The 47,448-nt window shown below is 72.9% G+C and carries 50 protein-coding genes and 1 tRNA gene (1 of these 51 cut by a window edge); 27 read left to right on the top strand and 24 right to left on the bottom strand.

Features of this window, described 5'->3' with window-relative positions; genetic code table 11:
- The first annotated feature begins 7 nt into the window (after positions 1–7).
- From ABTY59_RS26770 to ABTY59_RS26760, 3 genes are all read left to right on the top strand, one after another.
- Entirely contained in the window at positions 8–1,324 is a 1,317-nt protein-coding gene (locus tag ABTY59_RS26770) for a tachylectin-related carbohydrate-binding protein (protein WP_352021664.1), read from the top strand.
- Positions 1,325–1,459: 135 nt separating this feature from the next.
- On the top strand, positions 1,460–2,101 hold the full coding sequence (locus ABTY59_RS26765) for a hypothetical protein (protein ID WP_352021589.1): 642 nt from the start codon (positions 1,460–1,462) through the stop codon (positions 2,099–2,101).
- 176 nt (positions 2,102–2,277) lie between these two features.
- The gene (locus tag ABTY59_RS26760; protein WP_352021588.1) at positions 2,278–2,631 is read left to right on the top strand and encodes a hypothetical protein; all 354 of its coding nucleotides are present in this window, start codon (positions 2,278–2,280) and stop codon (positions 2,629–2,631) included.
- Positions 2,632–2,643: 12 nt separating this feature from the next.
- On the opposite strand, the gene ABTY59_RS26755 is transcribed toward ABTY59_RS26760, so the two are convergent.
- Positions 2,644–3,180 (bottom strand): hypothetical protein, encoded by a 537-nt coding sequence (locus tag ABTY59_RS26755; RefSeq protein ID WP_352021587.1) that lies wholly within the window; start codon positions 3,178–3,180, stop codon positions 2,644–2,646.
- A gap of 67 nt (positions 3,181–3,247) precedes the next feature.
- On the opposite strand from ABTY59_RS26755, the gene ABTY59_RS26750 reads away from it, so the two are divergent.
- The gene (locus tag ABTY59_RS26750) at positions 3,248–3,715 is read left to right on the top strand and encodes a GNAT family N-acetyltransferase (protein ID WP_352021586.1); all 468 of its coding nucleotides are present in this window, start codon (positions 3,248–3,250) and stop codon (positions 3,713–3,715) included.
- A gap of 131 nt (positions 3,716–3,846) precedes the next feature.
- Here ABTY59_RS26750 and ABTY59_RS26745 read toward each other — a convergent pair whose 3' ends face one another.
- Positions 3,847–3,999 (bottom strand): hypothetical protein, encoded by a 153-nt coding sequence (locus ABTY59_RS26745; protein ID WP_352021585.1) that lies wholly within the window; start codon positions 3,997–3,999, stop codon positions 3,847–3,849.
- Positions 4,000–4,115: 116 nt separating this feature from the next.
- Positions 4,116–4,796 (bottom strand): phosphate signaling complex protein PhoU, encoded by a 681-nt coding sequence (phoU, locus tag ABTY59_RS26740; protein WP_041130440.1) that lies wholly within the window; start codon positions 4,794–4,796, stop codon positions 4,116–4,118.
- A gap of 264 nt (positions 4,797–5,060) precedes the next feature.
- On the opposite strand from phoU, the gene phoR reads away from it, so the two are divergent.
- Both phoR and phoP read left to right on the top strand, forming a co-directional pair.
- Positions 5,061–6,290 (top strand): two-component system sensor histidine kinase PhoR, encoded by a 1,230-nt coding sequence (gene phoR, locus ABTY59_RS26735; protein ID WP_352021584.1) that lies wholly within the window; start codon positions 5,061–5,063, stop codon positions 6,288–6,290.
- A gap of 5 nt (positions 6,291–6,295) precedes the next feature.
- Entirely contained in the window at positions 6,296–6,967 is a 672-nt protein-coding gene (gene phoP, locus ABTY59_RS26730) for a two-component system response regulator PhoP (protein WP_465270246.1), read from the top strand.
- Between the two features lie 291 nt (positions 6,968–7,258).
- On the opposite strand, the gene ABTY59_RS26720 is transcribed toward phoP, so the two are convergent.
- Positions 7,259–7,879, bottom strand: a complete 621-nt coding sequence (locus ABTY59_RS26720) for a DUF461 domain-containing protein (protein WP_352021583.1) — start codon at positions 7,877–7,879, stop codon at positions 7,259–7,261.
- A gap of 653 nt (positions 7,880–8,532) precedes the next feature.
- Here ABTY59_RS26720 and ABTY59_RS26715 point away from each other — a divergent pair.
- The 5 genes from ABTY59_RS26715 (at position 8,533) to rlmB (ending at position 13,070) form a co-directional block, all read left to right on the top strand.
- Positions 8,533–9,015, top strand: coding sequence for a CarD family transcriptional regulator (locus ABTY59_RS26715; protein WP_003953493.1), 483 nt, complete (start codon positions 8,533–8,535; stop codon positions 9,013–9,015).
- 311 nt (positions 9,016–9,326) lie between these two features.
- A complete protein-coding gene (ispD, locus tag ABTY59_RS26710) occupies positions 9,327–10,076 on the top strand; it encodes a 2-C-methyl-D-erythritol 4-phosphate cytidylyltransferase (RefSeq protein WP_352021582.1) in 750 nt (249 codons plus the stop codon).
- Positions 10,066–10,572 carry a 2-C-methyl-D-erythritol 2,4-cyclodiphosphate synthase gene (ispF, locus tag ABTY59_RS26705; protein WP_352021581.1) on the top strand — a complete coding sequence of 169 codons (507 nt, stop codon included), beginning with the start codon at positions 10,066–10,068 and terminating at the stop codon, positions 10,570–10,572. Before ispD ends, ispF begins: the two co-directional genes overlap by 11 nt.
- A 64-nt stretch (positions 10,573–10,636) precedes the next feature.
- Positions 10,637–12,034, top strand: coding sequence for a cysteine--tRNA ligase (gene cysS / locus ABTY59_RS26700; protein WP_352021580.1), 1,398 nt, complete (start codon positions 10,637–10,639; stop codon positions 12,032–12,034).
- Between the two features lie 76 nt (positions 12,035–12,110).
- A complete protein-coding gene (gene rlmB / locus ABTY59_RS26695) occupies positions 12,111–13,070 on the top strand; it encodes a 23S rRNA (guanosine(2251)-2'-O)-methyltransferase RlmB (RefSeq protein WP_352021579.1) in 960 nt (319 codons plus the stop codon).
- 91 nt (positions 13,071–13,161) lie between these two features.
- Here the strand turns inward: rlmB and ABTY59_RS26690 are convergent, their stop codons facing one another.
- On the bottom strand, positions 13,162–13,794 hold the full coding sequence (locus tag ABTY59_RS26690) for an NUDIX hydrolase (protein WP_352021578.1): 633 nt from the start codon (positions 13,792–13,794) through the stop codon (positions 13,162–13,164).
- Positions 13,795–13,807: 13 nt separating this feature from the next.
- Positions 13,808–15,376, bottom strand: a complete 1,569-nt coding sequence (locus ABTY59_RS26685) for a hypothetical protein (protein ID WP_352021577.1) — start codon at positions 15,374–15,376, stop codon at positions 13,808–13,810.
- Positions 15,377–15,554: 178 nt separating this feature from the next.
- On the opposite strand from ABTY59_RS26685, the gene ABTY59_RS26680 reads away from it, so the two are divergent.
- Complete coding sequence (locus tag ABTY59_RS26680) at positions 15,555–17,105, top strand: DoxX family membrane protein (RefSeq protein WP_352021576.1); 1,551 nt, start codon at positions 15,555–15,557, stop codon at positions 17,103–17,105.
- 66 nt (positions 17,106–17,171) lie between these two features.
- Here the strand turns inward: ABTY59_RS26680 and ABTY59_RS26675 are convergent, their stop codons facing one another.
- The 3 genes from ABTY59_RS26675 to ABTY59_RS26665 form a co-directional block, all read right to left on the bottom strand.
- On the bottom strand, positions 17,172–17,888 hold the full coding sequence (locus tag ABTY59_RS26675; protein ID WP_352021575.1) for a nucleotidyltransferase family protein: 717 nt from the start codon (positions 17,886–17,888) through the stop codon (positions 17,172–17,174).
- Between the two features lie 67 nt (positions 17,889–17,955).
- The gene (locus ABTY59_RS26670) at positions 17,956–18,366 is read right to left on the bottom strand and encodes a hypothetical protein (RefSeq protein WP_352021574.1); all 411 of its coding nucleotides are present in this window, start codon (positions 18,364–18,366) and stop codon (positions 17,956–17,958) included.
- A 207-nt stretch (positions 18,367–18,573) separates the two neighbouring features.
- Positions 18,574–19,671: an ABC transporter ATP-binding protein gene (locus ABTY59_RS26665; RefSeq protein WP_352021573.1), complete on the bottom strand. Its 1,098-nt coding sequence runs from the start codon at positions 19,669–19,671 to the stop codon at positions 18,574–18,576.
- 182 nt (positions 19,672–19,853) lie between these two features.
- Here ABTY59_RS26665 and ABTY59_RS26660 point away from each other — a divergent pair.
- Positions 19,854–19,927: transfer RNA gene (locus tag ABTY59_RS26660), tRNA-Thr, on the top strand.
- 80 nt (positions 19,928–20,007) lie between these two features.
- Positions 20,008–22,107, top strand: a complete 2,100-nt coding sequence (locus ABTY59_RS26655) for a restriction endonuclease (RefSeq protein ID WP_352021572.1) — start codon at positions 20,008–20,010, stop codon at positions 22,105–22,107.
- A gap of 60 nt (positions 22,108–22,167) precedes the next feature.
- Here ABTY59_RS26655 and ABTY59_RS26650 read toward each other — a convergent pair whose 3' ends face one another.
- Positions 22,168–23,556, bottom strand: coding sequence for an NAD(P)/FAD-dependent oxidoreductase (locus ABTY59_RS26650; protein ID WP_352021571.1), 1,389 nt, complete (start codon positions 23,554–23,556; stop codon positions 22,168–22,170).
- A gap of 125 nt (positions 23,557–23,681) precedes the next feature.
- Here ABTY59_RS26650 and ABTY59_RS26645 point away from each other — a divergent pair, with 125 nt between their 5' ends.
- Genes ABTY59_RS26645 through ABTY59_RS26635 form a run of 3 tightly spaced genes read left to right on the top strand, consistent with a single transcriptional unit; the run spans position 23,682 to position 25,407 of the window.
- Positions 23,682–24,563: an aminoglycoside phosphotransferase family protein gene (locus ABTY59_RS26645; RefSeq protein ID WP_352021570.1), complete on the top strand. Its 882-nt coding sequence runs from the start codon at positions 23,682–23,684 to the stop codon at positions 24,561–24,563.
- Positions 24,564–24,582: 19 nt separating this feature from the next.
- Positions 24,583–25,062, top strand: coding sequence for a GNAT family N-acetyltransferase (locus ABTY59_RS26640; RefSeq protein WP_352021569.1), 480 nt, complete (start codon positions 24,583–24,585; stop codon positions 25,060–25,062).
- 9 nt (positions 25,063–25,071) lie between these two features.
- A complete protein-coding gene (locus ABTY59_RS26635; protein ID WP_352021568.1) occupies positions 25,072–25,407 on the top strand; it encodes a hypothetical protein in 336 nt (111 codons plus the stop codon).
- Positions 25,408–25,527: 120 nt separating this feature from the next.
- Here the strand turns inward: ABTY59_RS26635 and ABTY59_RS26630 are convergent, their stop codons facing one another.
- On the bottom strand, positions 25,528–26,532 hold the full coding sequence (locus ABTY59_RS26630) for a zinc-binding dehydrogenase (RefSeq protein WP_352021567.1): 1,005 nt from the start codon (positions 26,530–26,532) through the stop codon (positions 25,528–25,530).
- A gap of 63 nt (positions 26,533–26,595) precedes the next feature.
- Positions 26,596–27,783, bottom strand: coding sequence for an FAD-dependent oxidoreductase (locus tag ABTY59_RS26625; protein WP_352021566.1), 1,188 nt, complete (start codon positions 27,781–27,783; stop codon positions 26,596–26,598).
- Between the two features lie 99 nt (positions 27,784–27,882).
- On the opposite strand from ABTY59_RS26625, the gene ABTY59_RS26620 reads away from it, so the two are divergent.
- Positions 27,883–28,554 carry a pentapeptide repeat-containing protein gene (locus tag ABTY59_RS26620; RefSeq protein WP_352021565.1) on the top strand — a complete coding sequence of 224 codons (672 nt, stop codon included), beginning with the start codon at positions 27,883–27,885 and terminating at the stop codon, positions 28,552–28,554.
- Between the two features lie 48 nt (positions 28,555–28,602).
- Here ABTY59_RS26620 and ABTY59_RS26615 read toward each other — a convergent pair whose 3' ends face one another.
- From ABTY59_RS26615 to ABTY59_RS26600, 4 genes are all read right to left on the bottom strand, one after another.
- On the bottom strand, positions 28,603–29,103 hold the full coding sequence (locus tag ABTY59_RS26615; protein ID WP_352021564.1) for a hypothetical protein: 501 nt from the start codon (positions 29,101–29,103) through the stop codon (positions 28,603–28,605).
- Positions 29,104–29,330: 227 nt separating this feature from the next.
- Positions 29,331–30,536 (bottom strand): FAD-dependent monooxygenase, encoded by a 1,206-nt coding sequence (locus tag ABTY59_RS26610; RefSeq protein ID WP_352021563.1) that lies wholly within the window; start codon positions 30,534–30,536, stop codon positions 29,331–29,333.
- A 118-nt stretch (positions 30,537–30,654) separates the two neighbouring features.
- Positions 30,655–31,275 (bottom strand): response regulator, encoded by a 621-nt coding sequence (locus tag ABTY59_RS26605; protein WP_015035223.1) that lies wholly within the window; start codon positions 31,273–31,275, stop codon positions 30,655–30,657.
- Entirely contained in the window at positions 31,275–32,390 is a 1,116-nt protein-coding gene (locus ABTY59_RS26600; RefSeq protein ID WP_403543080.1) for a sensor histidine kinase, read from the bottom strand. The genes ABTY59_RS26605 and ABTY59_RS26600 overlap by 1 nt, the downstream gene beginning before the upstream one ends.
- A 276-nt stretch (positions 32,391–32,666) precedes the next feature.
- On the opposite strand from ABTY59_RS26600, the gene ABTY59_RS26595 reads away from it, so the two are divergent.
- A complete protein-coding gene (locus ABTY59_RS26595; protein WP_352021561.1) occupies positions 32,667–33,203 on the top strand; it encodes a GlcG/HbpS family heme-binding protein in 537 nt (178 codons plus the stop codon).
- Between the two features lie 94 nt (positions 33,204–33,297).
- Positions 33,298–34,701 (top strand): M1 family metallopeptidase, encoded by a 1,404-nt coding sequence (locus tag ABTY59_RS26590; RefSeq protein ID WP_352021560.1) that lies wholly within the window; start codon positions 33,298–33,300, stop codon positions 34,699–34,701.
- On the opposite strand, the gene ABTY59_RS26585 is transcribed toward ABTY59_RS26590, so the two are convergent.
- Positions 34,698–35,228, bottom strand: coding sequence for a GNAT family N-acetyltransferase (locus tag ABTY59_RS26585; RefSeq protein WP_352021559.1), 531 nt, complete (start codon positions 35,226–35,228; stop codon positions 34,698–34,700). The genes ABTY59_RS26590 and ABTY59_RS26585 overlap by 4 nt on opposite strands.
- A gap of 56 nt (positions 35,229–35,284) precedes the next feature.
- On the bottom strand, positions 35,285–35,860 hold the full coding sequence (locus ABTY59_RS26580) for a TerD family protein (RefSeq protein ID WP_073911578.1): 576 nt from the start codon (positions 35,858–35,860) through the stop codon (positions 35,285–35,287).
- A 119-nt stretch (positions 35,861–35,979) separates the two neighbouring features.
- On the opposite strand from ABTY59_RS26580, the gene arfB reads away from it, so the two are divergent.
- Positions 35,980–36,417 (top strand): alternative ribosome rescue aminoacyl-tRNA hydrolase ArfB, encoded by a 438-nt coding sequence (arfB, locus tag ABTY59_RS26575; RefSeq protein WP_352021558.1) that lies wholly within the window; start codon positions 35,980–35,982, stop codon positions 36,415–36,417.
- Between the two features lie 32 nt (positions 36,418–36,449).
- Here the strand turns inward: arfB and ABTY59_RS26570 are convergent, their stop codons facing one another.
- Complete coding sequence (locus ABTY59_RS26570) at positions 36,450–36,860, bottom strand: RidA family protein (RefSeq protein WP_352021557.1); 411 nt, start codon at positions 36,858–36,860, stop codon at positions 36,450–36,452.
- Positions 36,861–36,900: 40 nt separating this feature from the next.
- A complete protein-coding gene (locus tag ABTY59_RS26565; protein ID WP_352021556.1) occupies positions 36,901–37,464 on the bottom strand; it encodes a flavin reductase family protein in 564 nt (187 codons plus the stop codon).
- 262 nt (positions 37,465–37,726) lie between these two features.
- Here ABTY59_RS26565 and cdgB point away from each other — a divergent pair, with 262 nt between their 5' ends.
- Both cdgB and ABTY59_RS26555 read left to right on the top strand, forming a co-directional pair.
- The gene (gene cdgB, locus ABTY59_RS26560; protein WP_352021555.1) at positions 37,727–39,466 is read left to right on the top strand and encodes a diguanylate cyclase CdgB; all 1,740 of its coding nucleotides are present in this window, start codon (positions 37,727–37,729) and stop codon (positions 39,464–39,466) included.
- A gap of 73 nt (positions 39,467–39,539) precedes the next feature.
- Positions 39,540–40,505 carry a CBM35 domain-containing protein gene (locus tag ABTY59_RS26555; protein WP_352021554.1) on the top strand — a complete coding sequence of 322 codons (966 nt, stop codon included), beginning with the start codon at positions 39,540–39,542 and terminating at the stop codon, positions 40,503–40,505.
- A gap of 20 nt (positions 40,506–40,525) precedes the next feature.
- Here the strand turns inward: ABTY59_RS26555 and ABTY59_RS26550 are convergent, their stop codons facing one another.
- The 3 genes from ABTY59_RS26550 to ABTY59_RS26540 form a co-directional block, all read right to left on the bottom strand.
- The gene (locus ABTY59_RS26550; RefSeq protein WP_352021553.1) at positions 40,526–41,452 is read right to left on the bottom strand and encodes a 1-phosphofructokinase family hexose kinase; all 927 of its coding nucleotides are present in this window, start codon (positions 41,450–41,452) and stop codon (positions 40,526–40,528) included.
- Between the two features lie 127 nt (positions 41,453–41,579).
- Complete coding sequence (gene nagA, locus ABTY59_RS26545) at positions 41,580–42,725, bottom strand: N-acetylglucosamine-6-phosphate deacetylase (RefSeq protein ID WP_352021552.1); 1,146 nt, start codon at positions 42,723–42,725, stop codon at positions 41,580–41,582.
- Complete coding sequence (locus tag ABTY59_RS26540) at positions 42,725–43,663, bottom strand: ROK family protein (RefSeq protein WP_352021551.1); 939 nt, start codon at positions 43,661–43,663, stop codon at positions 42,725–42,727. Before ABTY59_RS26540 ends, nagA begins: the two co-directional genes overlap by 1 nt.
- 230 nt (positions 43,664–43,893) lie before the next feature.
- Here ABTY59_RS26540 and ABTY59_RS26535 point away from each other — a divergent pair, with 230 nt between their 5' ends.
- From ABTY59_RS26535 to otsB, 3 genes are read left to right on the top strand one after another with little or no spacing between them, the layout of a single operon-like run.
- Complete coding sequence (locus tag ABTY59_RS26535; RefSeq protein WP_352021550.1) at positions 43,894–45,177, top strand: extracellular solute-binding protein; 1,284 nt, start codon at positions 43,894–43,896, stop codon at positions 45,175–45,177.
- A gap of 12 nt (positions 45,178–45,189) precedes the next feature.
- Positions 45,190–45,444 carry a DUF3263 domain-containing protein gene (locus tag ABTY59_RS26530; RefSeq protein WP_352021549.1) on the top strand — a complete coding sequence of 85 codons (255 nt, stop codon included), beginning with the start codon at positions 45,190–45,192 and terminating at the stop codon, positions 45,442–45,444.
- Between the two features lie 60 nt (positions 45,445–45,504).
- Positions 45,505–46,347 carry a trehalose-phosphatase gene (otsB, locus tag ABTY59_RS26525; RefSeq protein ID WP_352021548.1) on the top strand — a complete coding sequence of 281 codons (843 nt, stop codon included), beginning with the start codon at positions 45,505–45,507 and terminating at the stop codon, positions 46,345–46,347.
- Positions 46,348–46,363: 16 nt separating this feature from the next.
- Here the strand turns inward: otsB and ABTY59_RS26520 are convergent, their stop codons facing one another.
- Entirely contained in the window at positions 46,364–47,236 is an 873-nt protein-coding gene (locus ABTY59_RS26520) for an NAD(P)-dependent oxidoreductase (protein ID WP_352021547.1), read from the bottom strand.
- 99 nt (positions 47,237–47,335) lie between these two features.
- Here ABTY59_RS26520 and ABTY59_RS26515 point away from each other — a divergent pair, with 99 nt between their 5' ends.
- Positions 47,336–47,448: the start of a winged helix-turn-helix transcriptional regulator gene (locus ABTY59_RS26515; protein ID WP_352021546.1), read on the top strand. The gene runs 229 nt beyond the window's last position; 113 of the gene's 342 nt are visible here — the first part of the coding sequence; the start codon lies at positions 47,336–47,338; its stop codon lies off the right edge, out of view.

Genomic DNA, 47,448 nt, shown 5'->3' with positions numbered 1-47,448 from the left:
GGGTGGGGTGATTTATGGGATCACGCCTGCCGGGGATTTGCAGTGGTATCGGCATGACGGGTGGACTGACGGGACGAATCGTTGGACTGCCGGTGCGGGTGGCAACAACGTCAGTGGCGGTTGGGGTATTTACAGCACGGTGTTCAGTGGTGGGGGTGGGGTGATCTACGGGATCACGCCCGCCGGGGATTTGCAGTGGTATCGGCATGACGGGTGGACCGACGGGACGAATCGTTGGACCGCCGGTGCCGGTGGCAACAACATCGGTGGCGGGTGGAACATGTACGGCACCGTGTTCGGCGACACCGCGGAGTCCGACGGCGGGCTCGTCGGCTCCCTGCCTCCGCCGCCGGGGATCCCCGTCGACGCCTCCCAGCCCGCCCCGCCGCAGGACCAGGGCGGCAGCGCGATCGTCGGGGCGTCGTCGACGCTCGATCCGCAGAAGCCGCTCACCCCCCTACGCCTGCCGAGGAAGCCGGGCGGAGTGATCTCCTACCGGCGCGTCGTCTGCGACGCCACCGGAGCCCTGCGGGCCTACGAAGGGCAGGTGCCGGTCGCGACCGACAAGCCGATTCCCGTCGGGCCGCTGGACTTCATCGGCGAGAGCTTCTCCTACAAGTACAGCTTCGTCGACGAGACCGGGGCGCTGAGGGTCAGCACGGGCGAGGTGACGGCCACGGCCCAAGGGCGCGTCCAGGTGGGGACCGTGAAGCTCGGAGGCTCCGTCGAAGGGAAGAAGCTCAGGGCCCAGGGTTCCGCCGAGTTCGTCACGGCCGGCATCGAAGGGTCAGGTTCGGGCGAGGCCCACGGCGCCTCGGGGAGCGCCGACGGACACGTCACCGGGCCCGCCGCCCGTGGCCTCGTCGGAATCGGCCTGGACGGCGGAGGCGCCCAAGTCGGCGTGTCGGCGGGCGAGATCGGCGGGCGCGTCGGCGTCACGATCGGAGGCAGGTCCTCTGGAGTCGGCGGAGGGATAGCGCTCAAGGCCGAGCCGGGTCTGCGGTGGGGGACCGCCGGCACCATCAAGCTCCCCCTCCTCACCATCAGCGGCCCCAACCCCTTGGCCGGGGTGACGTCGTTCGCCGCGACCGCCGTCACCGACCTCGTACGGGACCCGCTCAGGACCGCGGAGAAGGCGATGAGCGACATCCTCGGTGTCGGCCGGGACGCGGTCGAGGCAGCAGGCCAAGTCGTCGAGAGCATCACCGACGCGGTCGACGGCTGGTTCGGCGACGACGAAGAGGACAGGAACGTCGTGACCACCGACCGGACACGGGGCCCGAGCCCTCGGTTCCTGCCCCCGGGCGCGGTGATCATCGACTGACACCACCGGCCTGTCCTGGGGGCGTCGCAGGTGTGTGACAGGGCAGGGCGGGCGCTGTCCCCCGCGAGGGGGCGTTGCTACGTTCCCGGGCAGGGCGCGGCCGGGGTGGCCGCCCGTGAAGAGGGGGACTTCCCGATGAACGCCGACCGTCTCAGACCCGCCGTCCTCGTGCTCGCCGCCCTCGCGCTCTCCGCCGTGCTGACCGGGTGCCAGGACGGCGACGCCGCCGGTGCCGCGCCGAGTACGCCCGCCGCTCCCACCGAGGCTCCGGCGGGCACCCCGTCCGCCGTGACCCCCACGGCCGCTCCCGCCGTGAAGGAGCCCGCCGTGAAGAAGCCGGCGCCGCCGGCGGGCACGACCTCCGTGCCCGTGACCCCCGCGCCGAAGCCCAAGCCCAAGCCCGCGGACTGTGTCAGCTCGCCACCGAGCCCCGACGACGTCGACCCCGACGAGTTCGCCCTCTACCGGATCGAGGAACTCGACGGCAGCACCGGCAAGGTGAACCTCGTCGTCCAGCACGGCGCCTGGGGATGCGCGAGCGCGGACTCCGACGGTGCTCCGTTCGTCGGGACCGGGGAGGAGAGCCGCTGGGCCCTCGACCAGGCCGCGTACGTCACCGCCACCAACCCGATCGTCAGCAGCTCCGCCAACCAGCGGATCGGGGTCCAGGAGCTGATCGACTGGGTGCACGCCCACCCGGACGCGGGACTCGTGTTCCGGTACGAGACCGGGGGCGACGGGGCGATCCACCGCCTTGAGCAGGTCTTCGCGCCGTAGCGCCGTAGAGGAGGACCGGGCGGGTGACGCGGGCGCCCCTGCGTCCGCCGGACGGGTGAGGGCGAAACCTTCCGGCTGCGCCGGGACGCTTGAGGGGCGGGCGCCGTGGTGAGGGGTGGGGTGACCTTGATCGTCCTGGCTCCTCCCCGCAGTCCCTCACCGAAACGAGAACCCTCGTGCGTCTCCGCCGTTCCCTCGCCGCCGTCTGCGGCGCCCTCGCCCTCACCGCCGCCCTGGCCTCCCCCGCCTCCGCCGCCACCGGCGACTTCAGCTACCGGTTCATCGGGATCGGCGGCGACCCGCAGAGCGTCACGCTGCACGACCCGGTGAGCGGCGAGTGCGTCACGATTCCCGAGGCCGCCGACCCGGGTGCCTCCGAGCCCGCGTTCGCGCCGCACAACGACACGGACGAGTTCGCGATGGTCTTCACCGAGCCCGACTGTTCCGGCGACTCGTGGACCCTTCGTCCCCACGGCCGCCCGGCCGGCGACCGGTTGAAGCTGCGGTCGGTGGTGTTCCTGAGGCCGTAGCGGACCACGGCCTCAGGACTCCTCGCACGCGTGCGCGCGGAAGTCCGCCACCGTCGTCGTCCGGACCTCGTCGCCGTCCGAGTACGCGACCTGGTCCGGCCGCAGCTTCCGCAGGTCCGCGAGGGTGAAGGAGTGGCTCCCCGTCGACCAGGAGCTGTCGTGGGTCGTGCCGTACAGCGTGTAGAGCCGCTGCCCCTCCTTCAGGGCCTGCGGGGGCGCGTCCGGGGTCCAGCCGCCGCCGCCGGCCGGGGCGGTGAGGGGCCAAGTCGTGTAGCCGGTGACCGGTTCCGCCGAGGTCCACGCGTCCGTGTGAGCCGGTTCCTTCGCGTCCGCCGCCACCTCGGCGTCCGGGCCGGTCACCGGCTCGTCCGGGGAGAGCCGGGCCTCGTCGATCCGGTCGTGGCAGACCAGGATCACCCCCAGCGGCTCTCCCTCCGCCGTCACCGTGACGCCCGTGAAGCCCGCGACCGGGACCGTGCAGCCGGTGAGCGGGGCGAGGGAGGAGAGGACGAGGACGGTCAGGAGGGCGCGGCGGGGCCAGGTCGTCATGGGCCTCATCGTGGCCCGGCCCGATAATCCGCCGCGTACATCCCGGTGAATCGTTACCGTCCTGTCCATGAGCACGTCACTCCGCCTGGAGCAGGTCACCCCCGCCACCATCGACGCCGCCCTCGCGCTGCGCGTCCATCCGCATCAGGAGCGCAACGTCGCGCCCGTCGTGCGCTCCCTCGCCGAGGCGTACGCCTTCGGGGAGAAGGCCTGGCCGCGGCTGATCTTCGACGGCGACGAGCTCGTCGGCTTCCTGATGGCCTTCCTCGACATCCCGTGGAACGAGGAGAAGGATCCCGCCGACCGCCGCAGCGGCCTCTGGCGGCTCAACATCTCCGCCGACGCCCAGAGCAAGGGGTACGGGCGCTTCGCCGTCGAGGCCGTGCGCGAGGAACTGCGCCGGCGCGGTGAGCGGCGGTTCCACGTGACCTGGGAGCCCGGCGAGGACGGGCCGGGCGCCTTCTACGACAAGCTCGGCTTCCGCGCGACCGGTGAACGCAGCGGCGACCAGATCGTCGGCGTGCTCGACGTCTAGCCGCGGGCCGCACGGCACAGGCCCCGGCCCCGGGGCCGGGGCCTGTGCCGGGGCCGCCCGGGGCGGCAGGGAGTGGGCGGCAGGGGGTGGGGGCGCGAGAACCGCGCCCCCACCCCCTCTCGCCGATCGGGTCAGCCCGAGCAGCCCCCGCACTGGCACGGGGCGCCCGACTGGCAGCCGCAGCCGCAGCCCGAGCCGCAGCCGCACGCGCCGAGCACGGGCAGGAACACCGCCTCGCGCGGCGCCTCCGCGCCGGATTCCGTCGTCATGGGGGATTCGGCCATGGGGGTCCCTCCCTTTCGAGGCGCGCTTCGCCTCCCCCCATTGCATGCCCACTCGGACCGGCGCATCAACGGCGCATCGGCGCCCGCAGGGCCGTACCGGACCCGCCCTACGGGCGCTACGCGCCCTCGACCGGCGCGTCCGCCGCCTGCAGCTCGTCCGCGTGCTCACCCGTCACCAGGTACACGACGCGCTTCGCCACGGACACCGCGTGGTCCGCGAACCGCTCGTAGTACCGGCCGAGCAGCGTCACGTCCACGGCCGTCTCGATGCCGTGCTTCCAGCGGTCGTCCATCAGGTGCTGGAAGAGCGTCCGGTGCAGCAGGTCCATCTCGTCGTCGTCCTGCTCCAGCTGGAGCGCCAGGTCGACGTCCTTCGTGATGATGACCTCCGCCGCCTTCGCCATCAGGCGCTGCGCCAGCTGGCCCATCTCCAGGATGGTCGCGTGCAGGTCCCGCGGCACCGCCGTGTCCGGGAACCGCAGCCGCGCCAGCTTCGCGACGTGCTGCGCCAGGTCGCCGGAGCGCTCCAAGTCGGCGCTCATCCGCAGCGAGGTCACCACGATCCGCAGGTCCGTCGCCACGGGCTGCTGCCGGGCGAGCAGCGCTATCGCCCGCGCCTCCAGGTCGTGCTGGAGGTCGTCGACCTTCTGGTCCGCCGCGATCACGCTCTCCGCGAGCTTGAGATCCGCGTCGAGCATCGCCGTGGTGGCGCGCCCGATCGCCGATCCGACGAGCCGGGCCATCTCGACCAGGCCCTCGCCGATCGAATCGAGTTCCTCGTGGTACGCGTCCCGCATGGTGTCCCTCTCTACGCAAAACTCCGGGGTCCGGGTGGGGCTTCGGACCCCCACGCTCCCACGTTCGGTCCCCTGTGCGTCCGGTTCCACCCCCTGATGTGAACCGGCACTTTCCCCCAGGTGAACTCTGGGCGACACGCGCCACCTCGGCCGCCGGGGCAAGTGAACCGGCCACATCTCCACGGTGAACTCTGAGCGACGAGTGTTCGAGCAGCCACTCGGACGGCTGGGAGAGTGTCCGTGACCCCGCATAACCTTGGAGCCATGGACGTGAACGCGGCGGTCGCCGCATTGGCAGCGATCGCCGGCGTGTGCACCGGCGTGATCGCCATGCTGGCGTTCCGCTGGAGCGAACGCGACCAGGCGCGACCCACCCGTACCTCGCTGCACACCGACGCCGTGCTCCCGCCCGGCGTCGACACCGTGCTGTCCGTGCTGCGCTCCTCCGCGGTGGTCCTCGACGAGAGCGACTCCGTGGTGAAGGCCAGCTCGGCGGCGTACGCGCTCGGCCTGGTCCGCGGCGGCAAGCTGGCCGTCGATCCCATGCTGAACATGGCCCGCGACACCCGTCGCGACGGGGAGATACGACAGGTCGAGCTGGACCTGGCGCGGCGCGGCTCCGGACGCGGCGAGGCCCTCGCCGTCTCCGCCCGGGTCGCCCCGCTGGGCTCGCGGCTCGTGCTGCTCCTGGTCGAGGACCTCACCGAGGCCCGCCGCATCGAGGCGGTGCGGCGCGACTTCGTCGCCAACGTGAGCCATGAGCTCAAGACTCCCGTAGGCGCGCTCTCCCTGCTCTCCGAGGCGGTCATGGACGCCTCGGACGACCCCGAGGCGGTCACCCGCTTCGCCGGCCGGATGCAGATCGAGGCGACCCGCCTCACCAACCTCGTACAGGAGCTCATCGACCTCTCCCGCGTGCAGAACGACGACCCGCTGGAGGACTCCGAGCCGGTGTCGGTGGACGAGCTCGTCGCCGAGGCGATCGACCGTTCCCGGCAGCCCGCCTCCACCAAGCAGATCACGATGGTCTCCGGCGGCGCCGCCGACCTCTACGTGTGGGGCAGCCGGGGCCAGCTGGCCGCGGCCCTCGGCAACCTCGTGGAGAACGCCGTCAACTACTCACCGGCCCGTACGCGGGTGGGCATCGCCGCCCGTCGTGTCGCCGCGCCCGCCGGCGACGTGATCGAGATAGCCGTGACCGACCAGGGCATCGGCATCCCCGACAAGGACAAGGAGCGCGTCTTCGAGCGCTTCTACCGGGTCGACCCGGCCCGCTCCCGTGCCACCGGCGGTACGGGTCTCGGCCTGGCCATCGTCAAGCACGTGGCCGCCTCGCACGGTGGCGAGGTCACCGTCTGGAGCACCGAGGGTCAGGGCTCCACCTTCACCCTGCGGCTGCCCGAGGCGGGCGCCGTACGGGACCGCCGGCCCGCTTCTTCCCCCACCCCAGATCTCATGACCGAACCGCTTCCCGCCCCGGAGGTCCTTCCGTGACCCGAGTGCTCGTCGTCGAGGATGAGGAATCCTTCAGCGACGCCCTGTCGTACATGCTCCGCAAGGAGGGCTTCGAGGTCGCCGTCGCGGCGACCGGGCCCGACGGCCTCGACGAGTTCGAGCGCAACGGAGCCGACCTCGTCCTCCTCGACCTGATGCTTCCGGGTCTGCCCGGTACCGAGGTGTGCCGCCAGCTCCGCGGCCGCTCGAACGTCCCGGTGATCATGGTGACCGCCAAGGACAGCGAGATCGACAAGGTCGTCGGCCTGGAGATAGGAGCCGACGACTACGTGACCAAGCCCTTCTCCTCGCGGGAGCTGGTCGCCCGCATCCGCGCGGTCCTGCGCCGCCGCGGTGAGCCGGAGGAGGTCACCCCGGCGGCCCTGGAGGCCGGCCCGGTCCGCATGGACGTCGACCGCCACGTGGTGACGGTCTCGGGCGGCAAGGTCGACCTGCCGTTGAAGGAGTTCGACCTCCTGGAGATGCTGCTGCGCAACGCGGGCCGCGTGCTGACCCGTATGCAGCTCATCGACCGGGTCTGGGGCGCGGACTACGTCGGCGACACCAAGACCCTCGACGTCCACGTCAAGCGCCTCCGCGCCAAGATCGAACCGGACCCGGGCGCTCCGCGCTACCTGGTGACGGTGCGCGGCCTGGGCTACAAGTTCGAGCCGTAGACCGGCCGGGCCGGGAACGCCGGGCGGAGTCCGGCGCGGCGTGCCGAAGCCCGCGGGGCCCCTGGGCCCCGCGGTGCAAGGGGCGCGTCCCGGGTGGGGCTCGAACCGGACCCGGGCGCTCCGCGCTACCTGGTGACGGTGCGCGGCCTGGGCTACAGGTTCGAGCCGTAGAAGCGCTGCGCGTACGGAGCCGAGGCGTCGGCTGCGCGTTCGAGCCGTAGAGGCGCTGCGCCTACGCGGAAGGGGCGCCCCCCGCCGGGGGGCGCCCCTTCGTGCGTGTCTTGCCGGCCGTCAGTGGCCCGCGGTCGTCGGCTCGCCCGAGGCCGGGGCCTCCGCGCCGTGCTCCGCCTCGCCCGAGGGGGACGCGGTGGCGCTCGGCGTGGTCTCCGGGGCGGCCGGGACGATGCTCGGGCCGAAGTCCTTGAAGTAGCTCTTCGACGGGACGACGAAGGCGCTCAGGCCGACGTCGCCGGTCTTGCTCAGCTTGAAGACGACCTGCTGCGCGTCGCCGTCGCGGAACGCGGCGCCGTCCTCGATCACGGCGGAGGCGTTGCCCTCGCCGCCGATCACGACGGAGCCGAGGGCCGGGATGGTGATCGGGCCGGTGCCCTCGGCGGCCGTCAGCTTCACGACGGCGGCCGAGCCGGGCAGGCGGATCGCGTCGAGGGTCTGCGGCGCCTGGCCGTTGTTGAAGACGGTGGCCGAAACGGCCGCCGGGCCCTTGGTGCCGGGCAGCGGCTGCGTGATGACCAGCGCGTTCTGGATCTTGACGTCGTCGACCGTGACGGCGGCGTTGTCCGGCCGCACTTCCAGCGTCTGTGCGTTGTTGCCCGCACCACAGGCGGACAGCGCGGCGACGGAGAACACGAGGGCGGTGGCGGCGAGGGCGCCGCGTCGAAGGCTGCGGCTCACGGCGGCGGCATCTCCTAGGACGTACGGACGGGCGTGGGAACCAAGGGACAGCTAAAGGTGTGTCAGCGCGCTTAGGTTACCGAGCCTCACTCCGCGTCCCGCACCCGACCCGCCCCTAACCGGTCACAGCCGTCCCGGTGAGGGGCTCCGTGGTGTCCTGGTGGCCCCCTCCGGCAGGCCCTCGGCGCGCCGGTCCCGCGTGACGGGTTGTGGCCGGATCACGACCCATTGACCTGGTGTTCACATAACCGCCTTGATCAATTCGGGGGAGTCCCCGCATTACGCGGAGCCGCTCCCGCGGAAAATCCCGCACCGGCGTCGGTTGATGTCCACTGATCAATTCCGGGAATCACCCCGGCATGCATCCGTACGGGTGGCCGATCCTCGAACGGAGTAGGTGAAGAAGGCCACTCCGAACGCGACAAACCGGGACATCGGGCCTCCCTCGGGGGCCTCCGGGTAGGTGTAACGTGCGCGTTTCTCTCCGTCCACGCAGCCGCTCCGACCTGCGAATACCGCCTTCCGGAAGCCCTCCGCAGCACGTCCGTGTCACCGTTGTCAAGCCCCGAGATATGCCCTGACCTGCGAAAACGCCATTCAGAAGAAGCCGAATCCGTGTTACCCTGGATAGCCACGGAAGGGGTACCTGTCACATGACGTTCAAGGTTGGCGACACCGTGGTCTATCCCCATCACGGGGCCGCGCTGATCGAGGCCATCGAAACTCGCCAGATCAAAGGCGTGGACAAGACCTACTTGGTGCTCAAGGTCGCGCAGGGCGACCTGACGGTTCGTGTGCCGGCGGACAATGCGGAGTTCGTCGGTGTTCGCGACGTGGTCGGTCAGGACGGGCTGGACCGGGTCTTCGAGGTGCTGCGCGCGCCGTACGCCGAAGAGCCGACGAACTGGTCCCGTCGCTACAAGGCAAATCTCGAGAAGCTCGCCTCCGGCGATGTCATCAAGGTCGCCGAAGTGGTGCGCGACCTGTGGCGTCGTGAGCGCGAGCGCGGACTTTCCGCAGGTGAGAAGCGCATGCTCGCCAAGGCTCGCCAGATCCTGGTGAGCGAGCTGGCGCTCGCGGAGAACACGAACGAGGACAAGGCCGAGGCTCTCCTCGACGAGGTCCTCGCGTCCTGAGCCGCGTTTCCAAGTGAAGCGCTTCCAAGTGAAGCAGTGAAGCAATGCCGTGGTGCCCGCCGGCGTGCTGTGATCCACACAGCGCTGTCGCCGGGCGCCGCGGCATGTTCGCGTACGTTTGCGGAGCCGTACGCGTGACCGCAGCGCTGAAGTAACCCGCACCCCCTGAACTTCTCTCCACCCGAACCCCTGTGCCCACGCGGCCACGCCTCGACCGTCGTCACGGAAAGGGCCCGGTCAAGGCGGTGCGTCCGGCACGGTGAGGCCATACCCATGTCGGCCGCGGAAACAAACCTGCCGGAGTGCAACCGATGTCAGACGAAGAGCGTCCCAGTCGTACCGCCGTGGTGATCCCGGCCGCCGGACGGGGCGTGCGCCTCGGTCCGGGCGCCCCCAAGGCGCTTCGCGCGCTGAACGGCACCCCGATGCTGATCCACGCCGTCCGCGCGATGGCCGCCTCGCGCGCGGTCTCGCTCGTGGTGGTCGTCGCACCTTCCGACGGCGCCGCCGAGGTCAAGAACCTCCTCGACGCCCACGCCCTGCCCGAGCGGACCGACTACCTCGTCGTCCCCGGCGGCGACACCCGCCAGGAGTCCGTCCACCTCGGCCTCAAGGCGCTCCCCGAGGGCATCACCACCGTCCTGGTCCACGACGCGGCCCGCCCTCTGGTGCCCGTCGACGTCGTGGACGCCGTCATCGAGGCCGTACGGGACGGGGCCGTCGCCGTCGTCCCCGCGCTGCCCGTCGCCGACACCGTCAAGGAGGTCGAGCCGGCCGAGCGGCCCGGCGACCCCGAGCAGGTCGTCGCCACCCCGGTCCGCGCCCGCCTCCGCGCCGTCCAGACCCCCCAGGGCTTCGACCGCGACACCCTGGTCAACGCCCACGCGACCATCGCCCTCACGGGTGAGGGCGTCACCGACGACGCCGGCATGGTCGAGCGGCTCGGCGCGCCCGTCGTCGTCGTGCCCGGCCACGAAGAGGCCTTCAAGGTGACCCGCCCCCTCGACCTCGTCCTCGCCGAGGCCGTACTCGCCCGCAGGAGGGCCAACGATGGCTTCTGATCTCCCCCTCGTCCCCCGTACCGGCATCGGCACGGACGTCCACGCCTTCGAGAGGGGCCGCGAGCTGTGGTGCGCGGGCCTGCTCTGGGAGGGCGAGGAGTTCGGCCTCGCCGGGCACTCCGACGGTGACGTCGCCGCCCACGCCGCCTGCGACGCGCTCTTCTCCGCCGCCGGAGTGGGCGACCTCGGCGCCCACTTCGGCACCTCGCGCCCCGAGTGGTCCGGCGCCTCCGGCGTCACCCTGCTGGCCGAGGCCGCCCGGATCGTCCGCGCCGAGGGGTACGAGATCGGCAACATCGCCGTGCAGGTCGTCGGCGTCCGCCCCAAGATCGGCAAGCGGCGCGAGGAGGCGCAGAAGGCGCTCGGCGAGGCGGCGGGCGCGCCCGTCTCCGTCTCCGGCACCACCACGGACGGGCTCGGCCTCACCGGCCGCGCCGAGGGCCTCGCCGCCCTCGCGACCGCGCTCGTGTACCGCGTATCGCCTCAGGAGCGGTGAAAAACGTCATCGGTGACCCCGATCGGGTATCGGGGCACTACCACACGCCCACTACCCTGGAGTGGTGACTATTCGCCTGTACGACACCAGCGCCCGGCAGATCCGTGACTTCAACCCGCTCGTGCCGGGCTGCGTCTCGATCTACCTCTGTGGTGCCACCGTGCAGGCGGCCCCGCACATCGGCCACATCAGGTCGGGGCTGAACTTCGACATCATGCGGCGCTGGTTCGCGTACCGCGGTTACGACGTCACGTTCATCCGCAACGTCACCGACATCGACGACAAGATCATCAGGAAGGGCGCCGAGCAGGGCCGCCCCTGGTGGTCCATCGGCTACGAGAACGAGCGCGCGTTCAACGCCGGTTACGAGGCCCTCGGGTGCCTCCCGCCGACGTACGAGCCCCGCGCCACCGGTCACGTCCCCGAGATGATCGAGATGATGCGGGGTCTGATCGAGCGCGGCCACGCGTACGAGGCGGACGGCAGCGTCTACTTCGACGTGCGCTCCTTCCCGGGGTACCTGGAGCTGTCCAACCAGGACATCGACGACCTCCGTCAGCCCGACGAGGGCGTCTCCGGCAAGCGCGACCCGCGGGACTTCGCCATGTGGAAGGCGACCAAGCCGGGCGAGCCCGACTGGGAGACCCCGTGGGGCCGCGGCCGTCCCGGCTGGCACCTGGAGTGCTCGGCGATGGCCCACAAGTACCTGGGCTCCGCCTTCGACATCCACGGCGGCGGTCTCGACCTGATCTTCCCGCACCACGAGAACGAGATCGCCCAGGCCAAGGCCTTCGGCGACGAGTTCGCCCGGTACTGGGTGCACAACGCCTGGGTCACCATGAGCGGCGAGAAGATGTCGAAGTCGCTCGGCAACAGCGTGCTGGTGTCCGAGATGGTGAAGAACTGGCGCCCCATCGTCCTCCGCTACTACCTGGGCACCCCGCACTACCGCTCGATGATCGAGTACAGCGAGGAGTCCCTGCGCGAGGCCGAGTCGGCGTTCGCCCGCATCGAGGGCTTCGTCCAGCGCGCCACCGAGAAGGCCGGGACGACCGTCGCCCCCGCCGCCGAGGTGCCGCCGGCCTTCGCCGAGGCCATGGACGACGACCTGGGCGTGCCGCACGCGCTGGCGATCATCCACACCACCGTCCGCCAGGGCAACAGCGCCCTCGCCGCGGACGACAAGGACGAGGCCATCGCCCGCCTCGCCGAGGTCCGCGCCATGCTCGGCGTCCTCGGCCTCGACCCGCTCGACCCGCACTGGGCCGAGGAGACCGGTGGCGGCGAGGAGCTCCACGGCGTCGTCGACACCCTCGTACGTCTCGTGCTCCAGCAGCGCGAATCGGCGCGCGAGCGCAAGGACTGGGCCACCGCGGACGCGATCCGCGACCAGCTGGGCCAGTCCGGCCTCGCCATCGAGGACAGCCCCGACGGCCCCCGCTGGACGCTGGGCAACCGTTAGAAGACGTGCCGCTCGGGACACCGGGCGGCACACTTCAGTTACAGACTTTGTACGTCAGCAGAGGAAACAGGTAGTCATGGCCGGGAACAGCCAGCGCAGGAACCGTCGCACGTCCAACAAGAAGGGTGCGACGGTCGGCAGCGGTGGCCAGCGGCGCAAGGGCCTCGAAGGCAAGGGCCCGACGCCCAAGGCCGAGGACCGCAAGGGCCACAAGGCGTACCGCGTCTCCAACGCGATGGCCCGGCAGGCGGCCAAGCGCCGCCCCGCGCCCCGCCGCGGTGGCCCCAAGGGCGCCAGCGAGATGGTCGTCGGCCGCAACCCGGTCTTCGAGGCGCTGCGCGACGGCGTGCCCGCCACCACGCTGTACGTGCAGCAGTTCATCGACAATGACGAGCGCGTGCGCGAGGCCCTCCAGCTCGCCGGCGCGCGCGGCAACATCAACCTGATGGAAGCCCCGCGCCCCGAGCTCGACCGCATGACCAACGGGCTGAACCACCAGGGTCTGGTCCTCGTGGTCCCGCCGTACGAGTACGCGCACCCCGAGGACCTCACCGCCGCGGCCTACGACGACGGCGAGGAGCCGCTGATCGTCGCCCTCGACGGCGTCACCGACCCGCGCAACCTCGGTGCGATCGTCCGCTCCGTCTCCGCCTTCGCGGGCCACGGCGTGGTCATCCCCGAGCGCCGGGCCGCCGGCATGACCGCCGGTGCCTGGAAGACCTCCGCCGGCACCGCCGCGCGCACGCCGGTCGCCCGTGTCACCAACCTGACCCGCGCCCTGCAGGAGTACAAGAAGGCCGGCATCGCCGTCGTCGGCCTCGCGGCCGAGGGCACGCACGAGGTGCAGGACCTGGAGGCGCTCGGCGGCCCGGTCGTCATCGTCGTCGGCTCCGAGGGCAAGGGCCTGTCCCGCCTCGTCGGCGAGACCTGCGACTTCCTGGTCCGCATCCCGATGCCGGGCGGCGCCGAGTCGCTCAACGCCGGCGTCGCCGCCGGCGTCGTCCTCTACGAGGCGGCCCGCCGCCGCATGGGCTGAGCCGGTACGGCACGGGGCTGAGCCCGACCCGGCACGGGGCTGAGCCCGACCCGGCAAGGGCCGAGCCCGTACCGTCGTCCCCGTGCCCGCCTCAGGCCGTCAGGCCGGCCAGGCGGGCGCGGGTCAGCACGGCGATGGTGAAGCCGTCCGTGATCCGCCCGTCGGCGATCATGGCCTCGGCCTCCGCGAACGGCACCGTCAGCGAGCCGCGGATGCCCTCGCCGGCCTCCAGGCGCCCCACCGCGTCGATCCGTGCGGCGAACAGCAGCACTCGGTCGCCGGTCACGCCCGAGTCGGGGTGCAGGGCGCCGAGCGGGACGAGCTCCCGCACCGGCGCCCCGATCTCCTCCCGGAGCTCCTTCGCCGCGTTCGCCGCGTCGGAGAGACCCGCCGTGCCGAAACCGCGGGGCACCTCCCAGTGCCAGGACCGGGTGGCGTGCCGGAAGTGCTCGACCAGCACGATCCGGTCGCCCAGGAGCGGCAGGACGACACACCCCTGCTCGGCGGTGGCGCTCACCGAGCGGATGTAGACACCGGGGCGGCCGTCGGGGAAGCGCACCGCGTCCCGGACGAGCAGCACGTACGGGTCCTGGTACACCACCCCGCCGGCGACCGCGACGGCCTCCGGGTCCGTCAGGATCTCGATCCCTCCCGGCTCGTTGCGGAACAGCTCGGGCCGCTCGGCGCGCAGCCGTTCGTACCGCAGGACCGGTTCGCCGCTCATGGGTGCTTCTCCTCTAGTCGTGCCGTGCCTGCTGGTCGGCCTGGGGACCCCCGGTCGTCCCCCCGCGCTCGACGAACTCGACGCCGGACACGGCCTGGATGGTCTCCCAGTCCTTCCTCAGGTTGCCCAGCCGCAGCGACGGCAATGTCAGCGAGTGCCCGAGACCGGCGCGGCGGGTCCGGGCGGCCTTGTCCCAGAACTCCAGGCGCACGCTCAGCACGCCGCCCACCGCCCCCAGCATCCCGAGCGCGCCCTGGAGCACGGTCACCGGTTCGCCGCTCGCGATCTGGACGGCGACACCGCCCGACTCCAGCACGAGGACCGTGGAGATCTCCCGGGTGAGGCCCTTGTCCGAGCGGCCGGCCCGGCGGGCGGTCCGCAGCATCCGGGCGTGGTCCCGGGCGATCGTGGCCGTCCGGTCGGTGAACTCGTCCCCGTCCGGGATGCGTCCGCCCCGGAAGCTGTCGTGCAGGAACGTGTCCAGGGACGCGATGTACGTCTGCCACTCGCCGGTCTCCCGCAGGGCGACGATGTCGGAGAGCGAGAGCCCGGCGTACGAGTTGGGGCCGTCGACCGCGCGGTGCAGCGAGTCGGCGACGAGGTTCCGGATCAGCAGGCCCACGGCCTCCGGGTCCTGCGCCCGCGCCTGCGGCGAGATGTCCTCCTGGAGCGCGCGGCGCGGCGGGGAGCCGGGCGGCGTCAGGGCGACGAGCCCGCTCGCGTCGGGCACGCCGAGGTTGTACATGAGGTCGATCAGCTGCTTCGTCGGCAGGATCTCGGCGCCCTCCCGCAGCAGGTGCTGGTACGGGTCGGTGCCCGGGCGCGTCAGGAACTCCTGGTAGATCGCGTTCCTGGTGATGTTGGCGGTGCGGTCCTGCGTCGCCGACCAGAGGAGGATGTCCGTCAGGATGCCCTCGCCCATCGACCGGGCCAGTTCCGGCGCGATCCCGAGGTCCACGGCGAGCTGGTCGTCCCGCAGGTTCCTCAGCTTGGCCAGCTGCCCGGTGAAGCGCTGGCCGACCCGGTCCGCCGCGGCCCGGTTCGCCTCGTCGTCCCAGTCGAGGCGCACGAACGCGGGGTCGGACTCCTCCTGGATGAGCCGCCGCCAGGCGCGTCCGGTGCGCTGGTCGTACCCGAAGGAGAACTCCTCCGTGCCGTCCCGCTCCAGGAACAGGTACGGGACGATCGCCCGGTCGTCGAAGAGCCGGGTGAACGCGGTCCGGTCGGCGGGGTCGGCCTGCGGCACGAAGTTCCCGTACAGGGCCTCGTTGTTGAGGAAGAACGCCCGGTTGACCACCAGGGTCCCGCTGTTGACGAGGGCGCGGCGCAGTTCGGCCGCGGTGGCGGCGACGGCGCCGGGCGTCCGTCGTGGGGCGTCGGCTGCCTGGCGGCCCTCGGCCAGGTCCGCGGGCAGCCACTGGTTGTCGAGCGCCTGGGCCATGACCGGATAGTGGTCCAGGTCCGAGAAGACGAGCTGGTTCGGCCCGCGGCCGGCCGGTTCCGGGGGCCGCTGCCGAGGGACCCGGGCCTCGGTGTCCTCCCTGGACAGGTCGTCGGGTTCGTCGTGGACGGGGCTTGCCATGCTGTGTCGCTCCCCTCGACTCGCATCGCGCGCATCACGCGGCCCTCAAAGTAAACTGACGAACCGCCAGCGAACAATGGTTCCCCGGCGCGGCCTTCCCCGATGGCGTTGATCTTGACGGGTCTCGGACATTTGGCGACTGTCAAAGCAGTGTCCTAACCCCGCGTCACTCGGTTAGATGAGTGTGGACACCAGAACGCCCCGGCCGGGGTTCGACGATCAGCCGGCGCTGAGCATGGTCAAGGTGGATTCCGATCCCGCCCAGGTGATCGTGAACCACGCCAGCTTCCGTGTGCGGCTCGCGCCGGCCCCGCAGCCGAAGTTCGCGGCCCGTACCGCCGCCCTGTCCGGAGTGGGCGCGGGCGGCCCGCGGCGGCGCCCCGTCGTGTGGACCGGGAAGTCCGCGCCGGGCGCGACCGGTCTGCTCCAGGCCGTGCGCGAGTCCTCCGTCTCCACGCTCGAACCCGTCGGGCACGGCGGCCACGGCGTCGGCGACACCCAGGCCATCCCGCGCATCGACAGCACCATGGCCCACCCCGTGGTGCCCGGCGAGGCGCCGCCGCCCCTGCTCCCGCCGATGCGCCGCGCCGAGGGCGCCTACGACGAGCTGTACGACCTCGGGCACGAGCCCGCGGAGCCGTACGGGCACGCGGAGCCGGAGGGCTCGCCCGCGCAGCGCCACGGCCAGGACAACGTCCGGCACGCCTACTACCCGGGCCGCCGGATGAACCTCGGCGTCGTGCTGCTCCCGCTCCGCGTCTTCCTCGGCTTCATCTCCATCTACGCGGGCATGGGCAAGCTCTGCGACCCCGTCTACTTCGACGGCGGCGAGCGCGGCTCCATGGTGAAGTGGCTGAACTCCCTCCACCCCTGGGCCCTCGCCGAACCGCTGCGGGACTTCGCCCTCCAGCACCCCGTCGGCGCCGGGCTCACCGTCGCGTTCCTCCAGGTCGTCGTCGGCGTCCTCACCGTCCTCGGACTCTGGCAGCGCGTCGCGGCCGTCGTCGGCGGCCTGCTGTCCGCCGCCCTCCTGCTGACCGTCAGCTGGAAGACCGTCCCGGTCTACGACTCCGCCGACATCATCTACCTCGCCGCCTGGTCCCCGCTGATCATCGCCGGCGCCCCCGTCTACTCCCTCGACGGCCGCCTCGCCGGCGAGGCCTGGCGCACCCTCGGCCCCCGCGCCGAGCTCTGGGACCTCCGCCGCCGCGTCACCCGCCGCAGCACCCTCCTCGCCGCCGTCGTCGTCGGTCTCACCCTGCTCGTCGGCTCCGTCCTCGGCGGCGCCGTCCGCTCCACCGAGATGGTCACCGTCCCGGGCCCGAACGACGACCCGATCAACCACCTCCCCGGCCGGCCGCTCCCCCAGGAGCCGACCCGCCGCGCCCCCTCGAAGGCCGCCTCCACCGCGCCCGAGCCCGCCGCGACCACCGAGCCGCCCGCGCGGCACGAGGAGACCGAGGAGGCCACCCGGCCCACGGAGACGACCCGCGAGTCGACCCGGACCCATGAGCAGCGCCCGACGGCCACCCAGGGCACCGGCACCGGCGGCACGAGCAGCCGTACGCCCACGGAGTCCAAGCCGGCGCCCCCGCCGTCCACCAGCGACACCCCGAGCACCAGCGGCGGCGGGTCGGGCGGCGGCTCGACCGGCTCCACCAGCACCCCGTCGGAGAGCGGCTCGTCGACGGGCGGCGCGCGGAACCCGATCGGCGGCCTGCTGGGCTGACCGGAGGGCAGGGACAAGGGCGGCACCGCTTCTCCGGCGGTGCCGCCCTTCTCGTACGCCCGTCGCTCAGGCCTTCTGGGCGGCCAGCTCCTTGGCGGCCTCCGTGAGGTCCTTGGCGGTGTCGATGGCCCTCCAGTACGCGCCCTGGGGCAGCGGGAAGCCCGCCAGGCGCCGCTCGCGCGCGAGGCGGGGGAAGGTGGTCCGCTCGTGGTCGCCGAGGTCCGGGAGGAGTTCGGTGAAGGCGGCGGAGAAGACGTACACGCCCGCGTTGATCAGGAACGGCGACGGCGGCGCCTCGATGAAGTCGGTGATGTGCCCGAAGGTGTCGGTCTCGACGGCGCCCCACGGGATGCGGGGGCGGGCCAGGGCGAGCGTCGCGAGGGCGTCCCGCTCGGTGTGGAAGGCGGCCATCTCGCGCAGCGAGAAGCGGGTCCAGATGTCGCCGTTCGTGGCGTACCAGGGCTGGTCCGGCGCGGGCAGGTGCGCGGCGGCGTACTTGAGGCCGCCACCGCGGCCGAGGGGCTCGCTCTCGACGACCGTGGTCACCTTCAGGGGCAGGTTCGCGGAGTCCAGCCACTCCTGGAGGACCTCGGCGAGGTGACCGCAGGAGACGACGGCGTCGGTCACGCCCTCGGCGGCCAGCCAGGAAAGCTGATGGCCGATGATCGGGGTCCCGGTGCCCGGGATCTCGACCATCGGCTTGGGGCGGTCGTCGGTGTACGGGCGGAGCCGTGAGCCCTGGCCGCCCGCCAGGACCACGGCCTGCGTCGGAGTGGTGTGCATACGGGGAACGATAGGCGCCCGGTACGCGGCGGGGCGTTCAGCTCGCGGCCCTTCCCTCGTGAAGGGGTCAGCTCGCGCGCATCACGCCGGTCGCGTACGAGGTGTCGCAGACGGGGCGGGAGAACGACTGGGCGCGCGAGGGGCCGTAGTGCTCGACGGCGGCGCGGCCGAGGGCGCGGGCGATGGAGAAGCAGTGCTGGGCGAGGGAGGGCCGGTTCTCCACCTCGCGCTGGAGGTGGGTGAGGGCCGTTCCCGGGTCCTTCTCCTGAAGCTCTGCGAGGAGCTGGTCGCGGAGAATATCCTGCGGGGCACGGGACTTGGCCCGGACGGAGACGTCCGTGGAGGACGCCGTCAGCTGGGTCCCGGCGTCCTGGCCGGCCCACGGAACGGCGGACACCGCGAGCGTTCCCGAGAGCACCAGGACGACGGGCAGGACGAGGGCGAGAGAGCGGCCGATTCGGCGGGCAGTGTGCGTCACGCAGGCGAGCGTAGCGGCCGGTAGTGATATGGCGACATTTAGTCACTCTCGCGAGGGATGGTTCGAGGCGCCTTTTCGAATCCCGTGTTGACGCGGGGGTGCGGGTGGGGCCCCGAATGCCGGGGTTTTCCGGGGTAAGCCCGTTTAAACGAACGGCCCCGCATCTGCAAGAGACGCGGGGCCGTACGGCTGTGCTCGGGGTCGGTCTCAGTCGCTGAGGCGCGCGCCCGTGGAGGTCGAGAAGACGTGCAGCTCGTCGGCGCGCGGCACGACGTGCAGCGTGGAGCCCTTGGCGGGCACGTCACGGCCGCCGACGCGGACCACCAGGTCCTTGTCCTCGCCGCCGACGCGGGTGGAGCCGTACACGAAGCCGTCCGAGCCGAGCTCCTCGACGACGTTGACCGTGACGGCCAGGCCGTCCTTCGAGGTCGCGCTCTGCACGTCGAAGTGCTCCGGGCGGACGCCGACGGTGACGGTGGTGTCGCCGGCCGCGGAGGCGGCGGCGATCGCGTCGCGGGTCACCGGGACGACGCTCGTGCCGAACTTGACGCCGCCGTCGACGATCGGGACCTCGACCAGGTTCATGGCCGGGGAGCCGATGAAGCCGGCGACGAAGAGGTTGGCGGGCTTGTCGTACATGTTGCGCGGCGAGTCGACCTGCTGGAGCAGACCGTCCTTCAGGACGGCGACCCGGTCGCCCATGGTGAGGGCCTCGGTCTGGTCGTGCGTGACGTAGACCGTGGTGATGCCCAGGCGGCGCTGGAGGCCCGCGATCTGCGTACGGGTCGAGACGCGGAGCTTGGCGTCGAGGTTCGACAGCGGCTCGTCCATGAGGAAGACCTGCGGCTCGCGGACGATCGCGCGGCCCATCGCGACGCGCTGGCGCTGGCCGCCGGAGAGCGCCTTCGGCTTGCGGTCGAGGTACTCGGTGAGGTCGAGGATCTTCGCCGCCTCCTCGACCTTCGCACGGATCTCCGACTTGTTCACGCCGGCGATCTTGAGGGCGAAGCCCATGTTGTCGGCGACGGTCATGTGCGGGTACAGCGCGTAGTTCTGGAACACCATCGCGATGTCCCGGTCCTTCGGCGGCAGGTGCGTGACGTCGCGGTCGCCGATGCGGATGGAGCCGGCGTTGACGTCCTCGAGACCCGCGAGCATGCGCAGGGAGGTCGACTTGCCGCAGCCGGAGGGGCCGACGAGGACGAGGAACTCGCCGTCCGCGATCTCGATGTCGAGCTGGTCGACGGAGGGCTTGGTGGCACCCGGGTAGACCCGGGTGGCCTTGTCGAACGTGACGGAAGCCATGGTGATGCGTCCCTTCACCGGCAGGAACGTGCCGGACGATCCGAGTAAAGGAAGGATTGAGGTCTAGTCCACCTGGGTGAACCGCAAGTGACGCTACCCTCCGGTGCCCGATCTGTCAGCACTCGTGGACCCGTGAGATTTCCGACCGTCGCCGGGGCCGGGTTGGTTACACTTCACTCGCTGCCGCCTTAGCTCAGTTGGCTAGAGCGCTTGACTTGTAATCTTGAGGTCGTCGGTTCGATTCCGACAGGCGGCTCTGTGACGGAGGGCCCCGGACGCGCGACGCGTCCGGGGCCCTCCGTCGTCACCGGGGAGATTCTGGGGAGGGGTGCGCGGATGAGCCGGCGTTCCGGTGGGCTGATCGGGGTGTGGGCCGAGCAGCAGCGGGTGGCGCAGAGACAGCGGGAGGGCCAGCACCAGGCGGTGCTGCGACAGCAGCGGGACGCCGAGCGGGAGCAGCGGGCGTACGAGCGGGACGTCGCCCGGATGCAGCGAGAGCAGCGGGCCGCGTACCGGCGCCAGCGGGAGGACGACGCCCTGCGGCGGACCCAGGAGCTGGACCGGCGGGTCGAGCTCCTGGGGTCGCTGCTCGCGACCGGCTGCCGGACGCCCGCCTTCGGCGTGGGGTCGCTGCGGCGCGCGGAGGACGTGGAGCCGTTCGCCCCCGGGCCGCTGGGCGAGCCCGTCGCCATGCCGGACCAGCGGCTCTACCAGCCGCAGGGGACCGCCTGGAGCGCGTCCGGGCGGGCCCAGGCGGAGCGGGACGCGCGCGCCAGGTTCGAGCACGACTGGTACGCCGCGCAGGCCGCCGAGGCGCGGCGGGTCGAGCAACTGGCCGCGTACCGGCGCGCGTACGACGAGTGGGCCGCGGCCCGCCGCGCCGAGATCCGCGCCCACAACAGCGGGATCGACGGGACCGTCGCCGCCCTGCGGGACGGGGACGCCGACACCGTCGTCGAGTACTTCACCGCCGTGCTCTTCGCGTCGACCGCCTGGCCCGAGGGCTTCCCCCGGGAGGTGTCCGCCGCCTACGACCGGGCCGGGCGCGGGCTCGTCCTCGACTGGGACCTGCCCGGGTACGAGGTCGTGCCCGAGGCCAAGGGCGTGAAGTACCTGCCGAGCACCGACCAGGAGAAGGAGGTGCCGCGGCCGGTGACGCAGCGGCGGGCCCTGTACCGGGACGTGCTGGCGCAGAGCCTGCTGCTCGCGGTCCGGGAGCTGTTCGCCGCCGACCGCTTCGGGGCGCTGGACGGGGTCGCGCTGAACGGGTACGTCGACGGGGTCGATCCCGCGACCGGGCTGGCCGCACGCGTGTGCGTGGCGTCGGTCGTGGTGGAGCGGCCGGCGTTCGACCGGCTGAACCTGGAGCTCGTGGGGGCCGTCGAGTGCCTCACCGGCGCCCTGTCCGGGCGGCTCTCGGCCAAGCCGGACCAGCTGGTCGCGGTGGTGCCGCTGCGGGAGCCGGGACAGGTGGGGTCCGACGTGGTGGTGCAGGGGGACGGGGCGGAGCCCGACCTGCTCACCATGGACCCGATCGCCTTCGAGGGGCTCGTCGCCGAGCTGTTCCGCGCGCGCGGGCTCCAGGCGGTGACCACGCAGCGGTCCGGTGACGGCGGGGTCGACGTCAGGGCGCTCGACCCCGATCCGATCAGCGGCGGGTCGATCGTGGTGCAGGTCAAGCGGTACCGGAACACGGTGCCGCCGAGCGCGGTGCGGGATCTGTTCGGGACCGTGCAGGACCAGGGGGCGAACAAGGGGGTGCTCGTCACCACCTCGAAGTTCGGCCCCGGTTCGTACACCTTCGCCAACGGCAAGCCGCTGACCCTGATCGCGGGGACGGAGCTGGTGGACCTGCTGCACCAGCACGGGCTGCGGGGGCGACTGGGCGGGGGAGGGCCGGACGCGGCTGCGGCCGTGCCCGCTCCGGCGGCCGCTCCCGCCGAGGCGTCCGAGGACTTCAACCTGCTCGGGATGGTGTGGTCGGGGTCCGCGGCCCTGGACGTGTGCGCGCTGGTCTGCGCCGGGAGCCGGGTCCTCGGCGACGAGTGGTTCGTCTTCTTCAACAACCCGGCGACGCCCGACGGTTCGGTGTCCATGGTGGCGGCCGCGCCCGGTGACCGCGCCGCCGTGCGGGTCGGCTTCGACGCGCTGCCCGCGCGGGCCGACCGTCTTGTGCTGGTGGCGGCCGTGGACCCGGAGGTGAACCCGGACGCGGATCTGGGCGGGTTCACGGACGCCGGGATCCGGCTGCGGGACGACGCGGGCGCCGAGCTCGACCGGCTTGAGGTGTCGGACGGGCGGCCGGGGGAGACTGCGCTGGTCCTGGGGTCGTTCCGGCGGCGGGCGGGCGGCGACTGGGACTTCGTCCTCGGCGGGAAGGGGTACCGGGGCGGTCTTGAGGAGCTCGTGGGGGACTTCGGGATCGAGGTGGAGTAGAGCGGGCGGGCGGGGGCTCCCTGGCCCCCGCCCGCCCGTGGCTCAGCGCCCGCCCGTGGCTCAGCGGCCGCTGAGGCGGTTCGCCAGGACCGCCACGCGGTCCGTCTCCGCCGAGTGGCCGGTGGCCTCGCGACGGTCGGCGCCCCGGAAGGCGGCGTACATGGTCTGGACGCCGAGCCAGCGCAGGGGTTCCGGCTCCCACTTGCGGACCTTGTGGTTCACCCAGGGCAGGGCCGTGAGGTCCGTGGGTCCCGACTGGCCGGAGTCCTGCTGGATCAGGTCGCGCAGGGTGCGGGCGGCGAGGTTCGCGGTGGCGACGCCGGAGCCGACGTAGCCGCCCGCCCAGCCGAGGCCGGTGGAGCGGTCGAGGGTGGCGGTGGCGCACCAGTCGCGGGGGACGCCGAGGACGCCGGACCAGGCGTGGTCGATCCGTACGCCCGCCAGCTGCGGGAAGAAGCGGACCAGGATCTCGCGGAGGGCCTCGATCGTCTGCGGCTGGGTGCGGCCGTCGTTGTCGGTCCGCGAGCCGAAGCGGTACGGGACGCCCCGGCCGCCCAGCGCGATGCGGCCGTCGGCGGTGCGCTGGGCGTACATGTAGGCGTGGGCCATGTCGCCGAGGGTCTCGCGGCCGTCCCAGCCGATCGACTCCCACTGGGCGTCGCCGAGCGGCTCGGTGGCGATCATCGAGGAGTTCATGGGGAGCCAGGTGCGGCGCTGGCCGGTGAGGGAGGCGGTGAAGCCCTCGGTGCAGCGCAGGACGTACGGGGCGCGGACGGTGCCGTACGGGGTGATCGCGTGCTTCGGCTTGATCTCGGTGACGGGGGTCGACTCGTGGAGGGTGACGCCGAGGGCCTCGACGGCCGCCGCGAGGCCCTTGACGAGTTTCACGGGGTGCAGGCGGGCGCCGTGCGGGGTCCAGGAGGAGCCGACGGCTCCCGTGACGCGGACGCGGTCCGCGGTCTCGCGGGCGCCGTACAGCTCGCGGTCGGTCTCGCCGAAGGCGAGTTCGGCGGCGTGGAAGGCCTTGAGCCGGGCGAGCTGGGCGGGGGAGAGGGCGACCTCAAGGACGCCGCCGCGGTGCTGGTCGGCGTCGATCTTCTCGGTCTCGCAGACGTCGAGGACCTCGGTGACGGTGGCGTTCATGGCCTGCTGGAGGCGGACGGCGGCCTCGTGGCCGTGGAGCCGGGCGTAGCGGTCGCGGCCGGCGATGCCGTTGTAGAGCCAGCCGCCGTTGCGTCCGGAGGCGCCGTAGCCGCAGAACTTGGCTTCGAGGACGGTGATGTTGAGGAAGGGGACGGCCTTCTTGAGGTAGTAGGCGGTCCAGAGGCCGGTGTAGCCACCGCCCACGATGCAGACGTCGGCGGTGGTGTCACCGGGCAGCGGTTCGCGGGGCGCGGGGGCGCCCTCCTGGGCGTACCAGAACGAAATGCCGCCGTTGATCGTGCTCATGTCCCATCCCTCTTCCGGGTCCGTGCGCGGGAGGCTACAGGGACCCTCGGGCCGGTGGACACGGGGGTGGGGACGGGGCCGGAAACCCGGTCGGCTCCTGGGCTTCCGGCTCCTAGGCTGGCGCCGTGATTCACGTACCGGAGGAACTCGCGGCGTCCCAGGCGAAGTACAACGGCGAGGCGGGCCGGGCGTTCGTCGCCGGGCTGCCCCGGCTGGCCGAGGACTTCCTCGACCGCTGGGGGCTGAAGGTCACCGGGCCGTCGATGTGCGGGGTGGCCTCGCTGGTGCTGCCGGTGGAGCGGGACGGCCTGCGGGCCGCCCTCAAGATGCAGCTCCTCGACGAGGAGTCGGAAGGGGAGCCCGTCGGCCTGCGCGTCTGGGACGGGGCGGGCGCCGTGCGGCTCCTCGACCACGACGCCGCGACCGGGACGATGCTCCTTGAGCGGCTCGTCGAGGCCCGGCCGCTGTCCACGGTCGAGGACACCCGCGAGGCGCTCGGGATCGTCGCGGACCTGCTCGCCCGGCTCGTCGCCGTCCCCGCCCCCGAGGGCCTGCGGACGCTCGCGGACATCGCCGCCGGGATGCTCGCCGACGTCCCGCAGGCGGCGGCGCGGCTCGGCGCGGACGACGCGGCGGTGCTGCGGGACTGCGCGGCGGCCGTACGGGAGGTGGTGGGCGAACCGGGCGACCGGCTGCTCCACTGGGACCTGCACTTCGGGAACGTGCTGGCGGCCGAGCGGGAACCCTGGCTGGCCATCGACCCGAAGCCCCTCGCCGGCGATCCGGGCTTCGACCTGCTGCCGGCCCTGATGGACCGCTTCGATCCGGAGCAGTTCCTGTGGCGGTTCGATCTGCTCGCCGAGGTCGTCGGGGACCGGGGCCGCGCGGCCGCGTGGACCCTGGGCAGGGTCCTGCAGAACGGGCTGTGGGACGTCGAGGACGGAGAGCCGGGCCTCGACCCCGGGCAGGTGGCCGCCGCGCGGATCCTGCTGGCGGGAAGGGCCTGACCCGGGGCAGGGTGGGCCCATGATCCGTACAGCCACCCCTGCCGACGTTCCCGTCGTCCACGAGATGATCCGCGACCTCGCCGCGTACGAGAAGGCCCTCGACGAGGTCCGCGCGACCCCCGAGCAGCTCCACGAGGCCCTGTTCGGCGAGCGTCCCGCCGCCTTCGCGCACATCGCCGAGACGGCGGAGGGCGAGGCCGTGGGCTTCGCGCTCTGGTTCCTCAACTTCTCGACCTGGCGCGGGGTCCACGGCATCTACCTGGAGGACCTGTACGTCCGCCCCGGGGCCCGGGGCGGCGGCCACGGCAAGGCCCTGCTGCGGGAACTGGCCCGCATCTGCGTCGAGCGCGGCTACGAGCGCCTGGAGTGGTCGGTCCTGAACTGGAACAAGCCCTCGATCGACTTCTACGAGTCCCTGGGCGCCCGCCCGCAGGACGAGTGGACCGTGTACCGGCTGACGGACGGGGCCCTGGCCGAGCTGGGTGCGGCGACGGTGTAGGAAGGATCCATGGATACGGACATCGAGCAGCGCTTCCAGCGGATCACCGGCTTCATCGAGGCCCGGCTGACCCCGCTCTTCGACCCCGAGACCGGCAGCGACCACGGCTTCGGCATGGACGACACCTCGCGGGCGCTGCGGGCCCTGCGCTACACCGTGCAGGCCGCGTCGGCGGTGAACGGCCTCGTGGAGAAGCGGGAGACGGCGCCGGAGCTGCGCCAGGTCGTCGACCAGGCGCTGGAGCACAACTGGGACGTGCTGCGCTCCATCGCCCGGATGTGGGAGGACCACGCCGACTTCGCGAAGGAGTTCAAGGCGCACTCCTGGGACGTGCTGGGGGTGTGACCGGCCGATCCCCGACGGGATCCCGGGGCACCGGACCCAGGGTCACGGAACTCCGGGCCACGGAACTCCGGGCCACGGGATCTCGGGCCACGGGATCTCGGGCCACGGGACCCCCGGTCCTCAGGGGATGAGGACCACCTTGCCCGTCGTGCCCCGGTTCTCCAGGGCGCGGTGGGCCTCCGCCGCCTCCGCGAGCGGGAAGCGGTGGACCGCCGGGCGCAGGGTCCCGGTGGCCGCCGCGTCGAGGGCCGCGAGTTCGAGGGTGCGGATGTCGCCGCCCGCCTTCCGGATCATGACGGGGCCGAGGACGGACTCCGAGGTGATGCCGCGCTCGGCGAGCTCCTCCGGGGTGTACGTGAGCGGTTCGCCGTCGTGGAGTCCGGCGCCGGACCAGCCGAAGACCAGGTGCTGTCCGCCCTTGCCGAGCAGGTCGACGGCGGCGCGCCCGGTGTCGCCGCCGACCGAGTCGAAGAGGACGGTCGCGGAGCGGCCCGTCTCCTCCAGGTACGCGCGGACCTGCTCCGGCCAGTCGGGCCGCTTGTAGTCGACGGCCAGGTCGGCGCCGTTCGCCTCGACGAGGGCGGTCTTCGCGGGGCCGCCGGCGAGGCCGATGACGGTGGCGCCGGCGTTCTTGGCGTACTGGACGAGCAGGGTGCCGATGCCGCCGGCGGCGGCCGGGACGATCGCGACCGAGTCGGGCCCGAGCGTGGTGAAACCGAGGATGCCCAGGGTGGTGCGGCCGGTGCCGATCATGGCGACGGCCTCCGCCTCGCCGAGGTGGTCGGGCAGGGCGTGCAGGCGGGCGGCGTCGGTGACGGCGAGTTCGGCGTAGCCGCCCGGGTTCATGCCGAGGTGGGCGACGACCCGGCGGCCGAGCCACGTCGGGTCGGTGCCCTCGCCGAGGGCGTCGACGGTGCCGGCGACCTCGCGGCCCGGGATCGTGGGGAGCGGGGCGGGCGTCGGGAAGGGGCCGGTGGCGCCCTCGCGGAGAGCGGCGTCGAGGAGGTGCACGCCGGCCGCCGTGACCCGCACGCGGACCTGGCCGGGGCCCGGTACGGGGTCGGGGGTCTCCTCGTACGTGAGGTTCTCGGCGGGACCGAAGGCGTGGAGGCGGATGGCGTGCATGACGTTTCCCCTGTCGTCGTCGTACGGGCGGCCCGGCGGGACCGGCGTGTACAGCCTCCGACCTCAAGCGTGCTTGAGGTCAAGTCCGTGCTTGTGGTGGCGGTCCAGGAGGTCCGCGCGCAGAGCCAGCGACACCGCTTCGACCGCGCTCGTGAACGACACCTCCGACAGCACGCCCGGCGCCGCCACCTGGTCGCCCACCAGATACACCCCGTCGCCCCGGTCGACGGCCGGCCGGTCGCGCCAGGTGGTGCCGGGGCGGTCCACCGCGCCCGTGCGGCCCTGGGAGACCGACTCCCGTCGCCACACCGTCCGTTCGCGCCAGCCGGGGAAACCGAGGTCGAGCAGCCGCTCGGCGTGGGCGACGCCGTCCGCCTTCGACGCCTCGGGGCCGATCGGCAGCTGCGCCTGGATCAGCTGCTGCCCGGCCGGGGCCAGCGACGGGTCCTGGGCGGTGAACCGCTCGATCCAGCCGGGCGCGTCCAGGTCCGAGATCACGAACGGATCGCCCTTCCGCGTGCGCAGCGCCAGGTCGAACAGGACCGTACGGCCGCTCTCCCAGGTCAACGACGGGTCGCCGAGGAGCCGGGCGGCGGCGGGCAGGGCGGTCGCGACGATCACCGGCCCGGCGCCGAGCGGCAGGGTGTCGACCCGGGACGAGGTCTCGATCCGCACGCCCAGCTCACGCGCGCGCGTGGCCATCCGCTCGATCAGCTGCCCCCAGCCGCCCCGGACGTAGTGCGCCTCGGGCGGCAGGGCCGTGGACCGGTGCAGCCGCTCCTGCACGAAGCGGGCCGAGAGGGAGCCGGGGTCGTGGTGGAAGAGCGCGACCCCGCTGTACGCGGCGGCCACGCGCGCGGTGCGCTCACCCGCGAGACCGGTGGCCCAGGTGCGGAAGTCGACGTCGACGGGCGCCTGTTCCGGGGCGCGGCGGGCCTGACGGAACAGGCCCAGCGGCGGCGTGCGGCGCAGGGCGCCGTCGCGGTGCACGCGGAAGCGGAGGGCCTCGGCGGGCGGCAGCGCGGCGAGGGCTCCGATGAGGCCGCGCTGCTCCAGCCAGGTCCAGTGGGGGCCGCCGTCGTAGAGCGCGTGCGGGCCCTCGTTGGTGCGGTACGGGCCCTCGGAGGTGCGGCCCCGGCCGCCGAGCGTCCGGTGCGCCTCGTGGAGGGTCACCGCGGTGCCGGCCTCGGCGGCCGTGATGGCGGCGGTCAGTCCGGCGAAGCCGCCACCGATGATCGTGAGCTTCCGCATGTCCGTCTCCCTCGTCGTCGGTCTCGTACGGGGGACGGGAGGACGGACGCCGGATGTGACATGAAGGGCGCTGTCAGTGGCGTAGGTCACGATGGGGGCATGGATCGGAAGGATCGCAAGAAGAAGGTGGCGGCGGCGCGACGGCCGGAGCTCCGGCTGCCCCCGCTGGAGGAGTACGGGGGCGGGCTCGCTCCGGACGGGGACTACGACGGCCTCGAACTGGCCGGGCTCGACCTGACGGACCAGTCCGGCGAGGGCGCCCGGTTCCTCGACTGTGCGCTGCGGGAGTGCGCGCTCGACGGGACGCGGCTGACGGCGGCGCGGTTCCTCGACTCGGTGCTGACGGGGGTGCGGGGCGTGGGGACGCAGCTGGCGGGGGCGCAGCTGCGGGACGTCGAGGTCGTGGAGGCCCGGCTCGGCGGGACGCAGCTGCACGGGGCGGTCCTGGAGCGGGTCGTCTTCCGGGGCGGCAAGATCGACTATCTGAACCTGCGGGAGGCGAAGCTGAAGGACGTCGTCTTCGAGGGCTGCGTGCTGAGCGAGCCGGACTTCGGGGGCGCGGTCCTGGAGCGGGTCGAGTTCGCCGACTGCGTGCTCACGGGGGTGGACTTCACGGGGGTGCGGCTCAGGGACGTGGACCTGCGCGGGGTGCAGCGCCTGGAGATCGCGCGGGGCGTCGAGTCGCTGGCGGGCGCGGTGATCTCCCCGCCCCAACTCCTCGACCTGGCGCCGGTGCTGGCGGCGCGGCTGGGGGTCCGGGTGGAGCCGTGAGCGCGCGCAGCGCCCGTGCCGTGCCGTACCCACGACGGCGCGGGGGTCCTACGGGACGCGGGGGAAGCGGGACTGGAGGGTCCAGATCGTGGGGTTGTCGGCCAGGCCCTCGTGCATGTCCGTGAGGTCCGCGATCAGGTCGTGCAGGAAGTCCCGGGCCTCACGCCGGAGTTCCGCGTGGTTGAACGTGACCGGCGGCTCGTCCCCCGGCATCCAGTCCGCCTCGACGTCCACCCATCCGAAGCGCCGCTCGAAGAGCATCCGGTCCGTGGACTCGGTGAAGTCGAGCTCCGCGTACTGCGGCTGCGCGGCCCGGCTGCCGCGCGGGTCCCGGTCGAGCTGCTCGACGATGTCGCACAGCGCCCACGCGAAGTCGAGCACCGGCACCCATCCCCAGGCTGTGGACACCTCGCGGTCCGCCTCGGTGTCGGCGAGGTACACGTCCCCGCAGAAGAGGTCGTGACGCAGCGCGTGGACGTCCGCCCGCCGGTAGTCGGTCTGCGGAGGGTCGGGGAAGCGACGCGAGAGGGAGTAGCCGATGTCGAGCACGGAACCGATGGTGTCACGGGTCCGGGCCCCTCACGGCACGGGACCGGGCTCGGCAGGGGCGGCCGGGGGCGGCCGGAGTCGCCGGGCTCGGCCAGGGCCAGTGCCCGTCTCGGCGCGCGCCGGGGCGGCCGGCGGCTCAGGGCTCCGGCCCCGTCCCGTACGCGAGGATCACCACCTGCGCCCGGTCGCGCGCGTCCAGCTCGGCGAGGAGCCGTGCGCCCCGCCGCTCAGCGGCGGCCGTGTACCGCTCGGGCCACGCGCGGGCCGAGCCAGCGCTTGAGCCGACGCAGGGCCTCCAGCTGCTCGGCGGCGCGGTCGATCCGGTAGTACAGCTGCGGCGGGACGTGCGGCAGCAGCGGCGAGTGGCGCTGGCCGAGCAGGGCGAACATCCTGGCCGGCTCCAGGGCCATGTAGCGCGGCAGGTTCTCGTACCACTGGGCGCTGTAGCGGGCGGCGCTCTGCGCGGAGACGAGCTCGGCGCGGCGCCGCTTCCCGTACGCGGTGAGGGCGGCGTCCAGGTCGCCGGGGGCGCTCAGGGCGTCCGCGAGGGCGAGCGCGTCCTCCAGGGCCAGGGTGGTGCCCGCGCCGATCGAGTAGTGCGTGGTGTGGGCGGCGTCGCCGAGGAGGACGAGGTTGCCCCGGTGCCAGACGCGGTTGGTCAGGGTGCGGAAGGTCAGCCACTGGGCGCCGGCGTCGGCGCGGTCGCGGCCGATCAGCTCGTGGCCGTCGAGGAGGTCGTGGAAGAGCTTCTCCAGGAGTCCCAGGCTGTCGGCCTCGCCGAGGGTGTCGAGGCCGAGGCCCCTCCAGGTCTCCGGGGAGCATTCGACGACGCAGGTGGAGCGTTCGCCGCTGAACCCGTAGGCGTAGCACCAGATCCAGCCGTGCTCGGTCTCCTTGAAGGCGAAGCTGAAGGAGTCGAAGACCTTGGTGGTGCCGAGCCAGATGTACCGGTTGCGGCCGCTGGTGACCTCGCTGCCGAAGTGTCCGGCGTGTGCCTCCCGGAGCACGCTGTTGACGCCGTCGGCGGCGACGACCAGGTCGGCTCCGGCCAGCTCGGGCGCGTCCGGGCCCGCGATGTCGTGCTCGAACCCGACCCGTACGCCGAGCTCCCCGGCACGGTCGGCGAGCAGCGCCAGCATCCGCCGCCGCCCGATGCCGAAGCCGGCGTCGCCCCGGTGGACGGTCCGCTCGTCGCGGACGATGGCGACCCCGTCGGTCCAGGTCACGGAGGTCTCGGCGACGGCGGCCGCGGACTCGGGGTCGCCCGCGCGCAGCTTGTCGAGGAGCCCGGCCCAGTAGGTGACGCCCCATCCGTACGTGGAGCCCTCGGGATTCCGCTCGTACACGGTGATCTCGTGGGACGGGTCCTGCCGCTTCAGCAGGATCGAGAGGTAGAGGCCGGCGGGGCCGCCGCCGACGATCGCGAGCTTCACGTGCGCTCCCACTGAGACATGACACCGTGCGGTCGGTTGACAGCGCACCGTAGCAGTGGGGGCGGTGCGGCACGGGGGAACGGCACCCCGGACCAGCCCAACGGATGAAGGCGGCGGACTACGGCAGCAGCCGGCGTTCCTTCGCCACCGCGACCGCGCCCGCGCGGGTGTCGACGCCCAGCTTGGCGTAGATCCGGCCCAGGTGCGTCTTCACCGTGGCCTCGCTGATGAACAGCGCCCGCGCGATCTCCCGGTTGCCGAGGCCGCGCCCCAGCTGGCCGAGGATGTCCCGCTCCCGGTCCGTCAGCGAAGGCCCCGCCGCCCCGCGCATCCGGTCCATCACCCGGCTGGCGACCGGCGGGGAGAGGGCCGTGCGGCCCTGCGCGGCGGAGTGGATCGCGGCGAACAGCTCCTCCGGCCGCTCGGCCTTCAGGAGGTAGCCCGTCGCGCCCGCCTCGATCGCCCGCGTGATGTCGGCGTCCGTGTCGTACGTGGTGAGGACGAGGACGTGGACGCCGGTCGGCGCGATCCGCCGGGTCGCCTCCACGCCGTCGATGCCCGCGCCGAGCTGGAGGTCCATGAGGACGACGTCCGGCTTCAGCTTCGCGGCCATGGCGACGGCCTCCTCGCCGCTGCCCGCCTCGCCCACCACCTCGATGTCGGGGGTGCTGCCGAGCAGCGCGAGCAGACCGGCGCGGACGACGACGTGGTCGTCGCAGAGGAGGATCCGTACGGACATCAGGACTCCAGGGAGAGCGGGATCGCGGCGGAGAGCACCGTGCCCTCGCCCGGGGTGGACTCGACGGTCAGCGTGCCACCGAGCTGCCGGGCCCGCACCCGCATCGCGGGCAGGCCGTGGCCCCGCTCGGCCTGCTCGCGCGCGAGCGCCGGGTCGAAGCCGCGCCCGTCGTCGGCGATGTCCAGGACCACCTGGTCGTCGAGGTAGCTGAGGGTGAGCGCGGCGGAGTCGGCGCCGGCGTGCTCGCGGATGTTCGCCAGGGCGCCCTGGGCGATCCGCAGCAGCGCCGCCTGCACCCGGTCCGGCAGCGGCACCGCGATCCCGTCGATCCGGAAGGCGGCCGACTCGCGGGCGGCGAGGCCGCGCAGGGCCTCCTCCAGGCCGCCGCCGCCGGCGAGGTCGGCGGGGGCGAGGTCCTGCACGAAGCGGCGGGCCTCGGCGAGGTTGCGTTCGGCGATGGACTCGGCGGTGCGGACGTGACGGCGGGCGGTGACCGGGTCGCCGTCCCAGGTGCGGTCGGCGGCCTGGAGCAGCATCTGCTGGCTGGACAGGCCCTGCGCGAGGGTGTCGTGGATCTCCATGGACAGCCGCTGGCGCTCCGCGAGGGTGCCTTCGCGGCGCTCGATCGCGGCGAGTTCGCGCCGGGTGCGGATCAGGTCGTCGATGAGCGCCCGCTGGCGGGCGGCCTGCCGGTCGGAGTACACGAAGACGCCGGTGGCGAGGGCGGCGACGGCCGGCGGGGCGACGATCAGGTTCGGGTCCCAGCCGCCGTGCGAGAGCTGGACCTGCGCGAAGACCACGAAGGCGGTGAGCAGCGCGACCAGGCCGAGCGCGGCGCGCGGCGGGAGGGTGCGCAGGCCCGTGTAGAAGAGCGGCACCGCGCACCAGGCGAAGCTGGGCGCGAGGACGACGAGGAGGACCCAGACGGCGACGACCGTGCCCAGCCAGGCGATGCGGCGCGGGGTGGCGCGGGTGCCGAGCACGGGGCCGAGCAGGTAGAGGGAGGCGAGCGCGCCGGTGAGGGCGATGATCCAGGGGCTGCGGGCCTCCCAGCCGTGCCGCAGCAGGAAGCGGGCGAGGGAGGCGCCGAGCAGCAGGAAGAACGCGATGTGCATGACCCGGGCGAGCCAGCGGGCGTCCGGGTCGTGTTCGGTGGACCGGGTCACGGTGCCGCCTCCCTACCGAGCTGACCTGCGTGTATCTGTCCATGGTGACCCGGAGGGACCAGCGGGGCATCAACCGATCGGCTGACAGGCGCGTCGTCCGGTGTGCGCGCGGAGGGCAGCCGGACCGTGGACCGTCGGGCACGGGTTCCGGGCGGAGGATCGATGCAGAGCGAAGGAACGAACCGCTCGAAGGCTTCCCCCTCCTCACCTCTTACGGAGTCAGTCATGAAGAAGATCCTCCTCGGTGCCACCGCCGCCGCTGTCGTCGCCGCCGGTACCTTCGGCGTGGTGTCCGCGAACGCCGCCGCCCCGGCCGCCGCTCCCGCCGCCGTCATGGCCGACGCCGACAACGGCAACACCATGACCTCGACGCACCTGACGATCGAGGCCGCGACGAAGGCCGCGCAGGCGACGCTGGACGCCGCCGAGAAGGAGAACCAGCGGGTGTCCGTCGCGGTCGTCGACCGCAACGGCAACACCATCGTCACCCTGCGCGGCGACGGCGCGGGCCCGCAGTCCTACGAGTCGGCCGAGAAGAAGGCGTACACCGCCGTCTCCTGGAACGCCCCGACCTCCGTCCTCGCGGGCCGTCTGGCCAACGCGCCGACCCTGAAGGACATCCCCGGCACCCTCTTCCTCGCCGGCGGCGCCCCCGTCACCGCCAAGGGCGCCCCCATCGCGGGCATCGGCGTCGCGGGTGCCCCGTCGGGCGACCTGGACGAGAAGTTCGCCCAGGCCGGCGTCGCCTCGCTCGCGAAGTGACACCCGCGCGATAGCCCCCCAGCTGGTGGTGGCGCCCGGATCCCCCGCCGGGCGCCACCGCCTTTTTTCGTTTTTGACCTTTTAAGATCGGTACGTGTCACAACGCAGCCGTACCGGCGCCCTCGCCCTCACCGCGGCCCTCACCGCCCTCGGCCTCCTCGCGGGCGGCTGTACCGAGGCCGCCGGAGGCGTCCGCGGCACCCCCGGCGCCGCCGGAGTGCGCGACCCCCTCTTCCCGAAGCTCGGCAACGGCGGCTACGACGTCGGCCACTACGGCCTGACCCTCGCCTACGACCCGGCCACCGGCCGCCTCGACGGCACCACCGAGATCACCGCCCGCGCCACCCAGGACCTCAGCGCCTTCAACCTCGACCTCGCCGGCCTCACCGTCACCGGCGCCACCGTCGACGGCGCCCCCGCCGCGTACAACCGGGCCGCGAACGAACTCACCCTCCGCCCCCGCGAGGAGATCCCCGAGGGCACCGAGTTCCGCGCCACCGTCACCTACACGGGCGTACCCGAACCGCTCACCGACGCCGACGGCTCCAAGGAGGGCTGGCTCCGCACCGCCGACGGCGCGGTCGCGGTCGGCGAACCGGCCGGCTCCATGACCTGGTTCCCCGGCAACCACCACCCCTCCGACAAGGCCTCCTACGACGTCGAGATCACCGTCCCCGCCGGACTCGAAGCCCTCTCGAACGGCGTCAGGACCGCGCGCCGCACGGAGAAGGACGGCCGCGTCACCACCGTCTGGCACTCGCCCGAGCCGATGGCGAGCTACCTCGCGACCGTCGCGATCGGCCGCTACGAGACGGGGACGGCGACCGCCCTCGGCTCCGTCCCCGTCCTCACCGCCGCCGAGAAGCCCCTCGCGGCGGGCAGCGCCGCGCTGCGGGCCCAGATCCCCGAGCTCCTCGCCCGGCAGGTGAAGAGCTTCGGCCCGTACCCCTTCTCCGCCGCCGGGGCCATCGTCACCCGGGACGGCACCCTCGGCTACGCCCTGGAGACCCAGGCCCGGCCGATCTTCCCGGCCGGCTCCTTCGACCGCCCGACCCTCGTCCACGAGCAGGCCCACCAGTGGTTCGGCGACTCCGTCACGCCCGAGACCTGGCGGGACATCTGGCTGAACGAGGGCTTCGCGACGTACGCGGAGTGGCTGTACGGGGAGGAGTACGACCACGTCCCGGCGAGCACCCGGTTCGCGGAGGCCTTCGCCCAGGACGCCAACTGGGCCTTCCCGCCCGCCGCCCCGCCCGCCGCCGAGAACATCTTCGACCCGCCCGTGTACCAGCGCGGCGCGATGGTCCTGCACAAGCTGCGCGAGACCGTCGGCGACCGCGTCTTCGGCGAGATCCTGCGCGGCTGGGCAGCGAAGTACCGCCACGCCAACGCCACCACGGACGACTTCACGGCCTACGCGGAGAGCGTGTCGGGCCGCGACCTCGACGCCCTGTGGGACGTCTGGCTCTTCGGCGACGAGAAGCCTTCCAAGCCCTAGGGGGTGGCCCGGGCCGTCAGGGTCTTCCGCATGACCACGCACGCGCGTCCGTGCGCCAGGTCGGGGCGGCGGGCCGTCTCCTCGTAGCCGAGGGCGGTCCAGAAGGCCAGCGCCTTCGGGTTGTTCTCCAGGACGGCGAGCCGCAGCCCCGTCCGTCCCGCCGTGCGGAAGCGGTCCTCGACGTACGCGGCGAGCCGGCGCCCGTGGCCCGCGCGCCGCTCGTCCGCGTGGACCATGAGGAGCCCGAGCCACGGGTCGGGATCGGCCGGGTCCGGGTGGCGGTCCAGGGTGACGGCGACGGCGACGAGCCGGCCCCCGGAGCGGGCGAGCAGCACCTCGGCGGTCGGCTGCGCCAGCTCCTCCGCGAGGGCCGCCGCGACCTGCTCGGGCCGGATGTCGGACGGATCCGGGAAGTCGCCGCTGAGCTGCTGGAACTCCTCGTCGGAGGCGTACAGCGCGGTGAGCTCGGTGAGCAGCGGTCCGGGGAGGGCGTGCGCCTCCGTGTGCGGGAGGGTTTCGACGATCACGCGCGCAAGGGTAGGGCCCCGGCGCGGAACGCCGGGGCCCGTCGGGTGCGGCTCGGTCAGAGGTTGACGCCGAAGTCGCGGGCGATGCCCTCCAGGCCCGAGGCGTATCCCTGGCCCACGGCGCGGAACTTCCACTCGGCGCCGTTGCGGTACAGCTCGCCGAAGACCATGGCCGTCTCGACGGCGGCGTCCTCGGAGAGGTCGTAGCGGGCGAGCTCGGCGCCGCCGGCCTGGTTCACGATGCGGATGTACGCGTTGCGCACCTGGCCGAAGTTCTGCGAGCGGGACACCGCGTCGTAGATGGAGACCGGGAAGACGATCTTGTCGACGTTCGGCGGGAGGGCCGCGAGGTTGACGTTGATCTGCTCGTCGTCGCCGCCGCCCTCGCCGGTGCGGTTGTCACCGGTGTGCACGATGGTCTGGTCCGGCGTCGACTTGTTGTTGAAGAAGACGAAGTGGGCGTCGGAGGCGACCTTCCCGGCCGCGTCCACGCCGATCGCCGAGGCGTCGAGGTCGAAGTCGGTGCCGGTGGTGGTGCGGACGTCCCAGCCGAGGCCCACGGTGACGGCGGCGAGGCCCGGGGCCTCCTTGGTCAGGGAGACGTTGCCGCCCTTGGACAGGCTCACAGCCATGGAAAGTCCCTTTCGTCGTGATGTCGTCGCTCGCCTGGAGAAACGCGCTGGGGTCGCCGCCGGTTCCCGCCCGCGGCCGCGGGAAAACAGGATGACTCGTCCGGCCCCCTGCGGGGAACATGGAGGGCATGTCCGGTCCCCATCTCATCCGCGGCTCCGTCTCGCTGCCCGAGGCCGAGCTCCAGTGGCGTTTCTCGCGGTCGTCGGGGCCGGGCGGCCAGCACGTGAACACCAGCGACTCCCAGGTGGAGCTCCGCTTCGACCTCGCGGCCACCGACGCGCTCCCCGAGGTGTGGAAGGCCCGCGCCCTGGAGCGCCTCGCCTCCCGCCTGGTCAACGGCGTCGTGACGGTCCGCGCCTCGGAGCACCGCTCCCAGTGGCGCAACCGCGAGACGGCGGCGGTCCGCCTCGCCGCCCTCCTGGCCGAGGCGACGGCCCCGCCCCCGAAGCCCCGCCGCCCCACGAAGATCCCCCGGGGCATCAACGAACGCCGCCTGCGCGAGAAGAAGCAGCGCGCGGAGACCAAACGCACCCGCCAGTCCCGCGACTGGAGCTGAACCGGCGCCGGCCGGTGGCCGCCGGGGGAGGCTCAGTCGGGGAGCGCCACCGTGAGGTCCACCTCGACGAGCTGGCCGGGGAAGCCCAGTTGGGCGACGCCCAGGAGGGTGCTGGCGGTGGTGAACGCCGGGCCCAGGGGGGAGGCCGTGAGGCGGCTCCACACGGCTGCCAGGTCGCTCCTCTCGTCGCTCCGCACGTAGATCACCGACCGCACCACGTGCTGCGGCCCGGAGTTCACCGCCGCCAGCGCGGTGAGGGCGTTCGCGGCGACCTGGTCGGTCTGTGCCTCGAAGGAGCCGGGGCCGGCCAGCGCGCCGTTCCGGTCGAGCGGGCACTGCCCCGCCAGATAGGCCGTGCGGCCCGACTCGACCACCGTGACGTGGTGGTAGCCGGGCGTCGCGTGCAGCTGCCCGGGGTTGATGCGGGTGATCTTCTCGGTCATCGCGTGAGTCTGACCGGTGCGGTGGCCGCCCGCACCGCATTTACGACAGCCGGCGGTACTTCCCCTGGAAGTACGTCAGGGGGCCGCCGTCGGCCGGGCGGGGGGCGACCGTCAGGACGCGGCCCACGACCAGGGTGTGGTCGCCGGCCACGACGCGGTTCTCCGTGCGGCACTCCAGGACCGACAGCGCGCCGCCGATCAGCGGGGCGCCGCTCTCCTCGCCGCGGGTGTACGGCAGGTCGGCGAAGAGCAGCCGGTCGCTGACCCGGTTCTTCATCGCGAAGCGCCCGGCGACGTGCCGCTGGTCCTCGGCGAGGATCGACACGGCCCAGACCGGGACGTCGGTGAGCAGGTCGTCCATGCGGGAGCCGTTGCGGAGGCTGACGAGGACCAGGGGCGGGTCGAGGGAGACCGACATGAAGGCGGTGGCCGTCATGCCGACGTCCTCGCCGCGGGGGCCGTCGTCGGGGTCGTGCGCGGTCACCAGGACCACGCCCGACGCGAGGCGGGACATCGCCGCCCGGAACTCGTCGTTGCTCACCCCCTCAGCATGAGGGATGGCCAGGTCCGTGACGGGGGGCGAGGTGGGGGTCTTCTGCAGCACATCCGCACGCTAGCCACGGTCCTCGGCGCCCCGCATCGGGCCGGGGGACCAGCTCGGGACGGACGCCGGACCTAGGACCCGGCATATGCCACGCCCGGGGGATGACCCGCCGTGAGCTGCTGTGACTTGAGTCACAGAGAGCAGTATTTGCTGACCCTGTGTACCGGGTGCGCAGCTCGCTGTGATTCAGTGGCGGTGACAGTGCAACACGAAGCCGATGAGAACCCTGGAGTTGCTGTCGAGGTCTCGGGGAGAGCGAGCGATGGAGACCGAGTCGGAGCCTTACGTCCGTCTCTCGACCCTGCGGCAGCTGCATCAGGTCGTGGCGGACCTCAACACTGCCCGCAGCCTGGCGGACACCCTGCAGACCGTCGCCGACGGTGTGGTCGCCGGTCTCAACTACGAGCTGGCCTGCGTCAACCTCGTCCGCCCCGACGGTGACCTCGTCGTCGCCGCCTTCGCCGGAAGCTCCGCCGCCGAGGCCCTGATCACCGGCCGTGTCGGCTCCCGCTCCTCTTGGGAGCGCCGTCTGTCCATGGGTGTCTCCTGGGGCGACCTGCGGTTCATCCCGCACACCGAGGGCTGGGTCCTGATGGAGGACGACGTCCCCCAGTGGCACACCGACGGCCCCGCGCCCCGCTTCGAGGACGAGTGGCACCCGCACGACCGGCTGTACGCCCCGATGTACGCCTCCGGCTCCGGCCGTGAGCTCCTCGGCGTCATATCCGTCGACCGCCCGCGCAACGGCCGGCACCCCGGGCCCTGGGGCCAGGAAGCGCTCCAGATGTACGCCTCGCAGTCCGCCATCGCCATCAGCAACGCCCGGCTCCGCTCCAACATGCAGCGCGCCCTGGTCCGCCTCGAACGGGAGCAGCAGGCCCTGCGGGCCTCCGAGGAGTCCTTCCGGCAGGCCTTCGAGTACGCCCCCTCCGGCATGGCCATCGCCGAGATGGGCGGCGACCAGCACGGCCGCCTCCTCCGGACGAACGACGCGCTGTGCCGGCTCCTCGGCCGCCCCGCCTCGGTCATGCGCCGCTACTCCTTCGCCGACCTCGTCCACCCCGAGGACATCGGGACGCTGCTGCGGACCTCCGCCGAGGGCGGCCGCGCCGAGCTGCGGCTCGGCCGCCGGGACGGCACGTACGTCTGGGTGTCCCTGCGCAACTCCGTCGTCGCCGACACGGCCGACGGGCCCCGCTTCCTGCTCACCCACGTCGAGGACATCGAGGAGCGCAAGCGGCACGAGCTCCAGCTCGCCCACCGCGCCTCCCACGACGCGCTCACCGGGCTGCCCAACAGCGCCGAGCTGCGCTCCCGGCTCTCCGCGCGGCTCTGCGAGCGGCCGTCGGCCCCGGGCGACGAGGCCGCGTACGGCACGTACGACTCCCAGCGGGACGGTGGGTACGCGGCGGGGCACGGCAGCGGCGGCTACGAGCCCGCGTACGACCCGGCGTACGAGCCCTCGTACGAGCCCGGCCACGAGCCCCGGTCGTACGAGCACGAGCACGAGCACGGCTTCGGTTTCGAGCCGGCGGGAGGCGCGGGGCCGTACGACCACCACGTCCACATCGTCGCGCCCACCGGCGGCGACGTCGACGACGGCACCAAGGGACTCGCCGTCCTCTTCTGCGACCTCGACGGCTTCAAGTCGATCAACGACCGCTTCGGGCACCACACGGGCGACGCGGTGCTCATCGAGGTCGCGCGGCGGCTCACCACCGGCGTGCGCGACGGCGACACGGTCGCCCGGCTCGGCGGTGACGAGTTCGTCGTCCTCGCCGACGGCCTCGGTGCCGCCGACGCCGCCGACCTGGCCGTACGCCTCCGGAACGCGATCATCCCGCCCATCCGGGTGGACGGGCGCGCGGTCCGCGTCGGGGCGAGTTTCGGCATCGGCTGGGCCGAGTGCGGGATGACCGTGGAAGAGGTCCTGAACTCGGCGGACCAGCGGATGTACGTGGAGAAGCGCTCCCGCGCGAAGGTCCACCGCAGGGCGGGCTGAGTCGCGCGCTGGTCCGTTCGGGGTAGGCTCGGCCGGTCGGCGACGGCTGGCGAGCATGGAGAGGATGACCCGGATGGCTGCCGGTAACGACGGCGCGAACAAGCCCGAGGACGACGATCCGTTCGGCTATCTGTACGCGGACGGCCAGGCAGCGGGCGCCCAGCCCCCGCAGGGCGGCGGCTACGGCTACCCCGGCCCCGCGCCCGCGCAGCCGGGCGTGCCACGGACCTCGTACAACCAGGTCAGAACGGTCGGCGAGCGCCAGTACGGCCACCAGCAGCAGCCCTATGTGCCGCCGCAGCAGCAGTCCCCGTACGGCCAGCCGCAGGCGCAGTACGCGGCGCCGGAGACGTACGGCGCACAGCCGGGCCCCCGCACGGCCCCGATCCCGCCCCAGCGCGGCGGCTCGGGCCGCGGGCCCAACACGAAGGGCCTGCTGACCGGGGCGATCGCGGTCGTCGCGGTCGTCGTGATCGGCATCGCGGCGGCGGTGATCTCCAACTCGGGCGGCGACAAGGACAAGGACGACAAGGCCGGCGGCAACACCCCGTCGACCGCGCCCTCGCAGGTCTCGGAGACGCCCAGCACCGAGCCGAGCGCCGAGAAGACCCCCGAGGAACTCCCCAAGCAGGACGCGGCGACGCTGACGCTGGGGGGTTCGGCGACGACGGGGACGGGCGTGAAGGGCGCGAAGGGCACCAACGGCGCCTATGTGACCCTGTCCGGCGTGGGCAGCTCCGCGAGCTGGTCGGTCGACGTGCCGGACACCGGCGAGTACACGCTCCGCATCACGTACAGCGTGCCCGGCAAGGACGCCAAGACGTCCCTGACGGTCAACGGCGAGACGCCGCGCACGGTGAACATGTCCAACTTCGCGAAGGCCGCCGAGGGCGACTGGGAGAAGGGCTGGACGTACACGTACGCCTACGTGAACCTCAACAAGGGTTCCAACGCGCTCAAGATCTCCTGCGAGTCGGGCGACCAGTGCGAGGCGATCCTGGACCAGGTCTACCTGGAGGCCGGTCACACCGGCAGGTGACGCGAGGGGCCGGGCGCGGCTCAGGCCGCGCCGCCCACCTCCGTCACCGTCACCCGCGGCAGCAGGTCCTCGTATGCCGTCGGGTCGAACTCGCCCGCCACGGGGGAGAGGACCGTCGCCGCCGAGAGGGCGACCGCTCGGGTGAGGCGGTCCGGCCAGGGGGTCTTGTCGACCAGGCCCGAGAGGAGGCCGGCGACGGCGGAGTCGCCGGCGCCCGTGGGGTTGCCCTTGACGGCGGCGGGCGGGGTCGCGCGCCACAGGCCTTCGGGGGTGGCGGCGAGCAGGCCTTCGGGGCCGAGCGAGGAGATCACCGCGTGCGCGCCCCGGCGGCGGGCGTCGCGGGTGGCCCGGTGGGGTTCGCGGGCGCCGGTCAGCTGGGCGAGTTCCTCGGCGTTCGGCTTGACCAGGTCGGGGCGGGCGGCGATGCCGCGTCGGAGGGGTTCGCCGCTGGTGTCGAGGAGGACGGGGACCCCGGCGGTGCGGGCGAGGCGGACGAGTTCCGCGTAGGCGCCGACGTGGATGCCCGGGGGGAGGCTGCCGCAGAGGGCGACGGCGGCGGCTCCGTCGAGGAGCCGCGTGAAGCGGGTGCGGAAGCCGGTCCATTCGGCGGCGGTGACCGTGGGGCCCGGTTCGTTGAGCTGGGTGGTGTCGCCGCTCGCGGTGTCGACGACGGCGACGGTGCGGCGGGTGGGGCCGGCCGTCTCGACGAGTTCGTCCCGTACGGGGGTCTCGGCGAGCAGGTCCCGCAGGGTGGCGCCCGTCGCGCCGCCCGCGAAGCCGGTGGCGACCGTCTCGTATCCGAGGGCGGCGAGGACGCGGGCGACGTTGAGTCCTTTGCCGCCGGGCCGTTCGATGACCTGGGTGATCCGGTGGGAGGCGTGCGGGACGAGGGCGGGGACCCGGTAGGTCAGGTCCAGCGCCGTGTTGAGGGTGACCGTGAGGATCACGACCTGTCCACCCCCCGTACTCCGTGTGAAGTCCTGCGGAACGGCCGTCCCGACGGGCACTGATCATGCCAAAGGAAAGGCGGTTGGCCCAGACCCCCGGCCAACCGCTCTCCTGAGTGACACCTGATCAGACGGACGGGGGCCGCACGATCCACTCGCCCTTGCGCAGGACGCCCTTCAGCTCGAACTCCGCGTCGAGGACGACGATGTCGGCGTCCTTGCCCGGCTCCAGGGAGCCGACGCGGTCGTACATCCCGAGCAGGCGGGCGGGGTTGGCGGAGATGGCCTGGACGACGGACTCGACGGGGAGGCCGTCGACGGTGGCGGCGCGCTTGAAGGCGCGGTCCAGGGTGAGGGTGGAGCCGGCGATGGAGCCGCCCTCGACGAGGCGGGCGACGCTGTCCTTCACCTCGACGGCCAGCGGGCCGAGCATGTAGCGGCCGTCGCCGAAGCCGGCGGCGTCCATGGCGTCGGTGATGAACGCGACGCGCTCGGGGCCCGCGTGATGGAAGGCGAGCTCCAGGGCGGCCGGGTGGAGGTGGGTGCCGTCGTTGATGAGCTCGACGGTGATCCGCTCGTCCTCCAGGAGGGCGGCGATCGGGCCGGGCGCGCGGTGGCCGAGTGCGGGCATCGCGTTGTACAGGTGGGTGGCGACGGTGGCGCCCGCGTCGATGGCGGCCCGCGTCTGCTCGTACGTGGCGTCGGTGTGACCGATGGCGGCGATGACGCCGTGCTCGGCGAGCAGGCGTACGGAGTCGATGCCGCCGGGCAGCTCGGTGGCGAGGGTGACCATCTTGGCCTGGCCGCGGGCGGCGTCGATCAGCTTGCGGACCTCGGCGGGGTCGGGGTCGCGGAGCAGGGTCTCGTCGTGGGCGCCTTTGCGGCAGGGGGAGATGAACGGGCCTTCGAAGTGGAGGCCGGCGATCTCGCCCTGCTCGGCGAGCTCGGAGAGCAGGCCGGCGCGGCGGCCGAGGAAGTCCATGTCGCCGGTGACGAAGGAGGCGACGGTGGTGGTGGTGCCGTGCAGGCGGTGGGTGTGGACGCCCTTGAGGACCTCGTCGACGGTGCCGGAGGTGAAGGACGCGCCGCCGCCGCCGTGGTTGTGGAGGTCGACGAAGCCGGGGACGAGCCAGTGGCCGCTGAGGTCGAGGACGGGGGCGTTCTCGGGTGCGGAGCCCGCGATGCGGTCGCCGTCGACGATCACGCGTCCGTTCTCGACCGTTCCGGTGGGGAGCACGACGTGTGCGCCGGCGAGAACCTGGTGATCGGCCATCAGGCGGAAACCTCCGAGTCGAGGGAGAGAAGGTCCCAGGCGAGGAGGCCCGCGCCCAGGCATCCGGCGGTGTCCCCGAGGGCCGCCGGGACGATGGCGGGCAGCTTCTGGAACGTGACGCGTTCCTCCACGGCGGCCCGGAGTGGTGTGAACAAGGTTTCCCCGGCCTCGGCGAGACCGCCACCGATGATGAGCGTCCGGGGGTCCAGCAGGGTGAGGGCGGTGACGAGTCCGTCGGCGAGGGCGTCGACGGCGTCCTGCCAGACCCGCACGGCGGTGGGGTCGCCGGACTCGACGGCCTTGGCGCAGTCGGCCGCGTCGGCCTCGGGGTCGCCACTGGCCTCGGCCCAGGCGAGGGAGACGGCGGAGGCGGAGGCGTAGCGCTCCAGGCAGCCGCGCTGGCCGCAGCCGCAGTCGGTGCCGCCGGGGCGGACGACGATGTGGCCGATCTCGCCCGCGTAGCCGTGGGCGCCGGCCTCGATGCGGTCGCCGATGCCGATGGCTCCGGCGATGCCGGTGCCGAGGGGCACGAAGAGGAAGCGGTCGGCGCCGTTGCCCGCGCCGATGCGGCCTTCGGCGAGGCCTCCGGTGCGGACGTCGTGGCCGAGGGCGACGGGGATGCCGTCGAGGCGGGCGCTGAGGAGTTCGCGCATGGGAACGTCGCGCCAGCCGAGGTTGGCGGCGTAGACGGCGATGCCGTTGTCGGCGTCGACGATTCCGGGGACGGCGACTCCGGCCGCGGCGGCGGGCTCTCCGTACCGTTCCTGGCCGAGGGTGCGGAGGTCTTCGGCGAACCGGAGGATCGTCTCGACGACGGCCTCGGGGCCGCGCTCGCGCCCGGTGGCGCGGCGGGCCTCGTGCAGCAGGGTGCCGTCCGCCCCGACGAGGGCGGCCTTCATGCCGGTGCCGCCCACATCCAGGGCGATGACGTGTCTCACGGGGGACAGTCTGGCGCGGGACCACCCAAAAGGTCTAGTCCACTGGGCAGGATTGTTGCGCTCGGATACAAATTCGAGACCGGCCATGGGGCCATGGTCCCGCCGCAGTTGCGGAAGTGATACCCGAGTGGTGTAGACCTCACGCCCGCGCGCGAGGCAGACTTACGGCCCTGAGAAGAGCAAACAAGCAGCTCAGTGCAGATGGACGACAGCTCGACGATGAGCAAAAGGTGGATGAAGCCGTGGAGCGGCGACGATTCCTTGGACTGACCGCGGCCGCCGCCGCCCTCGGACTGACCACGACGGTCGCCGGCTGCGGCTCCCTCGGCGGTGACTCCGGCGACGTGACCCTGAAGCTGGTCGCAGCCGACTACGACCTGACCGGTGGCGACACCACCAAGAAGTACTGGACCGACCTCGTCGCCGCCTTCCAGGCCCAGCACCCCGGCGTCACCGTCGACGTCGACGTCGTCTCCTGGGACGACGTCGACCGCAAGGTCGCCGAGATGGTCAAGGCCGGCGAGGCCCCCGACATCGCGCAGATCGGCGCCTACGCCGACTACGCCGCCGCCGGACAGCTCTACGCCGCCGACGACCTCCTCTCCATACCCGTCCAGGCCAACTTCCTCAGCGCGCTCGTCTCCGCCGGCGAGTACAAGCGCACCCAGTACGGGATGCCGTTCGTCGCCTCCACCCGGCCGCTCTTCTACAACAAGGAACTCTTCCAGGAGGCCGGGGCCGAGGCCCCCACCACCTGGGCCGAGCTCGCCGAGGCCGCCGCCAAGCTCAAGGCCAAGGGCGTCCCCACCCCCTTCGCGCTGCCCCTCGGCCCCGAGGAGGCCCAGGCCGAGGCCCTCATGTGGCTGTTCAGCGGCGGAGGCGGCTGGACCGACGCGACCGACCGCTACGCCATCGACTCCGACGCCAACGTGCGCACCTTCGAGTGGCTCCGCAAGAACCTGGTCGGCAAGGACCTCACCGGCCCGGTCGCCCCCGGCAAGCTCAACCGCAAGGCCGCCTTCGCCGCCTTCGCGAACGGCGAGGTCGGCATGCTCAACGGCCACCCCTCGCTGCTCAAGGAGGCCGCGAAGAAGGGCGTCCAGGTCGGCCAGGTCCCCCTCCCCGGCTCCGACGGCGCGCCCAAGACCTCCATGGGCGTCGCCGACTGGATCATGGGCTTCAAGCAGAACGGCCACCGCAAGGAGATCGGCGACTTCCTCAACTTCGTCTTCAGCGACGAGAACGTCCTGAAGTTCGCCGGCGACAACGACCTGCTGCCGGTCACCGTCACCGCCTCCACCCGCATGGAGACCGACCCCGCCCACGCCAACCTGCGCGTCTTCCTCAAGGTCCTGCCGGACGCCCAGCTCCCGCCGGTCGGCAAGACCTCCTGGGCCAAGGTCAGCGAGAACGTCAAGCAGAACATCGGCAAGGCCGTCACGCCGGGCGGCCGCCCCGCCGACGTCCTCGGCCGGATCGCCCGGGAGGCGACGGCGGCGGAGAACGCCGAGTAATAGGTTGGTCGTATGACCGAAGAGGCCGACAGCAGGGGACTCGGGGAGCGCGAGAAGGCGCTCCTCGCCCTCGAACGCCGCTCCTGGCCCGGGCCCGGTGCCAAGGAGCGGGCCGTCCGGGAGCGGCTCGGGCTCTCGCCGACCCGCTACTACCAGCTCCTCAACGCCCTCCTCGACGACCCGCGCGCCCTCGCCCACGACCCGGTGACGGTCAACCGGCTGCGCCGGGTCCGCGAGGAGAAGCAGCGGCGGAGAGAAGAAGGATGACTTCGGCCGGTGACTCCGGCCACGCTGACGTGACACCCGTACGTCGGTAGGGTCGGGGACATGGTCAGCAGCCTCCCGCACCCGACCACCCCGTCCGGCCGCGACGGCCTCGCCGCGCTCCTCGCGCGGCCCGCGAAGGCCGTCGTCGCCCTCGACTTCGACGGCACGCTCGCCGACATCGTCCCCGACCCCGAGCAGGCCCGCGCCCACCCCGGCGCCGTGGCAGCCCTCGCCGCCCTCGCGCCCGAGGTCGCCTCCGTCGCCGTCGTGACCGGCCGCCCCGCGGGCGTCGCCGTGCGCTACGGCGGCTTCGCCGGCGTCCCGGGCCTGGAGCACCTCGTCGTCCTCGGCCACTACGGCGCCGAACGCTGGGACGCCGTCACCGGCACCGTCCGGGCCGCCGCCCCGCACCCCGGCGTGGCCTCCGTCCGCGCCGAGCTCCCCGGCTTCCTCGACCGGGCCGGGGCCTGGCCGGGCGTCTGGATCGAGGAGAAGGGCCGCGCGGTCGCCGTCCACACCCGGCGCGCCCTCGACCCGGAGGGTGCCTTCGAGGCGCTCAAGGGCCCGCTGGGCGATCTGGCCGTCGCCCACGGCCTCGTCCTGGAGCCCGGCCGCATGGTCCTGGAGCTGCGGCCTCCGGGCATGGACAAGGGCGTGGCGCTGGCGAAGTACGTACGGGAGGTGGGCGCCGGGTCCGTGCTGTACGCGGGGGACGACCTGGGCGACCTGCCGGCCTTCGCGGCGGTCGAGAAGCTCCGCTCCGACGGCACCCCGGGCGTCCTGGTGTGCAGCGGTTCCACGGAGGTCCCGGAACTGGCCGACCGCGCCGACCTGTCCGTACGGGGTCCGGCGGGCGTGGTGGAGTTCCTGACGGAACTGGCGGCGGCGGTGCGGGAGGGCTGACGCCCCCCGGGGCCAGCTAGCGGAGCAGCAGGTCCACCACGCCCGTCAGGTCCTCCTCCCCGCGGCCCACGTCGAGCCGGCGGCGCATCAGCTCGAAGTACGGTGCGAGCAGCTCCGGGCTGACGCCCTGCCCCTCGGCGGTGGCCAGGAACGTCGGCGTGCCCGCCACCTGCATCGCGAGGTTCGACACCACGCCCTCGGTGTAGTCGCCGGACCGCAGCTGCGCGGCGGTGCCGTGGACGCTCCGGGACATGGCGGCGAGCCAGTCGGCGAGCAGCGGGGCGAAGGCGACGGGGTCGATGTCCTCCCGGCGGATCAGCGCGAAGGCGTGCGCGGCCCCGGCGAACATCCCGTACATGGCGCTGAGCAGGGCCACGTCGTGCAGGGCCGCGAAGCCGGCGTCCCCGCCGACGTACGTCGTGCCCGCCGGCACGGCCAGGGCCGCCCGGTGTGCCGCGAAGAGCTCCGGCGAGCCGCTGTAGAAGACGTAGCCGCCGGCCCCGGGAACGCCGATCATCGGCGGGACGGCCATGATGCCGCCGTCCAGGTAGCGGGCGCCCCGCTCCTCGGCCCAGGCGGCCCTGGCCCGGGCCTGGGCGGGTGTCGTGGTCGTGAGGTTGACGAGGTCCTTGCCGGTGAGGTCGACGCCGTCGAGGGCGGCGCCGACGGAGTCGTCGTCGAGGAGGCAGAGCACGACGAGGGTGTTCGCCGCGACGGCCGCGCCCGCGCTGTCCGCGGGCTTCGCGCCCTCGGAGGCGAGGGCGTCCGCGCGGGCCGGGGTCCGGTTCCAGACGGTGAGCGGGTGCCCGGCGGCGAGCCAGGTACGGGCGAGGGCGGTGCCCATGGCGCCGAGTCCGAGGAGGGAGAGGGGGGAAGGGTTCGCTGTCATGCCCACAAGGCTGCGCCGGGCCTCTGACCTGCTCAAGTACCCACTTCCAGGTGGGTGGTTACCCTGGGGTGAGCGAACAGGTCAGGAGGGTGCGGCGGGATGGCGACACGGAACCGGCCGGGGGACGGGGACGGCCACGTCTGCGGGATCGACACCGCGATGGAGGTGATCGGCGGCAAGTGGAAGGTGCTCATCCTCTGGGCGCTCCACGA

Source organism: Streptomyces sp. NPDC096079 (genome assembly GCF_040303145.1).
Lineage (GTDB): Bacteria > Actinomycetota > Actinomycetes > Streptomycetales > Streptomycetaceae > Streptomyces.
The sequence above is the reverse complement of the archived record's forward strand: the minus strand, read 5'-3'. Positions and strand labels throughout refer to the sequence as shown.

Bases quoted from the DNA above. Each gene is read 5' to 3' on its own strand.
- ABTY59_RS26690 (WP_352021578.1), bottom strand. From the start codon at position 13,794: ATGAGCGGCGAACCGGTCCTGCGGTACGAACGGCTGCGCGCCGAGCGG.
- cdgB (WP_352021555.1), top strand. From the start codon at position 37,727: ATGGAGACCGAGTCGGAGCCTTACGTCCGTCTCTCGACCCTGCGGCAG.
- ABTY59_RS26600 (WP_403543080.1), bottom strand. From the start codon at position 32,390: ATGCACATCGCGTTCTTCCTGCTGCTCGGCGCCTCCCTCGCCCGCTTC.
- ABTY59_RS26680 (WP_352021576.1), top strand. From the start codon at position 15,555: ATGAGTGTGGACACCAGAACGCCCCGGCCGGGGTTCGACGATCAGCCG.
- ABTY59_RS26630 (WP_352021567.1), bottom strand. From the start codon at position 26,532: ATGCACGCCATCCGCCTCCACGCCTTCGGTCCCGCCGAGAACCTCACG.
- ABTY59_RS26715 (WP_003953493.1), top strand. From the start codon at position 8,533: ATGACGTTCAAGGTTGGCGACACCGTGGTCTATCCCCATCACGGGGCC.
- ABTY59_RS26665 (WP_352021573.1), bottom strand. From the start codon at position 19,671: ATGGCTTCCGTCACGTTCGACAAGGCCACCCGGGTCTACCCGGGTGCC.
- ABTY59_RS26750 (WP_352021586.1), top strand. From the start codon at position 3,248: ATGAGCACGTCACTCCGCCTGGAGCAGGTCACCCCCGCCACCATCGAC.
- rlmB (WP_352021579.1), top strand. From the start codon at position 12,111: ATGGCCGGGAACAGCCAGCGCAGGAACCGTCGCACGTCCAACAAGAAG.
- ABTY59_RS26530 (WP_352021549.1), top strand. From the start codon at position 45,190: ATGACCGAAGAGGCCGACAGCAGGGGACTCGGGGAGCGCGAGAAGGCG.
- arfB (WP_352021558.1), top strand. From the start codon at position 35,980: ATGGAGGGCATGTCCGGTCCCCATCTCATCCGCGGCTCCGTCTCGCTG.
- ABTY59_RS26745 (WP_352021585.1), bottom strand. From the start codon at position 3,999: ATGGCCGAATCCCCCATGACGACGGAATCCGGCGCGGAGGCGCCGCGC.
- ispF (WP_352021581.1), top strand. From the start codon at position 10,066: ATGGCTTCTGATCTCCCCCTCGTCCCCCGTACCGGCATCGGCACGGAC.
- ABTY59_RS26620 (WP_352021565.1), top strand. From the start codon at position 27,883: ATGGATCGGAAGGATCGCAAGAAGAAGGTGGCGGCGGCGCGACGGCCG.
- ABTY59_RS26655 (WP_352021572.1), top strand. From the start codon at position 20,008: ATGAGCCGGCGTTCCGGTGGGCTGATCGGGGTGTGGGCCGAGCAGCAG.
- ABTY59_RS26520 (WP_352021547.1), bottom strand. From the start codon at position 47,236: ATGACAGCGAACCCTTCCCCCCTCTCCCTCCTCGGACTCGGCGCCATG.
- phoU (WP_041130440.1), bottom strand. From the start codon at position 4,796: ATGCGGGACGCGTACCACGAGGAACTCGATTCGATCGGCGAGGGCCTG.
- ABTY59_RS26765 (WP_352021589.1), top strand. From the start codon at position 1,460: ATGAACGCCGACCGTCTCAGACCCGCCGTCCTCGTGCTCGCCGCCCTC.
- ABTY59_RS26650 (WP_352021571.1), bottom strand. From the start codon at position 23,556: ATGAGCACGATCAACGGCGGCATTTCGTTCTGGTACGCCCAGGAGGGC.
- ABTY59_RS26570 (WP_352021557.1), bottom strand. From the start codon at position 36,860: ATGACCGAGAAGATCACCCGCATCAACCCCGGGCAGCTGCACGCGACG.
- ABTY59_RS26640 (WP_352021569.1), top strand. From the start codon at position 24,583: ATGATCCGTACAGCCACCCCTGCCGACGTTCCCGTCGTCCACGAGATG.
- ABTY59_RS26625 (WP_352021566.1), bottom strand. From the start codon at position 27,783: ATGCGGAAGCTCACGATCATCGGTGGCGGCTTCGCCGGACTGACCGCC.
- ABTY59_RS26685 (WP_352021577.1), bottom strand. From the start codon at position 15,376: ATGGCAAGCCCCGTCCACGACGAACCCGACGACCTGTCCAGGGAGGAC.
- nagA (WP_352021552.1), bottom strand. From the start codon at position 42,725: ATGGCCGATCACCAGGTTCTCGCCGGCGCACACGTCGTGCTCCCCACC.
- otsB (WP_352021548.1), top strand. From the start codon at position 45,505: ATGGTCAGCAGCCTCCCGCACCCGACCACCCCGTCCGGCCGCGACGGC.
- phoR (WP_352021584.1), top strand. From the start codon at position 5,061: ATGGACGTGAACGCGGCGGTCGCCGCATTGGCAGCGATCGCCGGCGTG.
- ABTY59_RS26555 (WP_352021554.1), top strand. From the start codon at position 39,540: ATGGCTGCCGGTAACGACGGCGCGAACAAGCCCGAGGACGACGATCCG.
- ABTY59_RS26635 (WP_352021568.1), top strand. From the start codon at position 25,072: ATGGATACGGACATCGAGCAGCGCTTCCAGCGGATCACCGGCTTCATC.
- ABTY59_RS26675 (WP_352021575.1), bottom strand. From the start codon at position 17,888: ATGCACACCACTCCGACGCAGGCCGTGGTCCTGGCGGGCGGCCAGGGC.
- ABTY59_RS26605 (WP_015035223.1), bottom strand. From the start codon at position 31,275: ATGTCCGTACGGATCCTCCTCTGCGACGACCACGTCGTCGTCCGCGCC.
- ABTY59_RS26755 (WP_352021587.1), bottom strand. From the start codon at position 3,180: ATGACGACCTGGCCCCGCCGCGCCCTCCTGACCGTCCTCGTCCTCTCC.
- ABTY59_RS26595 (WP_352021561.1), top strand. From the start codon at position 32,667: ATGAAGAAGATCCTCCTCGGTGCCACCGCCGCCGCTGTCGTCGCCGCC.
- ispD (WP_352021582.1), top strand. From the start codon at position 9,327: ATGTCAGACGAAGAGCGTCCCAGTCGTACCGCCGTGGTGATCCCGGCC.
- ABTY59_RS26580 (WP_073911578.1), bottom strand. From the start codon at position 35,860: ATGGCTGTGAGCCTGTCCAAGGGCGGCAACGTCTCCCTGACCAAGGAG.